Origin of the sequence: Macrococcus equipercicus, assembly GCF_004359525.2 — a bacterium.
GTDB classification, from domain to species: Bacteria; Bacillota; Bacilli; order Staphylococcales; family Staphylococcaceae; genus Macrococcus; species Macrococcus equipercicus.
Window position 1 is genome coordinate 1 of the sequence record NZ_SCWC02000008.1, and the last position, 57,671, is coordinate 57,671.

The window sequence follows — 57,671 nt, forward strand, 5'->3', positions numbered from 1 at the left end:
TTATTTACCTAATGGTAATAAGATAAAAAAATCAATATTTGAAGAGATGAATAAATGCAACCAATTATTATATTTACAACCTATCAACGTAGAATTAAATTTATCTGGTAATCAAGGGATAAAGCCATGGTGCGCTTGGGAGATAGGAAGTTTTTATCGAAAAAACATTGGAAGCCAAAAGTTTTTTTTAGACTTATATTTTAAAGATAAAAATAATCTTTCTCCTATACTTGAAGGTATAAATAAGTTGAGTTATATACAAAATGGAAAACTATATTAATTAAAAATAGAGAATAAAGTGGAAATTTATTTACCTAAAGAGATTATAATATGTAGAGATGGAGAATAATAATGATAAAAAGAGAAAATTTTGTAAATGAATATATTCAAGCTATTACTGATGAAAATGCTGCAATATTTGCTGGTGCAGGACTTTCAATTCCTTCTGGATATATGGATTGGAAAGGATTGGTTAAACCACTAGCAGAAGAAATTGATTTGGATATCGAAAAAGAACATGATTTAATAACAATAATGCAATATTATAAGAATGAAAAAGGAAGAGTACGTATAGACGAAAGTATTATTAACGGATTTACAGATGATACTACTGAAAATAAGAATTTAGATATAATAACTGAATTACCAATATCTACTTATTGGACTACAAATTATGATTCTCTTTTAGAAGATTCATTGAAAAAAAATAATAAAAAAGTGGATGTTAAGATAAATCAAGAATCCTTGGTATCTAATATGCGTAATCGTGACGCTGTAGTATACAAAATGCATGGAGATAAATCAATTCCAAATGAAACTGTAATAACAAAAGATGACTATGACACTTATGGAAAGAAAAGAAAGTTTTTCAGAACAACATTGCAAAGTGATTTAATAAATAAAACCTTTTTGTTTATTGGATTTAGCTTTGAAGATCCTAATTTAGATTATATATTAAGTCAGATCAAAATTTTATTAGATAACCACAATAGACCGCATTATTGCTTCATGAAAAAAATTTCTGAAAAAGAAAATGATTTTGAATATAGACGTATAAAACAGGATTTAAAGATTAAGGATTTAAAACGTTATAATATAAATACAGTCTTAGTGAGTGAATACTCAGAAATAACTGATATATTGGAAGAAATTATTCAAAAAGTATATAGAAAAAATGTCTTTATTTCTAGTGCCATTCATACGGCAACAAATGAAAATTGGCCTTTAGATAAAGCGAATGAATTAGGATATAAAATTTCCAAAGCTTTGGTACATGAAAACTACAAAGTGTTTTCTGGATATGGAAAAGGTATAAGTTCTTCTATAATTACAGGGGCTTTAGAAATAATATATAAGGCAAAATATAAACATACTGATGAATTTCTAACATTGCGACCTTTTCCTATAAATAGTAATAAAGATTTATGGACTAAGTATAGGGAAGATATGCTTAGTGAAGTAGGAATAGCGATTTTTATATTTGGAAATAAAAATCATTATAATAGTACAATAGTATCCGATGGTATGATTGAAGAATTTGAAATCTGTGTTAGTAACGGGATAAAAGTTATTCCTATTGGAAGTACTGGAGGAGCTGCAGCAAAAATTTTTAATATTGTAAAAGAGGATATAGAGAAATTTCAATATCTTAAAGATTATTTAGATCTCTTAGAGAATGAAAATTCTGTAGATGAATTAATAAAAACGATAATGACAATTATAAAAAGTTTACAAAAATAATGGAGATGAATTTTAATGAAAAGAAAAGTGTTTTTTAGTTTTCATTATAATAGAGATAATTGGAGAGCTGGACAAGTAAGAAATATGGGTAAAGTATCTGGTGATTCAACGTTCTCTGATAATGAATGGGAAGCTGTAAAAGAAAAAAGTGATGAAAAAATCTCTGCATGGATTGATGCTCAATTATTAAATACGAGTTGCGTAGTTGTATTAATTGGTGTAGAAACTGCAAATAGAAAATGGATAAATTATGAAATAAAAAGAGCTATCGAATTGAATAAAGGTATAATTGGTATTTATGTTAATAAACTGAAAAACTATGAAGGTGTTCAAGATACGGAAGGTAAAAATCCTTTTGATAATTTCACAGTAAATGGTCGTAAAGCTTCTGAGTATATTAAATGTTTTAAATCATCATTTAGTAGTAGTAAATACGTTTATAAAGATATAAGTGATAATATTCAAGAATTGATAGAATATGGATTGAAAAATAAACCATCAACTTGGTAAAAAGTATACTGCATGTAACATAATAAATGTTATTATAAACTCTTAACTAACCATTCCAACAAGATATTTTAAATATATAAAACCGCCGGCCAGCAGTTTATTTAGTTACCCTTTAGTTACCCCTGAGTGATATTTGATGCAATTCTATGCAATCGAAAAAATAAGAAATCCTTTAATATCAAGGTTTACGACAGTCTATATAACTGTACGAAATCCTAAAGTTTTTTGAACGTAAAAAACCAGGTCTTAAAGGCGTTCGTCGTTCACCACAGTTCTCAAAACGTTAATCTATCAAAAGATGACAAGCACTTCTTGGAACAATTCCAAGAGGTGCTTTTTATATGTTTATTGATGACATTCCTTAAATAATCTCACATGGTTATTAGGACAATAAGGGTGTTCTATAGATCCATATAAAGTCTAATCATATCAATAGCTTGAATATCATTTTCAAAAATTTCATCATGATAGTTTTTTAAGAAATAGTCTTTATCAATGTAATTAATTCTGAATCCTATCTTCTGATATAATGCTAACTGATTAATACTCGAGTTAGCAGTACCTATTTCAATATGTTTAAATCCTTTATTCTTAGCCTCATTTATAGCGAATTTAAGTAGTTTTTTAGCATAACCTTTCCTTTGATGCTTAGGATCAATCGCAATATTAACTATTTCTAAAGTGCCAGGTCGTGTAGGTAATAGAACAATAACTCCAATAGTTTTTTCATCTTTTATTAAAATATAATTGTTCGATCTAGCAATATACTCTTTAACTATTTCCTCTGAAGGATCAGCTAAAAGCAATAAATCTATAGGTAATTCCTCTAATCTTTCTACTTTAATTATCATTTTTTCCTCCGATTTAGAAATCAATATGTTTTTGGAACTGCTCATGTAACTTTTGCCTTAATGATTAGAGATATAAGCTTTAAAAAGTGACTCCGAATATATTTTTAGCAACAGTGTTAAAATCCTCAATAATAACGGTTTTAAATTCTCCAAATTGATGAATAATCTATTTCAATTGATGTAGATTGGAAGCAATTTAAAGCTGGAAGCGCCAGATTTTATTAACATACAATTTCAGCCTAAGCTTACCATTTTCTAATAACCGTACTATCTTCAGTTTAAACTCAGGAGTGAACGCTCTACTGGGTCTTACCATAAAAAAGCGTCTATTTTTTGATTTAATAATGACTTCCCCATAGGTATTGTCCAATCAAGTGAAACGATTCATAACTATGTAAATCATAATCTCTCTTTAAAATTATGAAAAGTCCAGACAATTTTGCCTATCCTTATTTAAGCGGGAGTGTACATATTTAAACTGGCATTTATAACAAAATATAAATATCGAAAATTAATCAAAGAAATATCTGATATTGATTTAACTGATTTGATGAAAATGTCTTTAGGAAAAGTCGAAAATAATTTGCAAACACAAATTGATTTTTGGCTTTACTGAATGAAAAAATGATAAATTTTTGAGTGAATTATCGCCCACTTTTTTGGGCGATCTTTTTTGTGCCTGGCACAAAAAAGGATTGGTTTTTTGACACGGAGTGTCAATTTTTGCGCCAGCAAAAACAAGCCTCGCAGAGCACACGCCTTAATGATTTATTGGAACGGAGTGAAAATAAGTCTTATGAGTTATTCAATCATCAGAGTTGAAAAAATAAAATCAAAAACAAACACGACAGGGATCCAAAAACATGTGCAGCGTGAGAATAAAAATTATAATAATCCCGATATTGATTTTGAAAAAACGCATTTAAATTTTGATTTATTGAACGAAAAAAACATCGATTTTAGTGAAGTGATTGAGAAAAAAATTGAACAAAATTATAACTAAAAAAGAAAAATTCGTTCAGATGCAGTGAAACATATCGACGGAATTATCACATCAGATGATAAATTTTTTGAGCAGAAATCTGATTCAGAAATTAAAGATTTCTTTAAAAATTCTTTGGAGTTTTTAGAAAAAGAATACGGTAGAGAAAATCTACTTTATGCGACGGTTCATCTTGATGAAAAAGTGCCGCATATGCACTTTGGATTTGTTCCGCTGACAAAAGACGGTAGATTATCCGCTAAGGAAATGCTGGGGAACAAAAAAGCAATGACGGAGTTTCAAGACCGTTTTAATGATTTCGTAAATGAGCGTGGTTTTCGTATGGATCGTGGCACGTCAAAATTGATTTCGGGCAAGGAAAGAGAGGAAATTAATACTTTTAAGCAAATAACGGGCTACCACAAGCAAGATATGGTCGCTAAAGGACGGGAACTGCATGATTTAAGTATTGAATTGGATAGAGTGAAAGAGGACTATCAGAACGCCGTAGAGACGCTCAGAGAGCCTGTGAGGGTCGATTATGAGGAGGAATACAAGAAAACAGGTTTATTTGGCTCTGAGATGGCTAGAACGGGCAATTATATCGTTTCTGCAGAGGAATTTGACCGATTGAGCGAGCAAGCTGAAGCTACACAGCAGATTCTAAATCGGTTTGACTATGTAAATAGATATGATATTTTAGATGAATTAGAAAAAGAACGGAAGAAGAACAGGGAGCTAGATAAGAAAAATGGAGATCTAAATAAGGAATTTATTAATGCGAGAGATACGGCTGTTGTATTGCTGACCATGATAAAAAAGATTTTTGAATCGATAGAAAAAATCTTAGGCGTAGATATTACGGAGACAGTGATTGGGGAAAATTTTGATAAAGCAGAAATGAAATATTTTAATAAAATCAATGAAATTCGTGGGATAGATGAACACAAGAAAGATTTAAACAGTGGGAGAGGGCACCAGAGATAATTTTGGGGGACTTTTATGCCGAGAAAACTTTTTGAGAAAGAAAAGAACCCTCGCGTACACTTTTGAAGTGGGCCCACCAGGGCGAATTTCCCTGGGTGGCACATCTTGGGGAGTGTGAGGGTTCAAAGTTTCTGCTCAAAAAGGAAATTGGAATAAATGTAAATTTGAAACCTTAAAGTTTTCTTAAAAATTAAAATAAATACCCTTTTTTATTCTCAGAAAATCTACAATCAAATAAATTCATAAAAGGGAGTGTTGGTTTTGAAAAAGTTTCTAAAGATATTTCTGACGGTTTTATTTCTAATTGGATTGAGTTCTAGCTTTTCTAAATTATCCTATGCAGAAGGACAAACAACAATTGATTTGGGAGATACTTCAAATATTTTCACACTGGATCAAGATGTTCCTAATACTGGTGGTGGGGGAGGATTTCCTCTTATAATTAGATCAAATTCTGTTTTACCTTACATATCTTCTATAGGGAAAAATTCAAACAATGTAAGTCATATTCTTAGGAAAGATCATTTATGGAAAGAAATTAGTTCAGGTAAGTGGGAAGATTTAGAAAGAATTATGTCAGCTACGATGAGATATGGTAGTGAGTCAAAGTATAAAAAGTCTGCATTAAAGAAAGTATATACTAAATATGGGAGATCTGTTGTAGTTACATATGTCCGAAAAAACGGGCAAATCTTAGTTAGCGATGGATGGGTGGTGCCAAAATGAAATCCGTAGACTATTTATTATCTTTATGTTCAGAAAAATACAGAGATATGGTAATTAGTGCTGATGAGGAATTGTTAGGTACTTTAATGGAAGATGGAATGAATGATCAAAAATTTGCTTATTACTTATCTATTATTGCGACGTTAGAGGATAATGAAAAACATCATGAATTGGCAGGCATGATTTATCATTTTCATTTTAATTGGGTTGAAGATGCTTATTCTATGGCATTTTTTCATTATTGGAGAGTTCTTGAATTACAAGATTTTTCGAATTATCGTTCATTGAATGAATTTATATCTATATCTAAGGAGCCTAATTTCAGTCTTATCCCTCAAGAAAACTTAGATTTAGTGAAAATAAAAATTTTGGAGTTGAAGAAAAAAAGAAATGATGAGATTAGAGAAAAAAGATTGAATAACTGATAGATGTCTTTGAGATTACATGAAAACCTAGATTTCCCTAAGGGAAATCTGGGTTTCTTCTTGTCTTGATTATAGATACAGTATAATATTAACATATTATTCTGAAAACAAATGGAGGAATATAAATGGTTAATGAAGAATTTTGGAAAGACTTTTGGTCAATCTTTGTGCCAGCTGGATATTTAATCTTAGAAGGTTTGCTTATCGTTGTATTATTTATGATTGTACTGGCTTTATACAAGTATATAAAAAATTAGAGATCTAGATTTTCGTAGTAAAATCTAGATCTCTAAAATGAAATTTATTTTATAGTTTGGTTGCAGTCACTATTGTTAAACTGCTAAAGTAAAACTGAATAAAAAAAGAGTCCTAAACCCATTTGCTTTGGACGGCGAGGGTGAAGGACAAAAAATAATCTCACAAGTGTGAAATCTATTTTGATATTAATCTGTACCCAAATCATAATTTATTTAAAAGATTTTTGCAAGATACAGAATTTATGGTTGGTTGGGTTTAGGACTCTTTTTCTATTACAAATCTTTGTAATTAGAAAAGGGGTTTTTTTGTGGGAAATGATAAATTGGAAGCCGGGCCTATCTAATAGCCGGTTAAGTGTGCAAACTACGACCACCCCCTACCAAAAATTAGCTTTGACCGTATGACTTTGATAGGTGATCTGAATAAGGATAAATCGCAGTATATGGCTGATTTGCTCGGTAATAGTCCGTTTGTTCATCTGTGGAATTGCTTAACACATTAAGTTTGAAGGTCAAATATTTACAGATAAAGTATATATTGAACATGATAGATTTAAAGCTGATGCTTGGGATAGAAGAAATTTTAGGGTTGAATTTAATCCAAATAAATTAAATGATGATGAAATTAATTGGTTAAAGAAAAACATTTTTATCGCTCTCGATAATGTTGGATTCACTCGCTTAGATTTGGCTTTTGACTTTGAAGAAGATTTATCGGATTTTTATATCATGAGTGATAAAGCAGTGAAGAAAAATGTTCATTATGGTTTAGACGGTAAGGCTGAAACGAAATATTTTGGGGCAAGAGATAGTGACAGATATATTAGAATTTATAACAAAAAGCAAGAACGAAAAGATAATGCTGATATTATATAAATGCCAGCTTAAATATGTACACTCTCGCTTAAATAAGTATGTACAAAATTGACTGGATTTTTCATAATTTCATAGAGGTGAAATGATGAATTACACAGTTAATTTAGATACGGAATTTAAGATCACAAGTCTTTCAGACTTATCCAAACTGAAGGATATAATGGAGAATGGAAAAATGAAAATTAATAAGAGTAAGCTGGCAAGAGAGCTGGGAAAAGATAGAGGAACTATAGACAAGTAACTGAACGGATCCATGCCATCAATAAAACTTGTTTTATCTAACTTTACACATTCTTCGAATTTAATATATTCAGATGGATGTCCAATACTATAAACATCGCGAAGTAAGAATATCCAAAATCGACGGCTATCTCTTATTTCATAACCTATGTTTTTTCATTTCTCTGAAAATGATTTTTTGACCATTTTAGTATTTTTTCTGGATTCAAAAATGTTTATTCCTTTTGTAAATAAAATATAACTTAGGAGTAATTGTGAATGGATAATTCTATAGAGTGCATGGATTTATTATCAAAAAACTATGCAGAGGCACTTGATTTATTACTTCAGAAATATGGTCCTGTACAAGATGACTATTTTAGGGAAGCTTCATATTATAGATTTATGAAGGGAGAGATAAAAAGCATTTCAAAAGGGAAATTTACTAGAACAAGCGAAGGTCTTTATTGCCATCATATAGATGAAATCAAATGGTTGAAAATATCGGATAAAGATTATGTAAAGAAGTTTAATATCCCTTTTGAGACTCAGAGAAAAGATAGATTAGTATATTGTGATTTGATAGAACACACTATTTTACATGTATTGATTACAAAAGAAACATCTTTTAAATATGGTTATCCTGGATATGGAGTTTATTTGAAGCCTATTATTGAAGAATGGTATCTTGATGAAGTTAAACCTAATCCAGAATGGATGAAAAAATGTTATATCAAATCATTTTTAACTCCTCAAAAAGCATTTGATTTATTGAGAGAAATGCAAAAAATATTAGAAGAAAACTATTTTAATACTTTAAATGATTACTATAATGAAAAAAGGAAAAAAGAAGAAGACAGAAAAAAATTGGAAGAACAAATAAAGCAAAGAAAAATAGACGATAGAAACAATTGGATAGAGAGAGCGAAGCAGTATTGAAGGATGCTTTCGATGACGATTCAACGGGTAAAGTGATCATGAGAGTTAATCAGTAAATCATAGGAGAGATTATTATGTCAGTAGAAAAATTATTTGAGCCACTTGTTTTAAGTAACGGTGTAACCATTAAAAATAGATTATATAAAGGTGCGATGAGTGAGGGGATGGCTGATAACGCACATCGGCCGACTGCAGCACTTGTCAATGCCTATAAACATTGGGCGGATGGCGGCATTGGCATGTCGCTGACAGGGAATGTCATGATTGATAGACGTTACCTTGGTGAGCCGGGCAATGTCGTTATTGAAGACGATAGAGATTTAGCTATGTTAACGCGCTGGGCGGAAGCGGGTAAACGTAATGACAGTCATATTTGGATGCAGATTAACCATCCAGGTAAACAAAGTCCGAAGTCTGTATCCAAACAGCCAATCGCACCGAGTGCTATTCCTATTGGAGGAGATGCAGGCAGTGCATTCAATCCGCCGCGTGAGATGACCAGCAATGAAATCAAAGAAACGATTGAACGTTTCGTCACTGCAGCAGTAGTTGCGAAGCAGGCCGGGTTTACGGGTATTCAAATTCACGGTGCGCATGGTTATTTAGTGAGTCAGTTCTTATCGTCAAGAGACAATCGCCGTTTTGATGAGTATGGCGGGACATTAGAGCGACGGATGCAGTTTTTAATAGATATTTACACAGGGATGAGAGACGCATTGGGAGAGGATTTCCCGATCAGCTTAAAGATCAACTCAACAGACTTTAATGACAAAGGATTCTCATTGGATGATTCTATTGCAGTGATTAAGAAGATGGCTGAACTTGGCATCGATCATATAGAAATCTCAGGGGGAGATTATGAGAAACCTGAAATGATGGGTGACGGTGAAGTCTATTTCTTAGATTATGCGAGACAAATCAGTGAAATGGTAGATGTACCTATCTCAGTGATCGGTGGATTCAGAAAACAAGAAAGCATGATTGATGCGATTATGAATACGAATGTGGCGATGATCGGTATTGCACGACCACTTGTGTTGAACCCGGAACTGCCGAATCAATTACGGGCTGGAACATATGAGGATATGACGATTCCAAGACTGACGACCAAAATAAAAGCAGTTGATAAAATGTTAGGTGGATTTATCGGGATTGCCTATTACGAGCAGCAAATCAGAAGGCTTGGCAATAACCAAACACCCGTCGTCCACACGAATGCCTGGAGTCCATTATTTGATTTAGCTAGAGTTCATGGCACTCGAGCATTTACGAAGAGAAGAAGATAATAAAAATCCGAAATGCAGCTGCATTTCGGATTTTTTAATATATTTAATGAGTCAATCCATATTCATACGACACGCCTAAATGGTCTCTTAATATTTTACTTTCATCTTCTGTTAGTCTTGAAGCGTCAAATTCCCGTCTTCCATGACATAGACTTTATCGAAATAATCCAATAGGCGGTTATCATGAGTGACGATAATTGCTGCTTTGTTTGTCTCTTTGACGATGCGCTGAATCATTTCGATCACTTCATATGCACGCGCACTGTCCAGGCTTGCTGTTGGTTCGTCAGCGAGAATGAGTGATGGATTCGTATACATAGCCTTCAATATCGCTACACGCTGGCGTTGTCCGCCTGATAGTTCAGCCGGGAACTGATTCATCACAGCTGTTAAACCTAGCGTCTCAACTTGATTGTTGAAGTCAGCCGGTTGAATATGATTCTTATTCACTTGAGCAAGCAGCTTGAACTGATCTTTCACTTTCAGAAAAGGCACTAAGTTGGATGACTGTAAAATGAATCCGATGTGTTTCAGGCGTATTTTAGCGCGCTGTCTCTCTGACAGCTTGCTCACGTCCTGATTATTGATGATGACTTTGCCGTTTGTCGGCTGCTGCAGCAGGCCTGCAATTGTCAAGAAGGTACTTTTACCGGAACCTGACGGACCGATCACAGCTGCCATTTCTCCTGCGTTGATATTAAAATCTACAGGTTTTAATGCTTCTACGTACGTCTGATCTTTCCCGAATGATTTATTGACTTCAGTTAATGTTAATACCATGTCATCACCTTATCCTATCGTTTTTAGTGGATCTACTTTCTGGATGGAGCGGATAGAGAATAATCCACCGATGACTGCCGTCACTATGATCACAGCTGCGTAAATAGCGATGGTCGGCCAGACAAACTTAATGGGTACGACGTCCGGGATGATAGCCGCTGTAATGGCAGTGAGTCCCAGCGCAATGAGTACTGCGATGACAGACAATATCAGCGTCTGGATGACGAGAGATTTGGCGAGGAAGCCGTTGCTGATTCCCTGCGCTTTAAGCAATCCGAAGATGGGTGCCTTCTGAATTGTCAATATATATAGGAATATACCGATGATGAATGTCGCAATCGTAAACAGGAAATAACTCATGACATCAAGCGTTAACTTCTGTTCGGTATAGCCCGGAAGCTTCGTGATGAAGGTCTCCTTGTCAATCGCTTCAAAGTCACTGTCAATCGTCTTATCCTTATAGTTCTTATCTTTTAGGAGGAACGCATTTGCCTTATCTTTAAGGCGATTCATGGATAAGCGGTCTGCCGTCGCTTGATTGCTATAGAGGATGTTAGCCGCATTATATTTAGCGTTATTAGTGAATCCTACGATCTTTAAATCATCATCACTGCCTGCGATGTCTACTGTATCCCCGATACTGAAGCCTTTTTGCTTCAAAGCGTCATTTGCGACCACTTCATCGTCAGCAGCAAACGATGTCCCTTCCGTGATGTTAGGATTGATGAATGTCTCTTTATCGATACCGAACAGCAATGTGTTCTGCTTGTTATCACCTTTAGCGATAATCACAGCAAGCTGTTTAATAGGGGCTGCTTTATCGAACTGGTCACCTAGAGCATCTTCATCCATGATTGATTGAGCCAGGTTTCGATTCGACTCCTTCGTCACTATAATAGCATCCGGATCCCACTGATCAATCGCTTCCCGGTTCATCCCCATTAATCCGTTGGATAACCCTGAAATTAAAAACAGTAAATATGAGATCAATACAAGTACACCGATAATCAGTGAAAACTTGAGCTTGTTATGCATTATTTCTTTCCAGGCTAAAAACATTGATTTTCTCCATTTCTAAGTCTGTCGTATGTTCATTCTATTATATAACAAAAAATACACCTTAAATAGAGTATATGCCTTAATTAAGTGTAATGGAACGAGAAAAGCTAGGATGAGTTGGACAAAAAAATATGAGCTGCAAGCGGCATGCTCATATTAATGACTGTAATATCGCTGCCAGACTGAGCAGATATTTCAATGTTTAAAGCGATGGAAACAGCGTTTATAACACTGGGCGATTTTAAGGTATGTGCTATCATTGTGAAAAATGTGTACAGTGGAATAGAAGAAAATCTCAGTGTGATGATTGTTAGCAGAAACTTGATTATTGTATGGCTATTATTTATATAGAACTCATCTATTCCAAATTTTATAAATAATTTCAGCTCATACTAGAGAGAAATAAGATATATTAATAATGAGCTGAATTATTATAGCGATGGAGGTAACACATGAAAAGGTTTTTTGATTACTACAAGCCTTATAAAGGGTTATTTGTGCTGGACTTTGGTTCAGCTGTTTTTGTCGGTGTGCTTGAGCTGATTTTTCCGTTGATGACGAGTCTGTTCATTGACCAGCTGCTCCCATCCAAGGAATGGAACAAGATTGTACTCGGTGCGGTCGGTTTATTTGCGGTCTTTGCTTTTGTCACGGTGCTGAAATTTATCGTGACGTACTGGGGTCATAAGCTCGGGACTAATATTGAACGTGATATTCGAAATGAGCTGTACCGGCACCTGCAGCGCTTGAATTTCAATTTCTTCGACAACAACAAGACGGGGAAACTGATCGGCCGGCTGACGAATGATTTGATGGACATCGGAGAACTGGCGCATCACGGTCCGGAGGAAGTATTTGTCGCTGTGATGACCGTGATTGGGGCGCTGGTCATCATGCTGACGATTGATGTCAAGCTTGCGCTCATTACGTTTTGTATCGTACCGATTATTTTTGTCTTGACGATTTACTTCAACCAGAAGATGACGACGCAGTTCAGACGGCTGTTCAGCAACGTCTCAACATTTAACGACGTCATCGGTGAAAGCATCGGCGGCATCCGCCTGGTACAGGCGTTTACGAATGAACGGTTTGAAGCGGACCGCTTCCACACAGCGAATGAAGACTTCCGCGCGACGAAGCTGAAAGCTTATAACTTTATGTCATGGAATTCGTCAATCGGTTATATGTCACAGAAATTCACGCTCATTATCGTGCTTATTCTCGGCTGTTATTTCGTACTGCATGACATGATGAGTTACGGTGAGTTTGTTGCGTTTATTATGATTACAGATATTTTGTTCAAGCCGCTGCAGTCGATTAACTTAATCATTGAGCTGTTCCCGAAAGGCATCGCGGGCTTCAGCAACTTCAAAGAGCTGATGAACACACCAGTTGCTATTAAAGATGCAGCGCACGCGGTTGCGTTTGAAGGAGTTCCTGAAACAATTCGTTATGAGGACGTGACTTTTAAGTACGATGATGAAGTGATTCTGGATCACTTATCATTCTCGGTTCGGCGCGGTGAGAAGATTGCGCTGGTCGGGCCGAGCGGCGGCGGGAAGACGACTATATGCTCACTGCTGCCGAGGTTCTATGACCCATATAGCGGTGCTGTGACGATTAACGGTCGTGACACCCGGGACTACACGCTTGAATCACTCAGGAGGCAGATCGGTGTTGTTCAGCAGGATGTGTTCTTGTTCAGCGGGACATTGCGGGACAATATAGCCTATGGTAACTTAACAGCAACAGATGAAGAGATTATGAGAGCGGTCGAGCAGGCACAGTTAAAGTCGTTTATTGATACATTACCGCAAGGCATCCATATGATTGTCGGTGAACGCGGAACGAAGCTGTCAGGTGGTCAGAAGCAGCGTGTATCGATCGCGCGGATGTTTCTGAAGAACCCGCCGATTATTATTCTTGATGAAGCGACAAGCGCACTTGACGTGGAAACAGAGAATAGAATACAGGCAGCCTTCAAACAGCTGTCTGAAGGTCGTACGACATTGACGATTGCGCACCGGTTATCGACCATTCGTGATGTCGACCGTATTTTCTTTATAGAAGACGGTAGAATTGTCGAAGAAGGCAGTCATGAAGCGCTGCTCGAGAAAAAAGGGAAGTATTATGCACTGCAGCAGGCGCAATATGAACAAGTGCTCGGATAAATATAGAATTATTTGTATTATAATGACAAACATATATAATGGGTTATAATCCATCATTCTAAAAGAGACGGGGGAATCAAGATGGCAAACAACTGGCCGCCGAAACATGCAGGGGAACATAATCCACAAGGACGTACCGGCAATAAAGACTGGGATGAACCGGGGTTAAAGGGTCGTGAAGATGAAAGTTTTGCTAAAGGTGTTATGAATAGCGCTAATATAACAGAAACAGGGATGGGATTCATCAATAAAATTTCATCGCTGTTAATTTATCGGGACGAAGGCAGAAAAAATAAGTGATGGTTTTTTTATAATCTCAAGTGCGCCGCTGATCGGCGATGCCCTGTGAATAGGTTATAATCATCCATCATTACCGTTAACTACAGGAGGTCACGATGACTCAATTATCTATCCAGCAGGCGATTTTTCTTATCAGTACACTGCGTCAACAGCTGAACCGTGAGCTGCAGAAGTTCCATTCTGAATATAGAACACCGATTGCAGTGAACAGCAAGACGATTGTCACAGCAGAGAAGTCACAGAAGGTCATTGATTCACTAGCGAAGATCGACCAGCTGAAACATGATATCGTTGCGCTTAAGACGGCAATCCATCTGAAGAACTCAGCGACTGACATTGCTGACGGGACGACTGCTTCTGACATGCTCGAACAGCTGAAGCTAGAGCGCAAGATCATAGAAGATTTGCAGAACTATACAGAGTTCGGTTACGGTCAGGAGCGCATTAAGACGGTGGCGGGCGTCGGCGTCGTTGAGGAAGGGATTATAGAAGAAGACAGAGTGAACCGTTATATTGAAGAGCTGGAAGCGGCGGCGAACGTGAAGTCGATGACAGTAGACCAGTTCAACAGTACGACGATGATTGATGTCGCACTTAAAACACAGTAATCGCGCTTTGGTAGAAAGAACTTTTCTCACTAGAATCCTGTGATGCGGACGCTAACGTCTTACAACTTACACTTTGTTACGCCTTATGACTGCGAATCTAGAAGACGAAAGAGCCATGTTATTCTTTCGACGGGCGAGAGCCAAAAACTTCAGGTGCCAAGTTTTGCCTTTAGCGGTACCCTATTAATTAGCTCATTGATTATATTTCAATAGATGACAGCTGTATGTCACTTTGTTATGTTAGTTATCCCGCTGTAATAAATTGTTATTGCCATGTAACCTGCTATGACATTTCGTGTGTTAAGGTAGGCAATGTAGTTTCATTCTGATGAGCACCACTACATTTTTGGAGGTAATTAACAATGAATAAAACAATTTTAACGACATTAACATTAGGCTTAGGAGTGACGTTTGCAGGCCATTCAGCGCATGCAGCAGAACAGCCTGTCAATAAAGCGGAACTTGCCGATCTTGCAATGAACCATCAGGCGCAGTTAAATAAAGCACCGGTTGAAGCGGGCACGTATAACTACGATTTTGATTATAATGGCTATCACTTTAACTTTGAATCTAACGGGTCATCATGGACCTGGAAATATCATACAGCGCCTGCACATGCTGAAGCAGCGATGGCACAGCCTGTAGCAGCGCCAATGCCGGTAAAACAGCAGGCGCCAGTGAAACAGCAGGCACCTGTCAGCGAAGAAGCTGCTCAGTCAACGGCAACGGTACAAGTCAATGACCATTTACAATTAATCGCACAGCGTGAATCGGGCGGCAATATTCGTGCCATCAATCCGACGTCCGGTGCTGCAGGTAAGTATCAGTTCCTGCAGACGACTTGGGACATTGTCGCACCGGCAGAGTGGAAAGGTAAGTCGCCTGCTTCTGCTCCGGAATCCGTTCAAGATGCAGCAGCGGTGAAACTATACAACGAATACGGCGCTTCTCAGTGGGTGACCGCATAATAGCACCAATCCTCTTTCTGTTTAAGGAAAGAGGATTTTTTTGCGGCTTATTTTCCAAAAAGTGATTGAACAGCCATGTAATGCTGAGTTCATCTTTGACTTGACTGTACTATATTCAGTGACGCGGTTGAATACAGCTCCTTCTTCGCCGGCATAATCGAAAGACCTCAAAATGTTATGACTTGATATACCTGGATAGGGTATGTTAGCTTAAAGACAGCAGGACATTATGAATTCATTAAAGAGGAGGCGCATGATGAAGAAGCGTTTATTACTGACAGGAAGTATGATAGCAGTGCTCACATTGACAGGATGTAAAGCTGAGCCGCAGCAGACAGAACATCATCATTCATCCATGGATAAAGTCGTTCCTAAAGGGATGAAAAAAGCAGCGCATCCGAAATATGAAGTAGGAGACAAAGTAACGGTGCTGGCAGATCACATGGAAGGGATGAAAGGCGCGGCAGCAACAATATCGGGCGCATTTGACACAACAGTTTACAGCGTGTCATATAATCCGACAAATGGCGGTGACAAAGTGGATAACCATCAATGGGTCGTTCATGAAGAGCTGAAAGATGTGGGCGGACAGGCGCTGGCAAAGGGTGATAAGGCGGTCATCACAGCGTCTCATATGAAAGGGATGAAAGGTGCAGAGGCAACCATTGATTCTGCGAAGAAAACAACAGTCTATATGATTGACTATGTAGATCAGAAGACAGGCGAGAAGATGGTCAACCATAAATGGCTTGTTGAAGATGAACTTAAGCAATAAAGACGAAAAAAGACAGACATCAAAAGTGTCTGTCTTTTTTGCTATTCTAGGTTGGCATGATTTTTGTACATTTTTTCAGTGTCGAGCTCTTGTTTCTCCATTAATCTGAGAACAATAGCATCAAAGAAGAGCAGCATCGACTGTTCGAACAATGAACCCATCGGCTGAATCGTCTTGTCGCTGGCTGACTGGTCTTTCGTAGCACCGGACAGTTCGACTGTGACGTCAGCAAGTTTAGCGATAGTGGACTCAGTTGCTGTCGTCACTACTGCGATCTTGCCGCCGAGTTGCTTCGCTTTGTCTGCGATCGCTGACAATGTCTTTGTTTCTCCTGAACCTGAGCAGATGATCAGCAAATCATCCGCTGCTAACGGTGCAGCAGCTGTTTCACCGACGACGTAGCATTCGATGCCCATATGCATCAGTCTCATGACAAAGGCTCTACCCATCAGACCGGACCGTCCTGCGCCCGCAATGAATACTTTATCGGACTGCAGGATCTGATTGACGAGCTGTTCAGCTTCGCGCTCATTAATCGCAGCAGCGGCGGTTGTTAACTCCTGGATGATTTTGTTGAAGTAATTAGTTGTTTCCATTACTTGCTGATCAGTTCCTGCATTTGACGCGCTGTTTCTTTTTTGTCGTCCTGGCTTGTAATACCGCCGCCGATAATAATCAAGTCAGGCTGCTGCTTAATCACTTCAGGAAGTGTCTCCAGCTTAATACCGCCTGCAACAGCTGTTTTAGCGTTTGTCACAACACTTTTAATCGTTGCAAGGTCTTCGAATGAATCTTTACCGACTGCCTGCAGGTCATAACCTGTATGAACACAAATGTAATCCACGCCAAGGGCATCGAGTTCTTTTGCACGTGTTGCGATATCGCTGACAGCAATCATATCGACAAGGATTTCTTTTCCTTGTGCTTTTGCTTCTTTAACAGCACCTTTAATAGATTCATCTTCTGCTGCGCCGAGAATCGTAATGATATCTGCGCCGGCAGCTGCTGCCTGGCTCACTTCATAGCCTGCTGCATCCATGATTTTCAAGTCAGCAAGTACTGTCATATTCGGGAAAGCAGCTTTTACTTCTTTGACCGCTCTTAAGCCTTCGTTAATGACCACTGGTGTGCCGATTTCCACGACATCCACATATGCTTCTACTTCTTTTATCACTTCAATGGCACCTTGAATATCTACAAGATCCAATGCTAACTGTAACTTCATCTTTGTCCACTCCTCATCATTTGTTAAACAAGTGAAGCACTGTCCTTCACTTGGTCAAGTATAATGTATGCAGGTTGCTTGTACAAGCACATGGACTTGAAGGGGAACGAAATTGATCGTTGGTAAAATTGAAATATATTAGCTGAAGTGAAGGCGTTCAGATCATTTATGCAAGTCTTTTAAATACCAGGCATCCATCGCCGAATGTTCTGATCCCGGCAGAGGCTGATCAAGCAGTTGGAAGCCGTATTTGTCATAGAGAATGCATGCAGTCTTCAGCTGGTGCATCGTCTCGAGATAGCATTTGTTATAGTGCGCTGCTGCAAAACTCAAGGCTGTATCCATAAGCTGTCTGGAGATGCCGCGGCCCTGCGCTTCAGGCTTCAAGTACAGTTTCTGCAGTTCGCAGATATCCCCGTCGAACGGACCGATGCCGATGCCGCCGAGTAGTTCGCCGTCGTCTTCTGCGACCCAGTAGGCAGCGCCGTCAGCTGTATAATGCTCATAAAGTTTGCCGAGCTGCGGGTCATAATAAGCGGAACCTGGTATAGCGAGATGGTGAGCTTCTAATGAGCGCTGGATGATGCTGTGAATCAGTGGATTGTCTTTCTGCTGAATATGACGAATGTTCATGGCGTACTCCTTTCGGTGATGAATATGAATAGCATTATATAATGAAAATTATCATTCGTCATTCAGTAATGAAGTGTCGGCTATGAAAAGACACAGTTTATCGAGAATAATTCATGTTATACTCATTTTAGTATTTTTATGGAGGTCATCATGATAAAACATATTAGAACACAGTGGCTGAATAACGCATGGGCCAATGTGCTCGCTGGAATTGTCGTCGCGCTGGCGCTCGTGCCTGAAGTCATCGCGTTTTCCGTCATTGCCGGCGTTGACCCGATGGTCGGCCTGTATGCGTCATTTGTCATCGCAGTGACCATCGCATTCACTGGCGGTCGCCCGGCGATGATTTCAGCGGCGGCCGGTGCGATCGCCCTGCTGGTCTACCCGCTGGTCAAAAACTACGGCGTCGACTATTTACTGGCGGCAACGTTGCTGATGGGTGTGATTCAGATCATACTCGGCCTGCTTAAAGTCGGCCATTTAATGAAATACATACCAAACACAGTGATGATCGGCTTTGTTGATGCACTGGCGATTCTTATATTCCATTCCCAGCTGCAGCATATATTCGGCCATTCATGGCAGACTTACGTGTTCACCGGCGTGACGATTGTCATCGTCCATTTCCTGCCGAAAGTGTTCACGAAAATACCGGCACCACTCATAGCAGTCGTGTTACTGACGACTATTTCCATTGTCACAAGCGCACCTGTCAGAACAGTCGGTGACCTCGGGGAGATCACACGCGCATTGCCGCATTTTCTCATCCCACATGTCCCGTTCACTGTTGAGACACTCATGATTATTCTGCCGTATTCTATCTCTATGGCAGTCGTCGGACTTGTTGAAAGCCTGCTGACAGCCCGTATTGTCGATGAGACACTGCAGTCTGACAGCGACAAAAATAAAGAAGCACGCGGACAGGGGATAGCGAACATACTCTCCGGATTATTCGGCGGTATCGGCGGCTGCGCGATGATCGGTCAGTCCGTCATGAACTTAAAGTCAGGCGGTACTTCAAGGTTATCATCACTCACCGCCGGTCTCTTCCTTATGTTCATGATCATTGTGCTCGGTGATTTCCTTGTACAAATACCGATGGCGATATTAGCGGGTATTATGGTCGTTGTCGCGTTCAGTACATTTGAGTTCAAGACATTCAGACTCATGCGCACAGCACCGACAGTAGACACAGCTGTCATTGTCGTGACAGTCGTCCTCGTGCTGTTGACGCATAATCTGGCAGTCGGTGTGATTGTCGGCAGTGTGTTGAATGTGATATTGAAGCGGAAAATATAGACGTGTCACTAGAGTGGAGAATTAGGCCTATGTGATTTCGATGTCTGTCGCAATATTTATTTGAAACATGTGTAGTTGCAAACGAATGAAATCAAAAATTTTTTATTAAAGTATCTTAACAAATCCTGATGACTTTAAAATATAGTCGTTACTGATATAAAACTGATGAGCAATATTCCGTTCTTCACGATTTCCGCTATTTAAAGTGATAACTGTACAATGTTTTGTTTGAGAAAATTTTTCAGCTTCAATTAATAAACGGCTGCCAATACCTTTATTTCTATATTCAGAATCAATAATAAAAGCAAGTATTCTCATATAATTTCCATCTCTTTCAAAGAACATCATTCTGCACATTCCACAAAAGCCGATAATTCTTTGATTATGCTCTACAACTAATGCAAAATAATCTTTATGATTCATCAGTTTATCTAAACGTACTGAAAGCTCTTTATTAGTTGTTGGATATCCAAGTTCAGTAAATAATCGATCAAGTTTTCGTGAATCTGTAGTATTGAATTCTCTAATTGTTATTTCCATAGTATTCTTCCTTAATAAATTTAGTGTTTTTGTTAATTATCACAGTAGCATAAAATTTTTTATAGCGTTAATAACTTTTGTTAAAGTTAATGTACTAATAATTAGCTTTTGTAATATGAAAGCATTTAATTTATTTTGAGAATTTCTGTTTAAAGTAGAAAAACTAAATAATGAAAAGCCATACTAGACAGTTTTGAAATTTTAACTGACAGTCATCACTGCTCTATGTTAAAATAATAATTCAGAACTCAATATCCTCGTAGCTCAGCTGGTAGAGCAACTCCCTCCTAAGGAGTAGGTCGTGCGTTCGAATCGCATCGAGGGTTTCAGGCCTCTATAGTTAAGTGGTATAACCCATCAATGGTAATGATGAATCCTCAGTTCGATTCTGGGTGGAGGCATCGGTAATATAAATAAGACGCACTTTCCATCACCGGAAAGTGCGTCTTATTATTTATAACAGAATAGTCGCAAGTATCGGCACGATGACGACGACGATAATACCGAAAGTTCATGATTTATTAACAAATCAACCGTTCTGTAAATTCCGTAGCTTCAGCATTAAGAGTTCAAAGTGTTTGTTAATATCGTAATAGAGCCCGTTATGACAACTTTTCATTGCTATAATATAGGTGCTTCACAGAACCAATTAACAAAAAATAAATGATGAGGATGGACATGAAAAAATCAATCGCTCTTTTATTTTCTGTACTAATTGTTTCACCGTTTCTGACATCAGAAGCTGAAGTCACAAAACCATTAACGATAGCCCATCGCGGCGCCAGCTATGATGCTCCTGAACATACATTTGCGTCTTACGACCTTGCCATCAAGCAGCAGGCGGACGTGATTGAAATTGACCTGCAGCTGACTAAAGACGGCGAAGTGGTCGCGTTTCACGATGAAACGCTCGAGCGGACGACGGACGGCGCTGGACTGGTGCGTCATAAGACGCTCGCTGAACTGAAGACGCTTGATGCCGGCAGCTGGTTCAATAAGAAATATCCTGAACGGGCTAAAGCTGCGTATTCACATGAGAAGATCAGAACGCTCGATGAAATACTGGCACGCTACGCCGGCAGAGCGAAGCTGAATATTGAGATGAAAGTGCCGGAGAAGAACAAAGGCATGGAGCAGCAGGTCGCTCTGTCGCTGCAGCGGCACGGCATGCTGACGGCTGAGAACTTCAGCAATAGAACAGTCGTCGTGGAATCGTTCACGCCGGCTTCATTAAAGAAGCTGAAAACACTTGCACCCGGGCTGCCACTCAATCAGTCGATATGGAAAGGCGATGTCCGTAAGTTAGCACAGCCTGAACTGACAACAATTAAAACATATGCAGATTCTGTCTCGATCAATTATCAGGATGCCACTGCAGAAAATGTCAGACAATTGAAGCAGGCAGGCTTAATCGTCCGCTCCTATACAATCGATAATGAAAGAGATATGGAACGCCTATCGACATACGGCATCAGCGGCGTTTATACGAATCGGCCGAATGTCCATGTCATGATTACAAGTGATGGTTAACTGAACACAGAACCGAACGCCTCTATAACAGGCGTTATTTTTTTTATCAAAAATGTATAATGTAAATAAAGTGTAATGAATTGAGGGGGAGTAAGATGGAAACAATTTATATGGCAGGCGGCTGTCTCTGGGGCGTGCAGGCCTTTATTAAGACGATTCCGGGTGTAGTGAAGACAGAAGCGGGCAGAGCGAACGGCAGCAGCCGAACACTTGACGGAGACTATGACGGTTATGCGGAGTGCGTCAAAACCGTGTTTGATCCGGAAGTACTCTCACTTTATGAATTATTGGGCGAGTTCTTTCAGATCATTGATCCGTACAGTGTGGATAAGCAAGGCATCGATGTCGGCAGGAAGTATAGAACGGGCATCTACAGCGAAGACGATGATCATTTGGAGGCAGCGGCATCCTACATTACAGAGCGTCCAGATGCAAGCCGTATTAAAGTCGAAGTACTGCCGCTCATGAATTATATCCCGAGTGCGGAGGAACATCAGCATCATCTTGATAAGTTTCCGGACCATTACTGTCATATCCCGGTGGACTTAATGAACAAGCACCGTACCGGCAATTGACACTGACTCATCAACTCAATGATTATGATAATTATTCTCAATTATAATATATTATTCTCAATTAGATAATTTAATTGACTATTATTACTTATACAGATTATAATTATTATAAATAAGGGATGGTTATCTATACTCGATGAATGATAAGGAGTGATAGACATGTTTAACTATTTAATGAGATCAAGGCAGGGCCAGTTTCTGTTGATTGGTATTCTGTTCACTATACTAGGTTATATTTTATCCGGCATTAACATGCAGTTAAGCCGATTTCCGTTTTATATCGCTATATTCTTCTTAGGATTTTACGCGGCAAAGGAAGCAGTTGTTGAAACGATTCAGGCAAAATCACCGAACGTCGATCTGTTGATGATTCTTGCCGCGCTCGGCGCTGTCGTGATCAACTATGAGTCTGAAGGGGCGGTTCTGCTGTTAATATTCGCGGGAGCAGAAGCGCTGGAAGACTACGCGTCAAACAAATCAACGAATGCTATATCAGAACTGATGGCGCAAGTGCCGGATACCGCACACGTATTAAAAGCGAACGGTGAAATCATTAAAGTGCTGACTGATGAACTGCAAGTCGGAGATATAGTCGTTGTATCGAAAGGCGAGCAGATTCCGATTGACGGTATGATAGACCGCGCGGCGATGGTCAATGAATCAGCGCTGACAGGTGAAGCAGTTCCTGTCGAGAAAGAAAGCGGCGCAGAAGTATTTGCCGGAACAATCAATGAAGGCAACGTCTTCTATCTGCGGGTGAACAAATTAAGCAGTGAGACTGTGTTCTCAAATATTATCCGGATGGTTGAAGAAGCACAGAACAGACCATCGAAAGTATCGAAGTTCATCGACCGGATCGAAGCAAAGTATGTCATCGGTGTGCTGATTGCCGTACCAATCTTTATCTTTATTCTGTATTATTTCAATCATCTCGGCTTCCAGGAAGCGTTCTACCGAGGAATGGTGCTGCTGACAGTCGCAAGCCCATGTGCCTTAGTAGCATCCGCAACACCTGCTACGCTCAGTGCCATCAGTAACGGTGCGAAAAATGGTGTGCTGTTCAAAGGCGGTGCTGCCATGGAAGCACTCAGCAGAATGGACGTATTATACAGCGACAAAACAGGGACGCTGACGCTCGGCGAATTCCAAGTGACCGATTATGAGGTACCGGAAGATGTCTTAAAAGAAGTTGTCTATATGGAACAGCAATCCAGTCATCCGATTGCACAGGCTATCGTCACGGGGTTCAAAGAACTGAATCTCGATACGGTTGATCAGACACAGCCTGTTGAAGAGAAAACAGCTTCCGGCTTAGTTAAAGGTGCTATTAAAGTCGGTAAACCGTCAGCATTTGCCGGTTACCGGGATAACCATCACTATCAGGCAAAAGCAGCTGAAGGGAAGACGACTGTTCTCGTCAGCAAAGGTGATGACATCGTCGGTTATTTCTCACTTGCTGACCAGGTGCGTCAAGAATCGGTGTCAGCAGTATCGGGATTCCAGCAGCAGAATATCGATGTCATTCTACTTACCGGTGATAATGAACAGGTGGCTAAAAAGGTCGCTGATGAAGTCGGTATTACGCACTATATTCCGTCGTGTCTGCCGGAAGACAAAATTAACTATGTCACTGCCAGCCAGAAGAACAACAAGCTGGTTGGTATGATCGGTGATGGTATCAATGATGCGCCGGCATTAGCCAGTGCAGATATCGGTATCGCGATGGGCAGCGGTTCATCGGTCGCGATGGAATCAGCTGATGTCGTCATCGTGAAAAGTGATTTATTGAAATTACTCTATAGTTTTAACTTAAGCAGAAGATTGAACAGTAAAATTATGATGAACGTTGTATTTTCACTGTCAGTCATCGTCATTCTCGTCATACTGAATATTTTCGGCTTGCTCAGCCTGCCGACAGCCGTGCTGTTCCACGAAGGCTCGACGATACTTGTCATCCTGAACGGTCTGCTGCTGTTAAGACAGCGGAAAGAAGCAGTAGAGCGGCAATCTAGAGTAGCAGTAGATCACACTGTTAACTAAATGAAACCTTATTACAGCTTTTGCTGTGATAAGGTTTTTTGTTGCCGCCAGTTCATAAGAGCAGAATGAGTACTAAGTTTATGGTATAATTTTTATACTAATTAAACAGAAGGAGTATATAATGAGACAAATTTTAGGTCATCACCATGCATCAGGCATCACAAAGGATGCATCAGACAATTATCATTTTTATGCGGAGATTCTTGGGATGCGGCTTGTGAAGAAGACGGTCAATCAAGATAGCCCGGACATGTATCACTTGTTTTTCGGCGACCGTATTGGTAACGAAGGAACAGATATCACGTTCTTTGAAATACCGATGGCAGGGCGCACGTGGCGGGGGTCAGACAGCATCACGCGTATTTCACTGCGCGTACCGACTGACGCGGCCATCCATTATTTTAAGCAGCGCTTCGACGACTTTAATGTACCGTACAAAGAACCCGTGCGCATCAACTCACGGCTGACACTTGAATTCGAAGATTTTGATCAGCAGCGGCTCGCACTAGTCAGTGACGAGAACGAAGCGTATGTCCCGCACTATGAACCATGGGACAACAGTCCTGTGCCGACTGAATATCAGATTGCAGGGCTCGGTCCATTCCAGCTGGATGTCAGCGATATTGACAGCTTTGAAGAAATGCTGAAAAATGTATTCAGCTACCGCATAGCACGGTCATTTGTTCATCCGGGAACAGGTGACACGATACGTGTGTACAGCGTTAATAAAGGGGGCAGCAGCGATGAGCTTCACGTGAAACATAACATCAGTGAAAGAGAACGTCCGGGACGAGGAAGCATGCATCATATTGCACTGCAGGTTAAAGATGAAGCGGAGCTGGAAGAATGGCTGGGCTGGCTGCGTGAAAATGGGCTTATGACGTCACCGGTCATTGACCGCTTCTTCTTTAAGTCACTTTATATTACGACACCTGAACGGATTGTCATTGAGCTGGCAACGAACGGACCAGGATTTTTGGAGAATGAGCAGGAAGCAACTTTAGGTGAACAGTTATCACTGCCGCCGTTTTTAGAAGCAGATAGAGTGGAGATTGAAAGTAGATTAGCACCTATCCGGACGACAGGCGGGTCAGCTGATGAATGAACTGAATTTATTGTTACGCTTTAAACCATTAAAAGGTATAGAGGTGACTCAATGAATATTGCGATAGTAGGACTCGGTGTCATTGGTGGTACATTCGCGAAAGCCATTCGTAGTCATAATGAAGACCACCGTATTATGGCGATTGATACAAACTTAGAAACATTAAAACTGGCACAGGACGAGGGATTCATCGATCACGGGGAAACCGTGAATAAGACGGTGCTGCAGCAGGCGGACCTTGTTATATTTGCGCTCTATCCAGAAGTGATGAAAGAATATGTCCGCACGCATCAAAATGATTTCAAGGCAGGGGCGATTATCACTGACACAACAGGTGTCAAGCGTACTGTCATTGCTTCGATGGCTGACGTCATCCCTGAACAGGTCGATTTCATCTTCGGACACCCCATGGCCGGCCGAGAAAAGCGTGGATTTGAATATGCTGATGCAAGTGTCTTTGAAGGTGCTAATTATGTGATTACACCGACAGACCGTAATAAGCAGGAAAATATTGACTGGTTCAAAGACTTTCTGTCTCACTTAGGATTCAAACGGGTGACGATGACAGACGCCAATACACATGATGAGATGATTGCTCATACAAGTCAGCTGACCCATGCGATTGCGGTCGCCTTGATCAACAGTGATGACCGGTCGCATGAAACCATCCGCTTCATCGGTGACAGCTATCGTGACTTAACGCGCATTGCCAACATGAACGAAAAATTATGGCCCGAACTCTTCATGAATAACAAAGATCACTTAATCACCTATATCGAACGGTTTGAAGAAGCATTACGGGAACTGAAAACTGCGATACAGGACGACGATGCTCACAAGATGGAACAAATATTCAAGGAATCAACAGCCCGCCGGGTGAAATTGCAGGAATCGGATTTAAGAGTAAAATAGTTATGACATGCGCCTCTATTAAAAAGAGGGGCATTTTTTTAGATCGTCGCTCAGTTTTTGATTGTCATTTTATTTTTAATATGACATACTAATTAACAAATAGTATAACACATTAAATTTTGAGGTGATGAGTCGTGACTAAATATATTTATGCATTTGAAGAAGGCAGGCAATCAATGAAAGACCTGTTAGGCGGTAAAGGAGCCAATTTATCAGAGATGATGCGTCTAGGGCTGCCTGTGCCGAATGGTTTCACGATTACGACTGAAGCATGCATTGAATATTTGAAGCAGGGCGAGACGCTGTCAGACGAGCTGCTGGCAGAGCTCGAGACGCAGTTAAAGCGTCTGTCGGATACGACCGGCAAGGCTTTTTCTGCTGATGACAACTTACTGCTCGTCTCTGTCCGGAGCGGTGCGAAGATTTCGATGCCGGGTATGATGGACACGATTTTGAACTTAGGATTAAATGATGACAATGTGGAGAAGCTCGCTCGAAAGACAAATGATCCGCGTTTCGCGTATGACTGCTACCGTCGTCTGCTGCAGATGTTCGGTCAAGTCGTCTATAATATTCCGATGGCAGCGTTCGATGAGTACTTCAATGAGTTCAAGCAGGAGCACGGCTATACAAGTGACGCTGCTATTTCAGCGGACCATTTACAGACCATCTGCAGTCACTACAAGGAAGTCTATGTCGAAGAAGTGTATCAGGCGTTCCCGCAGAATCCGCTTAACCAGCTGCGTGCAGCGATCGAAGCGGTCTTCAAATCTTGGAATAACGACCGTGCCCGCGTGTACCGTGAGCTGAACGAGATTCCTCACGATATCGGCACTGCAGTGAACGTGCAGGAAATGGTGTTCGGTAACAGCGGTGACAAGAGCGGGACAGGTGTGGCATTCACGCGGAACCCGTCGACCGGTGAGAACGTATTGTACGGTGAATATTTACTGAATGCCCAAGGTGAAGATGTCGTTGCCGGTATCCGTACCCCGCAGAAAATCTCGACGTTAAACGACCAGATGCCGGATGTCTACCAGCAGTTCGTTGATGTCACAGAACGTCTAGAAGCACATTACAAAGATATGCAGGACATTGAGTTCACCATTGAAAACGAAAAATTATATATACTGCAGACCCGTAACGGGAAACGCACCGCAAAAGCCGCGATGAAAATTGCAGCTGATATGGTGGAGGACGGTGTATTATCGACAGCAGATGCGATAGCGAAAGTAGACGTGCGGTCAATCGACCAGCTGCTGCACCCGGCATTTCATCCGGCCGCACTGGCACATACTGAAACGATTTCAACGATCGGTCTGCCGGCGAGCCCCGGCGCTGCGACCGGCAAAGTTGTCTTCTCTGCCGCTGATGCGAAAGCCCAGGCCGCAGCTGGAGAAAAAGTCATATTGATGCGTCCTGAAACGTCTCCGGAAGATATCGAAGGGATGATTGCAGCGGAAGCCATTATTACAACACACGGTGGAATGACATCCCATGCGGCAGTCGTCGCCCGCGGCATGGGGAAATGCTGTGTGACGGGCTGTTCCGACTTGACAATCAACACTAAAGAAAAACGCGTCATTTATCCAGGCGGCACGATTGTTGAAGGAGATATCGTCTCAGTTGACGGTTCGACCGGCCGCGTCTATTTAGGTGAGCTTGAAACAGTGAGCGCAGAACACACGCCGGAATTTGAACAGTTCATGGAATGGGCGGCTGATGCCGGTCGGCTCAGCGTCCGCATGAATGCCGAGACAGAGGCGGATATTAAAGTCGGTTACGGCTTCAATGCTGCAGGGATCGGTTTAGTCCGTACTGAGCATATGTTCTTCGGCGCAGAACGCCTGGTTGAAATGCGCCGTTTTATTCTGTCATCTACGCAGGACGAGCGGCAGCAGGCACTGGACACCATCTTAAAATATCAGACAGAAGATTTTGAAGCGATCTTCAAATTATCCGGAGACCGGCCGACGATTGTCCGGCTGCTTGATCCACCGCTGCATGAGTTCCTGCCGCATTCAGCAGAAGAGATCGAGACAGTCGCTGCACAGCTTGGACTGTCCTCTGACAAGCTGACAGAACGCATGAAAGAACTGCAGGAAGTCAACCCGATGCTCGGCCACCGCGGCTGCCGCCTTGCCATCACGTATCCAGAACTGTATGAAATGCAGGCAGAGGCAATCATCAGCAGTGTTATCCGACTGAAATCACAGGGTATAGAGTGTCAACCGGAAATTATGATTCCGCTTGTTGCGACGGTGAAAGAATTCACTGAGCTGAAAGCAGTGATTCACAACAAAGTACAGGCACTTGAAGCAGCAGAAAATACATCTGTCAGCTACTTGATAGGAACAATGATCGAAACGCCGCGCGCGTGCCTGATTGCAGGACAGCTCGCTGAAGAATGTGATTTCTTCAGTTTCGGGACGAATGATTTAACGCAGCTGACATACGGCTTCTCCCGCGATGATGCCGGTAAATTCATCGGTGAATATATCGACCGCGGCATTCTTGAAGTTGACCCGTTCCAGACGCTGGACGTTGCGGGTATCGGTCAGCTGATCAAGCTGACTGTCGAGCAGGCGAAAGCCGTGAAACCAGCCATTAAGATCGGTGTGTGCGGGGAACTGGGCGGCGATGCGAAGTCTATTCAGTTCTTCAATCAACTGGCCGTTGATTACGTGTCATGTTCTCCGTTCCGTGTACCAGGAGCAGTGCTTGCGGCAGCACAGAGTCAAGTAGCAGCACAGTAGGAGGTCTTGATTTGAACGACCACGAACTAACGATATTTGTCGTCTCGGATTCTATCGGCGAGACAGCGCAGCGCATGATTCATGCGACACTCACCCAGTTTCCGATGCTTGATTCTGTCGTCATTAAGAAGTTCCCTTTTATGAAGGATAAGGAACAGTTCCAGAACATACTGGAGCTCGCCAAAAGCAGCAATGCGATATTAGTGACGACACTTGTTGACCAGGAGCTGAATCAGCTGGGCCTTAAGTTTGCAGCAGACTACGGCATTCCTTATGTTGACTATTTGTCAGGGCTGATCCATATTATTCAGCAGCAGACGAACGTCGAACCGTTATTAGAAAGCGGGGCGCTGCGGAGGCTCGACAGCACATATTTCAAACGGATTGAAGCGATGGAATATTCGGTGAAGTACGATGACGGTAAGAACTTCAATGATTTAAGCGAAGCAGATGCAGTGATTGTCGGTGTGTCACGGACATCAAAGACACCGCTCAGCATGTATCTTGCCAACAAAGGCTATAAAATAGCGAACATCCCGCTTGTGCCGGAAGTACCGCTGCCGGAAGCGCTGTTCAAGCAGCACTTGAAAGTATTCGGTCTTACGGCAGGTCCGAACTATATTATGAATATTAGAACGGAACGGGTGAAGATATTGGGGCTGCAGGGGCCGGCTGACTACAATAACTTACAGCGTATTAAAGAAGAGCTGATATACGCAGAAGAAGTGTTTGAACGGCTGAACGCGATAGTGATCAATACAGAATACAAGTCGATTGAAGAATCAGCCTTTTATATTGAGAAGTATTTAAACCGTTCTTAGACGACCAGCGGAAACATAGCAGATGCTATGTTTCTTTTTTTTAGTAACTGCTACATATCGAGGGCGAGTATGTTACTATACATAAGTAAGTTTTTGAAGCGATTACATTAGGAGGACTAAAATAGATGAATAATAGCTCTGAACTCAAAAAGAGCATTGGCTTCTTTCCGGCACTGGCATTGGTGATGGGGACAGTCATCGGTTCAGGTGTGTTTTTTAAAGTATCGAATATTACAGAAGTGACAGGAAGTGCAGGACTGACACTGCTTGTCTGGCTGATCGGCGGCATTATTACTATATGCGCAGGACTCACAGCAGCGGAACTCGCTGCAGCTATCCCGGAGACGGGCGGCCTGACGACGTATTTAGAATATACTTACGGCAAGTTCTGGGGCTTCTTATCCGGCTGGGCACAGGCGTTCATTTACTTCCCGGCCAATGTCGCGGCCCAGGCCATCGTCTTTGCGACGCAGGTGATCAATCTGTTCCATCTGGCACCGACATTGTTGATTCCTATCGCTTTTGTCGCGGCGCTATCCATTTACTTGATCAACATACTCGGCTCTAAAGCGGGCGGTATTCTGCAGTCGGTGACATTAGTGATCAAACTGATTCCGCTCATTTTAATCATTGTGTTCGGACTGATGCAGTCAGGGGACGTTCAGTTCTCATTATTCCCCGCTGCAGGCGCGAACAGCGGGCTGTTCACCGCCATCGGTGCCGGCTTGCTGGCGACAATGTTCGCTTATGACGGCTGGATTCATGTCGGCAATATTGCCGGGGAAATGAAGAATCCGAAGAAAGATTTACCGGCAGCGATTACAATCGGTCTTGGACTGGTCATGGCAATCTACTTGCTGATCAATGCTGCATTTTTACTGACATTTCCGATCAGCGGACTCGCTGGCAATTTGAATGCCGCTACTGATACGGCGGTTAAGTTGTTCGGAGAAGCGGGCGGCAAGTTAATCACAATCGGCATTCTGATCTCTGTGTACGGCGCATTGAACGGCTATACAATGACTGGCATGCGTGTGCCTTATGCGATGGCGGAGAAAAGTATGCTGCCATGGAGTAAGCAGTTTATGAGTCTCACTAAAGCAGGCGCGCCGTGGTTCAGCGGTCTCATTCAGCTGATGATTGCGATGATTATGGTATCACTCGGTGCCTTCGACTCGATTACTAATATGCTGGTCTTTGTTATCTGGCTCTTCTACTGCATGGCGTTTGTCGCAGTGTTTATACTGCGCAGACGGGAACCACGTATGGAGCGCCCTTACAAAGTGCCGCTCTATCCAGTCATTCCAGGGATTTCACTAGTCGCAGGCGTTTATGTCATGATCAATACACTAGTCACACAGCCGGTTCTTGCTATTATAGGAATCGCTGTGACATTAATCGGTATACCGGTGTACTATTATAAGAAGAACTGACAAGACTGCATAAAAAATACGGCTGCCTTCCGCGGAAAGCAGCCGTATTTTTTGTGAGATAAAGTAAGTGCTATAACGCAGCAATGAAGCTGTTGATGTCTTCTTCTTTAGTCGACCAGCTCGTACAGATTCTGACTGCTTTTCTGCCGTCACCTGCTTCCTCCCATACATAGAAGGAGTAATGGTCATGCAGTTCTTTAATTTTGTCATCTTCTAATATCGGGAAGATTTGATTCGTCGGTGAATCATATTTGAGCGCAATGCCTTTGTCCTTGAACGCGGCAAGCAGCAGTTCAGCCATACGGATAGCGTGATTTGAGACGTCAAAGTACAGGTTATCTTCAAACAGCACTTTGAACTGCAGCCCGAGGAAGCGGCCTTTAGCGAGCATACCACCGCGCTGCTTCATAATATAGCGGAAATCTTCTTTAATATAGTCATGACTGATGACGATCGCTTCACCGAACATCGCGCCGACTTTTGTGCCACCGATATAGAATATATCTGTTAATGTCGTCAGGTCATGCAATGTCACATCGTTGGTTTTAGCAGCCATGCCGTAGCCAAGACGGGCACCATCGACCATTAAATAAAGGTTTTTAGCAAGGCAGACGTCTCTGATTGCCTGCAGTTCAGCTTTTGTATAAAGTGTGCCGAGCTCAGTCGGCTGAGACAGATAGACGAGCTTCGGCTGCGGAATATGTTCATGGGTCGGGTCATCCCAGTGATTCTGCACATAGCTTGCGATCTGGTCGGCATTGATTTTACCTTCTGTATTCTGCAGCTCCAGCACTTTATGGCCGGTCGATTCAATCGCACCTGTTTCATGGACAGCGATATGGCCGGAGTCCGCTGCCAGCACAGCTTGGTGCGGCCGCAAAATCGCAGAGATAATCGTTGTGTTGGCCTGCGTGCCGCCGACCATAAAATGAACATCGACGTCCTCATTGGCACAATGTCTTTTAATATGCTCAGCTGCAAGCCTGCAGTACTCATCCTCGCCGTAACCCGGCAGCTGCACTGTATTGGTCTTGACGAGTTCCTCAAGTATGAAAGGGTGCGCGCCCTCTGTATAATCATTATCAAATCTAATCATGTCATTCACTCATTTCCTAAAAGGTAGTTTGCTGTTATGATTATATTATCATAAGATTCTGTATTTGATGATGCTGTTAAGCTGGACGGATTTAATGATAAGTCAAGAAACTTAAAACGTGACGTGCAAACTTAAATTCACGCATCGCGCTAATAAATACGACGATTGAGTTGACTGTTTTAGGGAATGAATAAGAATTGGCAATTAGACCATTACATATAAGAAAGAAGGAACTCAAGTGAACAAGAAAAATATATCTATCGGCACGGCAGTAGGTGTAGCAGCGCTTATGGCGAGTGTAGGAATAGCGATAGCGCAGAAGAAAGAACCTAGAACTGCTAAAGAATCATATGCAATGTACAATAGAGACCGTCTTGTTAAAGCTGCCTCAGACCAGCTGGAAGGTGTGAACCTCGAACTTGTCCGGTCAAAGGCGGAATTCATCATTGATCGTTCGGTTGAAGAAATACAGGACGCTATTCGGAACAATGAGCTGAACTATGAAATATTGACTGCGTTCTACTTGGATCGTATTTTGACGTTCGACCAGGCAGAGAATGGTATTAACGGGATTTCTGAGATTAATAGTGAAGCGCTGGAGCTTGCCCGCAAGTGCGATGCATCACCAGTCGTTGAAAAAGGAATTCTGTTTGGTATTCCGGTGACAGTGAAAGAAAATATTAATACTTCTGATATGATTACAAGTGTCGGCACTTATATGATGCGGGACTATATCCCGGCAGAAGATGCTGACGTTGTAAAACGCTTGAAAGAAGCGGGCGCCATTATTATGGCGAAAACCAATTTATCTGAACTGGCGAACTACATGTCGCCGAAGATGCCGAGCGGTTACAGTTCAAAACATGGTCAGACGCTTAATCCGTATAAGCCGCTTGAATTATCACCACTTGGTTCAAGTTCAGGTGCCGGGACAAGTACGACTGCTAATATCGGTGCTATTGCACTTGGTACAGAGACAACAGGTTCTATTGTCGCACCCGCTGCTTATACGTCAACAGTCGGCTTCAAGCCAAGCATCAACCGTACAGCAGGTGAAGGCGTCTTTCCGCTTGCGACGTCACTTGATGTCGTCGGGCCGATCACTAAATCAGTCACGGATGCAGTGTACGGCTACAACGCTATCACTGCCGACCGGTTAGACCGAATTGACATTGATGAAGTACGTGCAGGCAGCTTGAATAACAAACGCATCGGCGTGATTCAGGACGATCACGAGATGACGCAGCGCGCAATTGACTCATTGCGTCAGGCAGGCGCTGAAGTAATTGAACTGAAGTTCGACACATCAAATATTGATAATGTACCGGTTATCAATGCTGAATTCGGCCCGGCGGTAGAGCGCTACGCGAAGCAGCACAGCCTGCCATTCAATACGCTGGATGAACTGATTGCCTACAATAAGGAAGATATGAAGACGCGCGGCAAATACGGTCAAGGGCACGTTGAAACAGCAGCAGCCGCTGACAATAATCAAAGGCTTGTTGATGAGACCATTCATCATGCGGCAAGCTATTATGATGACTTGATCGACCGTCATCAGCTGGACAGCGTTGCGTATCTTGATTACGCTGGCACACTCGTAACAGCAGTGGCAGGTTATCCGGAAATCTCAATCCCGCTTGGTGTTGATAAAGACGGGGCGCCGCATGGTCTGACGATTACAGCAGAGATGGATGAAGACGAGAAAGTACTGCAGCTCGGCTACGCTTTTGAACAGCATCACCAAGGACGCCGCCGTTTGTCAGATGAAGAACTGAAAGCCAATTTAAAGCTATAACAACTAACAGCAGTGATCAAGGACTCCCTTAATCACTGCCTCTTTTTAATGGTCACAGAGCAGCTGTTTAATATACTGCTGGTCATCATGCTCGATTGTGCTGCCTCTGAAATGCTGAGGCTCGTTGATGCCGGTAAGAAGTATAATATCTTCAGCAGGATCAGTCGCTTTGATCAGTTGACTGATCCCTTCTTTTCTTGATGGTGATGACAGAACATGGTCGCTGTTATAACAGTCAGTTAAATGGTCAATCATCGTCGTCATGATAGTCTCGGGCTCGACATAGCCTACCTGCTCAGCTGCCAGCATCAGCTGATGGACGCCCGGCGGCAGCTGTTTGACGGTCAGCATAATCTTATCAAACCCTCGTAAGCCGATGCCGGTCACCATGACATTCAAGTTTTTCTGTTGTCTTGCGGCATACTTCAGTGCGTTATGAATGGATTCATTGACGGCAACTGGCGTATGGGCGAAGTCGAGTATGAATTCATAGCCTTGAATGTCCAGCACTTCAAACCGGTGGACAGGCGGCTGCACTTCTCCCGCATATTTCAGCAGCTGATTAATAGGGAAGCCGAGTTTATGCAGCGCGAACACACTCGTTGAGATATTGATGTAATTATGTTCGCCGAAAAATGAAGGATAAAGGCGGTGCTGCTCGCTGCCGACCTTGAGATCGATGTAGTCATCGTGTAAGTTGAACTGATAATAAGTGTCTGCATTACTGGAAAAATGGAAAGGGCCTTGTGCAAGTGAATGATATTCTCGAGTATCCATATTGACGATGTTATCCTTGCTTAACGCATCAAGCCGCAATTTGGCTTGAAGATAAGAGGCCATCGTCCCGTGATATTCAAGATGTTCCGGACTGAAATTAGTGAAAACTGCGAGGTCATTACTGATGAAATCTGTACGCTGCTGGTCGAGTGCGATAGAAGTCGCTTCATAAACAATATAGTCATACGCTTCTTCCGCGAAATATTTGATGATCTCAGCCAGCTCGAAATACATCGGAGTTGTTTGAGTGGAATGATTAAAATCAAGCTTATGATAATGGCAGTCGAAAATACCAAGCGTGCCGATAATACCTGTCTTCTGGCCTGAACATGTCAGCAGTTTAGCGATCATATGGCTTGTTGTCGTTTTACCGTTAGTACCGGTCACGGCGATGAATTTCAGGCGGCTGATAGCGTCATCGTAAAGCAGACGGATCAGCTGATTGGCCACCGCCGCGAAGTCACTGACCACTACTACTGGAATGCTGCTTTCTGCTAAAGCTATGTCTGTAATGATAAGTGCCGGCTTTTTCGCGACCGCAAGTTCAGCGTAGTGAGCCGCCTGCTCAGAGGATTTCAGCATGAAGATACTTTCATTCGTGATGTCCTGATACATTGATACGATGTGCGGCGTAAAGCCATCATCAGGCTTTAGATTGTTGCTTGTAATGATGTACTCTTCGATAGTTGCAAGCATGATAGGTATATTCATATAACCCTCCAAATTTATAGCATGGCATAAGGCACTGTTAAATCGACTTAGTATTTCAAGTATAAATTACTATTTAATAATATTATAGCTTATATAGACAGCTGTCAGATAATTTATATTTTCTGAATCCATTTTATATTTATAGTTTTTTATGATGGAGTATGCTACAGCTGAGTAAAAATCTGCTATTACATTTTATTAAAATATAGTAAATATTGTAATATAAACTAAATGTAAACTGTTATAACTTAATCAATGTCCACTAATTATTAAAGGCAGGTGAACTGATTATGCTGGAGACAACAGAATTATACCAATTACTGTATCACCATATGGGACCGCAAGGGTGGTGGCCGGCAGAAAGTGAAATTGAGATGATGCTCGGTGCCATTCTCGTGCAGAACACCAACTGGAATAATGTCGTAAAGTCACTCGCTAATATCCGGCAGATGACAGCGTTTGATCGTTATAAACTTGCGGCACTCACTACGGACGAAATAGCTGAGTTGATTCGTCCGAGCGGCTACTATAAGAACAAATCAAAAGCTGTGAAGACGCTGCTCGACTGGCTGGCACTATACGATTTTAATTACAGGCAGCTGTCAGATGATTACGGCACTGATTTGAGGAATGAACTGCTGAAGCTTCATGGCATCGGTCCTGAGACAGCGGATGTTCTTCTTGTCTACTTGTTTCATCGAGTCGAATTCATTCCTGACAGCTATACGAGGCGGCTCTATGCCCGCCTCGGTTACAGCAATACTGACAGCTACAACAAGTTCAAACAAGAAGTCGTGCTGCCGGCTGACTTCACGTCAGAAGATGCCAAGGAATTTCATGGGCTACTTGATGAATTCGGCAAGAAATATTTATCCAGCAGGTCAAAAGAGCGAGAGCACTTTTTGACTGAATACTTTATAAATTAATAAAAATTCCCTATTGATGAAACCAGGTGATATAAGCAGGCAGTGAAGTTCTCGACCGATTTGTGAGAGCTCAGCATCTTTACATTTTTGTAGAGATGCTTTTTCGGTTTAAAGTGTGATTGACATTAATTTTTCGAAACATTATAATTTTTAGATAATTGTGTTCGCACTTAGTACTCAGGAGGAAGTCATGAATAAAACAGTAGTTGTGTCAGGTTTAATGTTATTTTCACTATTTTTCGGGGCGGGTAATCTCATCTTTCCGCCGATGCTCGGGTACACAGCAGGTCAGCATCTCTGGATTGCGATGCTTGGCTTTGTAGTGACAGGTATACTGCTGCCGCTATTGACGGTCATTATCACCGCTTACTATGACGAGGGTGTAGAAGGTGCCGGTAATAAAGTTCACCCGGTATTCGGACTGATTTTTGCGATTGTCATCTACTTATCCATCGGAGCGTTATACGGCATTCCGAGAGCGGCGAATGTCGCCTACGAAATTGGTGTGAAAAGCATTTTCCCTGCTGCAGGTTATTGGCTGCTCATTGTTTTCTCGCTGCTGTTTTTTATCCTGGTCTATATCATCGCTTTGAATCCATCAAAGATGGCAGCGACACTCGGGAAAGTGCTGACACCTGTGCTGCTATTTGTCATCGCTTTACTCTCACTGTTTACGATAATGCATCCGGAACGCGCGCTGCAGCCTGCGCATGGTAAGTATATTCATGCGCCGTTTGTATCTGGATTACTTGAAGGCTACTTTACGATGGATCTTGTCGCTGCGCTTGCGTTCTCGGTAGTAGTCGTCAATTCATTTAAATACGCAGGGATCACTGATAAGAAGCAGATTGTCATCAGTATTTTTAAGGCCGGTATCATTTCATCGTCACTGCTGCTGCTGATTTATTTGTCGCTTGCCTATATGGGCGGCACTTCAAGTGCTCATGCATTTAAAGACGGAACAGATATTTTAACGTATCAGTCACTCCGAAACTTCGGCAGCCTCGGTAACCTGCTGTTTGCTGCGATTGTACTGCTTGCCTGTCTGACAACTTGTATCGGGCTCGTCAATGCCTGTGCTGAGTTTTTCCATAAAATTTACGGCAAGATTTCTTATCAGCGATGGGCACTCATTTTTTCTGTCATGGGCTTCTGTTTTACGACGCTTGGACTGGAGACAATATTAAGTCTTGCAGTGCCGCTGCTCATCTTTATCTATCCGGTGTCTATCGTTCTTGTCCTGCTGTCATGCGTCCAGGTCATCATTAAAGGACGGTCGAAATATTTGTTCATCCTGCCGGCTGCGGTCACGCTGCTTTTTTCAGTGCTGCAGATTATCGCGGAGCAGGTCGGATGGTTTCATGGATTCTATAATATGCTGCCGCTCTCATCACTTGGGCTTGCCTGGCTTGTTCCCTTCATGATATTCAGCTTTATCGGATTTATAATGGACCGTGTAATTCCTGCATCGCGTGTTGCTGCATAAAATTAATATAAGCCCATCCAGCCGCAGCCGGATGGGCTTCTTGTACTGTATAGGTATACAAAAATATGAAATTCGATTACAAAATGTTTATTAATACCAAATAGAGGTTATGTATTAAAAGTACAACGACTATATTCTTAGGAGGTTACTTTATGTTCTTACATGATAAACATTTACAGTTTGAAGCGAAACCGGTAAAACCAGATCCGTTAATGGCGAAGAAAGTTCAGGAGTTAATCGGTGGGCAATTTGGTGAGATGAGTGTAGCCATGCAGTACTTGTTCCAGGGCTGGGGTGTAAGAAAAGGTAACGAAAAATATAAAGATTTATTACTTGATATTGGTACTGAGGAATTAGGACATATTGAGATGCTTGCAACGATGGTCGGCCGTCTGCTGGAAGGTACGGACATTAAGCATCAGGAAGCGGCAGCGAAAGATCCGGTTGTCGGTTCAATTTTAGCTGGAATGAATCCGCAGCATGCGATTGTGTCCGGCTTAAATGCGCGTCCAGCTGACAGCGTCGGCAATCCATGGATGGGCAGCTATATTATTTCAAGTGGTAACCTGCTTGCAGACTTCCGTGCGAACTTAAATGCGGAATCTCAAGGTAGAATCCAGGCAGTCCGCATTTATGAGATGGCTGATGATCCAGGTCTTAAAGATATGCTGGCAGTACTGATTGCGCGTGACTCTTTCCATCAGAACTTATGGATGCAGGCCATTGCAGAACTTGAAGCGTCTGAAGGCAAAATTGTTCCTTCAACATTCGACCGTTCAAAAGAACGTACAGATATTGCCTTCTCATTGTATAACCATTCTGCAAGCTCAGAAGAAAGCAGCCTCGGTTCATGGGCAGGCGGCACAACTCCTGCCGGCGACGGCGAGTTCAATTACGTAGAAAAAATTCCTTTCGAAGGTGCAGTGCCAGAACTTGAGAACCCACCGGCATCACTGCATAATACATTACCACAGAACGATAACAAAAAATTATAAAATCAATGAGAACCATCCTGTTACTTCAGGATGGTTCTTTTTTGTCTTGACGCATAGAAGAGTAGATGACAATTCCAAAGGGTTGATACTTCGAACGAGGCGATACTCCCATTAGTCATAAGTAAGAAATACCAATAATTGCATCATCACTCTCAAAGTTGTGACGCAAAAACCGATAATTGCATCATCACTCTCAAAGTTGTGACGCAAAAACCGATAATTGCATCATCACTCTCAAAGTTGTGACGCAAAAACCGATAATTGCATCATAACTCTTTAAAGAAGACGGTTGCTTTCCATAGAGAAAGCACCGTCTTTTTTATGTTAATCACTATTCATTAAAACACTTCTATCAGAATAACGCCGATAATCATCAATAGAATGCCGAGTAACTGAATGCCGGTGACAGAAGTTTTCTTCGCTCCGAGCAGACCGAACTGATCAATCATCATACTGCAGAGAATCTGGCCGAACAGTCCGACAATGACGACAAGTCCTGTACCTACTATCGGTACGAGTGTCGCCATGCCGAGCACAAATATTGAACCGATCAGACCACCGGTAAGAATCCACCATGGCCGTCCTTGACCGAAAGCCAGTTTGACGTTAGGCAGCTTTCTCAAGCCGAGCGTGACTATCAGCAATAAGATGATCATTCCGACAGTAAAGGAAATGAAAGCAGCATGAATCGGTGAATGAAGAACACTGCCGAGGTGACCGTTAATAGGGGCCTGCGTTGCCATCATCATCCCGGCAAGAATGCCGAACAACTGAAACGGCAGTTTACTGCCCTGCGTCTCAGCTGGCATACCGCGTTTTCTGCGGTTCAGCACATCCGGCAAAACAACGATACATATTAATCCGACGACAAGAATAAGAACACCGACGCCGCGCATCAAAGTGAACGGCTGCTGAAGCGAGTTAAATAATCCGAAAGTATCAATCAGCATGCTGGCAATAATCTGCCCCATAATCGGCAGTAATACAGTCTGGACACCACCAAGCTTAGGGAACAGCAGTATATTACCAGTCAGACCGATGACACCAAGCAATCCGCCTATCCACAGCCAGGCCGGTTCTTCCGTAACTAAAGACGCGGGAAACAGCAGAGTACCTTTAGTCAGTAACGTAGCAATGCCGAGAAAAGTCATCCCGACCGTGAATGAAATCAGTGAAGCGACAAAAGGCGAGAGGACATAGCTGCGTAACCTCGAATTCACAGCCGTCTGCACCGGAACGCCGATTCCGATCAGTAACGCAAATAATAAAAAGAACACAATAAACCACTCCAATAATAAGGTATATCGTTATCATACACCTTTATAGAATGCTTTTAAAAAGAGAGAGTTTTCAAAAAAAGACATTATATCAAAGATATAATGCCTATTGACTATAAGTACTGCTCAAACATAATCGTATGGCCATCTGGATCTTCAATGACAAAATGAGCGGGACCTGTCGTTTCATATTCAAAAGATTTGACCGGTTCAATGCCTGCTGCACGAAGTTTTGCTTCAATCTCCCGGATATCCGGTGCATTTTGATTCTCCTGAAAGTCAGCATCCCATTTCGGATTGAATGTCAGTATATGACTGTCAAACATCCCTTGGAACAAACCGATCGTGCACTCACCATTTCTGACTACACACCATTTCTGGCTTAAGTCGCCCATAATCTGCTTGAAGCCGAGCTTCTTATAAAACTCCAGTGAAGCATTAATATCTTTTACTTCCAGACTTAACGAAAAGTTACCTAAATTCATGACTCAATCTCCTTTAGTATCAGCTATTACTATTAAAACATACATAGCACGGAAAATGGTCTAAGAAACTTGCAGCATCGCTCGGTTTCAGGAATAAAAGCTTGTCAGGCAGACACAGATATTTTTAACAGTGACGGTTGAAAATCAAGAACACGAATATCGTTCACTGACAAAAACTATTTTTCTAATATAGACACTTATCTATATTTCCTTTATTATATAGACGAACATCTATATTAAGGAGGAAGTATATGGACTACGAACGACTGTCCGCTGTGTTCAAAGTACTGTCAGACCGCAATAGGCTTGAGATTATTGATCTGTTGTCATGTGGTCCGCTCTGTGCATGTGATATTCTTAAACATTTCAATGTCACTCAGCCGACACTGTCTCATCATATGAAGCAGCTGAAAGATATGGATATAGTGACTTCATGGAAAGAAGGCACGCGCGTGATGTATGCGCTGAACCGTGAGACGACGAATCGTACCATGCAGTTCATTGAGCAGTTATTTACTGACAACACTCACTGTGTGTGCGACCAAATTACTAAAGAAAGTTGTTGTGAATCATGACCTGGATTGCTGTTCTTATATTTTTAATCACATTAACACTTGTCATCTGGCAGCCGAAAGGTTTATCAATCGGTTATTCTGCAGTCGGTGGGGCGCTGCTTGCTTTACTATTCGGCGTCGTTGACTTCAATGACGTACTCGCTGTAACTGGTATTGTCTGGAACGCGACGTTTACGTTTATCGCTGTCATTTTAATCTCTCTTATTCTAGATGAAATCGGCTTCTTTGAATGGGCGGCCCTGCATATGACGCATCTGGCGCGGGGAAATTCATTTCTGATGTTCATCTACGTCTGTCTGCTCGGTGCAGTCGTCGCAGCATTTTTTGCGAATGACGGGGCGGCATTGATTTTGACGCCAATCGTGCTTGCGATGGTGCGTAATCTGAAGTTTGATGAGAAGATGGTCTTCCCGTTCATCATTGCTTCCGGTTTCATTGCGGATACGACGAGTCTGCCGCTGATTGTCAGCAATCTTGTGAACATTGTATCTGCGGATTACTTCGATATCAGCTTTCTGGAATATGCCAAACATATGCTGCTGCCGAATATTTTCAGTCTGCTCGCAAGTATCATCGTGTTATGGCTTTACTTCGGCAGACGCGTGCCGAGACACTATGATGAGACGCAGCTGCCGGCACCTGCCTCAGTGATCAAGGATAAGACACTGTTCACTATGTCATGGATTGTCCTCGGACTGCTGCTGATGGGTTATTTACTCAGCGACGTCATTCATGTCCCTGTGTCACTCATCGCTGGAATCATCGCCTTAGTGTTCATTTTGTTTGCACGCCGAAGTGGTGCTGTGCATACTGCGAAAGTCATTAAAGGTGCACCGTGGGCTATCGTCTTCTTCTCTATCGGTATGTATGTCGTGATTTACGGCCTGAAAAACGTCGGTCTGACAAGCGTGCTTGCAAATCTGATTCATCACATCAGCCAGACCGGGTTGTTCGGTGCGGTGATGGGAATGGGATTCTTGTCAGCTGTGCTGTCATCCATTATGAACAATATGCCGACTGTGCTGATTGATTCTATTGCGATTCATCAGGCGCAGACAGCAGGGGCCATCAAAGAAGCGCTCGTCTATGCCAATGTCATCGGCTGTGACCTTGGTCCAAAGATTACACCGATCGGCTCACTTGCGACATTGTTATGGTTACATGTACTGCGTGGTAAAGGCGTCAAAATCTCATGGGGTACATACTTCAAGACAGGTATCGTCATCACGATTCCGGTGTTGTTCATGACACTTGTCGGATTATATTTATCGATGCTATTAAATTAAAAGGAGAATGACAATGAAAAAGAATAAGACGATATATTTCTTATGTACGGGTAATTCATGCCGCAGTCAAATAGCAGAAGGATTCGGGAAAAAATATTTACCTGAATGGAACGTATACTCCGCAGGGATTGAAACGCACGGCGTCAATCCTAAAGCGATAGAGGCAATGAAAGAAGTAGGGATTGATATTACTGAGCAGACGTCAGATAAAATAGACAGTGAACTGTTGAACAGTGCTGACTTAGTCATCACACTTTGTGATCATGCAAGAGACGTCTGCCCTGTGACACCGGCTCATGTGAAGACAGTGCACTGGGGATTCGACGATCCAGCCGGGCAGGACTGGTCAGTATTTCAGCGCGTCAGAGACGAAATTGGCACGCGTATTAAAGCATTCAGTGAGACTGGTGAGTAGGTAAATAAAATAAACCTGTAAATTTATTACAGGTTTATTTTAACAGGAAAGGGTAAATACCGAGCGATATGTTTAGCGGGAGTTAATGATATGAATAAAGAAAATCAGCTTGTTTTTACAGGTATTATATTTATCGCAATGGCTTATGGCATTTCGCGCTTTAGTTATGGTCTGCTGCTGCCTTATTTCAATGGGCCGCTGCAGATGACTAATCAAATATCTGGTCTGATTTCAGCGGTCTCTTATTTAACATATATACTCGGGCTGCTGTCGGTCTTTACTGTCTTCAAAAACGTCCAGCCGCGCGACGATCTGCTTATATCAGCTTTGTTATCGTTGTTCGGACTGTCATTGCTGGTGCTCTCCACTCATTATATGCTGTTTGGCATAGGAGTCTGCATACTCGGATTTTCTGCTGGTATGGCTACGTCACCATTCGGCTATATTATTAAAGAAGAAGTGACATATGGTTATCAGGATAGAAGCAATGCCTGGCTCAATACCGGCATTGGTCTCGGCCTTGTCATTATAGGACTGGTTGTCTTCTTCTTTAAAGGACACTGGCGGTACAGTTACTTTACGTTCATTGTACTCAGTGTACTGATCACACTTGTGAACTATAAGAAGCTGCCGTTTGTTAATATGGGACATTTGAACTATAAGATGGATCTACGGTATATTTTCTACGGCAGAAAGCTGATTCTTTCCACAGTGCTGCTCGGTATCGGGACATCAGCGTACTGGACGTATTTCCAGTCCTATATTTATGAGACGGACTTCAAACAGTGGACGAGTCTGTTCTGGGTGACGCTCGGTCTCGGCGGCCTGCTCGGCGGTTTTGCCGGACGTGCCTTTGAGTTGTTCGGTCTGACGCGCATCCATATATTCACAGGATTATCACTTGCTGCTGCCAACGTCATGTTAATACTGACTCAGAACAGTATGCTGATGGCAGCTTCAACGGTATTGTTCGGCATGATTTACGTGTTCAGTATGGGTGTGTATGCTTTCTGGAGTTCAAGGCTCTATGTGGAGTTCCCATCGATGGGTATTATCATCACATTTGTGACGCTTGCTGCCGGTCAGTTCCTCGGAACATTCTTCTCGGGGTTTATACTGGAAGTCACAGGATTCAGAGGATTGTTCATTGTCTATAGTATATTGAGTCTAGTCACTATTCTGTTCAGGCCATTTGCCGAAGAACTGGAAGAGCTGTAGTCAGCGGCAATAAAGCGGTCCTTTTTTATTGCCGCTGACTCAAATAAATAGACAAAAAAAGACATCTCCTAGGAGATGTCTTGAAGGTTAAATTATAATTTAACGATGTTAGCTGCTTGAGGACCACGTTGGCCTTCTTCGATGTTGAATTCAACAGCTTGTCCTTCTTCTAATGTTTTGTAGCCGTCGCCTTCGATAGCGCTGAAGTGAGCGAATACGTCGTCTCCGCCTTCAACTGAAATGAAACCGAAACCTTTTTCTGCGTTAAACCATTTAACTGTACCTTGTGTCATGTGTAATGACCTCCAAATAATTATTACTAAATCAGAATTTCTCAAAAAGAAATTCACACGTTACAAAAGTATTAACAAACCACGTTACTTTTGTACCATGTGAATGCGTTGCCTTTTAAACGTTCGATTTAATTACTCTTAGTATATAACACATAAATGGCTTTGTCCAGTAAAGTATCAATTTATATTAATAGAAATTATATTAGTTTGAAATAATTGGACAATTCAGCGTTAAATTCTACGGTATTTCTTTAGTGCTGCAACGTTCAGACCGATGAACAGCAATGCAAATACAGCGAGAACGATGATATCTAAAGTGACAGCGCTGAGCGGCCACTCTTTGTACATGATTTTCTTCAGTGCATCTCCAGCGTAGTACAGCGGCATAATTCTGGCAAGTACTTGCAGCCAGCCCGCCATATTTTCAAGTGGAAACAATCCTGAGAGAAAGGCTTGCGGTACAATGACGAGCGGGATGAACTGAATCATCTGGAACTCCGACTTGGCGAACGCTGATAATAACAGCCCGAGTGACAATGCGACGAGTGCCACAAACAAGTTGACGACAATTACTTGCAGGATGGTCTTAGGTGCAGCAATGCCGAGTACGAAGACAGCGAACAGGACGATGACAAGTGTCTGGATTGATGCAAGCAGTCCGTAGCTGATGACATAGCTGAGTGTCACTTCGTATCTTTTTACCGGTGACAGGAGCATCCGCTCAAGCGTACCTGTCGTCCGTTCTTTCAAGAAACCGATACCTGCAATAAGGAAGACGAAGAAAAATACGAAAAAGCCGATGAGCACTGGTGACAAAGTGTCAAAAGCTGATGTATCTTTACTGCCGTAAATATAATCAGTCTTGACCGTCGTCTGTTCTGGTTTATTGACTGTCATATTTTTTGTCGGACTGAACGGGATTTTATTGAGTACTTGAGTGAGGTCTTTAAGCTGTGCTTTCATATCATCGATTAACGTGCTCTGTGTTTTCTGCTGGTAAATCTGATTGACCAGCAGCTTAATTTTGTTCGCAATAGCCGGGTCATCATTGAGCAGCTTGATAGTCACTTTATCTTTAGTTTTGATCACTATGCCGTCCAGCTGATGATCTTCCATAAAGGACTTTAAGTCAGACGGCTTATTCCTGTAATCCGTCACAGTCATTTCACTGTCTTCTAGTCTATCTACTATAGAAGGTTCAATATTTACAGTGCCGATTGCAGGTTTCTTCGTGCTGTTGTCAAAGGCTGCGTGCATGAGCGTCAAAATGAATAGCGGCGCAATGAACAGCATGGCAAGTGTCCGTTTATCTCTCAGCTTCTCAAGCAGTATGCGTTTGACGATTCCTGTCATTCTCATAGCGGCACCTGCTTTCTGCCGGCCTTAATGAAGACATCATCGAATGACGCTGCATGATACTGAGTCTTCAAATGATAAGGCGTGCCTGATGCCAGTATCGTACCATCTTTGATCATCGCGATATAGTCACAGCGTTCTGCTTCATCCATTACGTGCGTCGTCATAATAATCGTCTTTCCTTGCGCTTTAAGTTTCGCAAGCTCCTCCCATATTGACCGGCGCAGTTCCGGATCGATGCCTACGGTCGGCTCATCCAGTATAATAATCGTCGGATTGTGCAGCAGTGCGATCGCCAGTGACAAGCGCCGCTTCATACCGCCTGAATACTGGCTGACTTTCTTGTTCAGATCGTTTTCCAGACCGACAAGACCTGCTGTATAAGCGATGCGTTCTTTCGCGACATTCTTCTTAAGTGAATATAAAGAACAGTAGAATGCCAGATTCTCACGTCCCGTTAACTCGCTGTACAAAGCATCAGACTGTGCCATAAAGCCGACGTGCTGCATGAGCGATCTATCAGGGACTACTTTATCAAGCACATAAATACTGCCGGCAGACGGATAGTCAAGCCCTGCAATCATCCGCACAAGCGTTGTCTTGCCCGCACCAGACGGCCCGATAAAGCCGTATATTCTGCCGCTGTCCATATCGAAGTCGATACCAGTCAGCACTTGAGCATTACCGAAGGATTTGGAGACATTATTAATAATAATCTGTTCTGCCATAGGGCACCTCCATAAGTTGGACTTTCTTACATTATAACGATATATGGCTCACAGTACCTATATGATTGATTAATCGATTATATTGAAGATTTCATGTACAATGTAAGCGTAACCTAAAATGATGTGAGGGGTGACGGCAGTGGAAGTGAGGATTGAAGAGAAAGACGCATTTAATATCGTCGGTGTGACTAAACGAGTGCCTATCCGCTTTGAAGGATTAAACGCGGAAATCATAGAACTTGCACAGAGCATCACTGCATCACAACATGACACGATGAATTGCTTGAATGATTTATATCCTCATCAAGTCGTCAATGCTTCCTTTGACTTTGACGACACGCGCTTTGAAGGAAAAGGGGAGCTGACGCATATGATCGGTTTCATCACAGCGAAAGACAACCCGACAGACGAACTGAAGCAGCTGCATGTCGAAAGCGGCACATGGGCCGTATTCCCGAGCACAGGACCATTTCCGCAGACCCTGCAGGATATATGGGGGATGATTTATGCAGAGTGGCTGCCGGAATCAGATTACATAGTGACAGCAGGCCCGGAAATATCATTCACGCAGAACAACAACAGTGAAATAAAATACAGCGAAATATGGCTGCCTGTTAAGAAGAAGTGAAAAAATATTAAGAGTGAAGCAGAGCGGTTGTATTGCTGCTTCTTTTTTGTGTAAATTTGGTATTGAGTCAGATTGACAAAACCCATATTGTCTGCAGAAACACAAAGGACTTAAAATGTAGACCAAATTTGAAATGAAAATGGCCCACATTTTGATTTGTGGACCAAATTTGAAATGAAAATGGGCCATATTTTGATTTGTGGACCAAATTTGAAATGAAAATGGCCCACATTTTGATTTGTGGACCAAATTTGAAATGAAAATGGGCCACATTTTGATTTGTGGACCAAATTTGAAAGAAAATGGCCCGCATTTTGATTTGTGGACCAAATTTTGAGTGGATAACATCGTCACATTTTTTGTGCTGGACAGCGGGAGTGATGCAGAGCGGTTCAGTGAGCGTTCTAATACTCTGCTGATCCGGGATTTCTCAACGGAAGTAGCACTCGGACAGCTGCCGGAGTTAGCAGCAGTCAGTTCATCTGTTTGACAATAGTACCCTTAGGGGGTATGATTACTATGTAACAGGAGGTGTTGCCATTGACAGAAGAACGCAGGAGCCACCATCCTGATCATGTCAAAAAAGATATGGTCAACCGTCTGAACAGAGTAGAAGGGCAGATCCGCGGGATTAAAGGGATGATAGAGAAAGATGTCTACTGTGATGAAGTGATCACGCAGTTATCAGCTGCCCAGTCAGCGCTTAACAGCGTGGCGAAAATACTGCTTGAAGGTCACTTGAAAGGCTGCGTTGTCAACCGGTTGAACGCCGGTGATGATGAAGTGCTGGATGAATTGTTAGTCACGATGCAGAAGTTAATGAGAAAATAACAAGGAGTGGTTAATATGGCAAACCAAACATTGAACGTACGAGGTATGACTTGTGAACACTGCCGTTCAGCTGTAGAAGAAAGTGTCAGTGCAGTTGAAGGGGTAAACGATGTGACCGTGAATCTTGAAAGCGGGGAAGTCGCTGTAGGATTTGACGATACGAAAGCCGCTGTCGAAGATATTAAAGATGCCATCGAAGAGCAGGGCTACGAAGTGATTCCGACAATAGAATAGTGAGAGAGTGCGAATTTTTCGCACTTATTTTTTAATTTAAATATACCCTGGTATGGTATAGGAAGGTGAATAAATGAAACCGCACAAAACAGAGCTTGAGATCACAGGTATGACGTGTGCTGCCTGCTCCAGCCGTATAGAGAGAGTGCTGAACAAAATGGAAGGCATTGATGAAGCGAATGTCAATTTAGCGCTGGAACATGCAACAGTGACTTATGACCCGGACATGACTGATGCGGCGCATATTATAGCGCGGATTGAGAAACTTGGCTACGGCGCATTCCAGGAAGTAGACTCACAACAGACAGAAGATATAAGGGGCGAGGAGTCACGCCGGCAGCTCATTAAGTTCATCGCTGCTGCGGTATTGTCGCTGCCATTGTTATGGACGATGCTCGGTCACTTTAAGCTGACGTCTTTTCTGCGGGTGCCGGTGCTCCTGATGAATCCGTGGGTTCAGCTGCTGTTTGCCACGCCGGTGCAGTTCATTATCGGCCGGCAGTTCTACACAGGTGCCTATAAAGCACTGAAAAATGGCAGTGCCAATATGGATGTCCTTGTTGTACTCGGTACATCAGCGGCTTATGGCTATAGTGTCTACCAGATGTTTAAAGGACATCATACGCACCTTTATTTTGAGACGAGTACTGTACTGATCACATTAATATTGCTCGGGAAATTATTAGAAGCAAGAGCGAAGGGTAAATCGTCCGGCGCTATAAAAGCACTGATGGGGCTGCAGGCTGAAACAGCAGTGGTCAGCCGTAATGGCGAAGAACTGACGATTCCGTTAGCAGAAGTCATCATAGGAGACATCGTGCAGGTGAAACCCGGGGAAAAAATCCCAGTTGACGGTGAAATGCTGGAAGGACAGTCAGCGGTGGATGAATCAATGCTGACAGGTGAAAGTCTGCCGGTCGACAAAAGTGCGGGTGACACGCTTTACGGGGCGACGCTTAATAAGAACGGCTTTATTACGATGCGTGCAACGAAAGTCGGTAAAGAGACAGCGCTCGCACAGATTATTAAAGTCGTCTCTGACGCTCAAGGTTCGAAAGCACCGATTCAGCGTCTGGCTGACCAAATTTCCAATGTTTTTGTGCCGATTGTCATCACTCTTGCACTGGCGGCCGGACTCATCTGGTATATGTTCGCTGCGCCGGGCAACTTTGCCCAGGCACTTGAAATTACAATCAGCGTGCTCGTCATCGCCTGTCCGTGTGCGCTCGGACTCGCGACGCCGACATCAATTATGGCAGGATCCGGGCGTGCTGCTGAAGCGGGCGTATTGTTCAAAGGCGGAGAGTTTCTTGAGCAGACGGGCCGAGTCAATACAGTGGTGATCGATAAGACCGGGACAGTGACGCATGGTCAGCCTGTGCTGACAGATATCATATCAGTCGATATGCCGCATGCAGAGCTGCTGACACTTGCTGCTTCTGCTGAGAAGCAGTCGGAACATCCGCTTGCTGAAGCGGTCGTCAACAAAGCAGCAGCGGAAGAGCTGACATTAGTTAAGCCTGACCAGTTTCAAGTAATCCCGGGCTATGGTATTCAAGCAGTCATCGCCAGCCGTGAAATCATCATCGGCACTGAGCGACTGCTGGCATCAGTCTCTGTCGATGAACACGTGCTGGAACAGATGCATGCATTTGAAGCAGATGGTAAGACAGTCATGCTGATTGCTGTCGACAATAAGTTCGAAGGGCTGATCGCGGTTGCTGACACAGTGAAAGAAACCTCGGGAGAAGCTGTGGCACGCCTGAAATCTCTCGGTGTGGCAGTCATCATGCTGACTGGAGATAACAAGAGGACAGCAGAAGCAATCGGCAGACAAGTAGGTGTGGATCAGATCATTTCAGAAGTGCTGCCGGAAGACAAGGCGAAAGTAGTGCGCAGGCTGCAGTCAGAGGGCAAGACAGTAGCAATGGTCGGCGACGGTATTAATGATGCACCGGCACTTGCCACAGCGGACATCGGTATGGCAATCGGGACAGGGACTGACGTTGCAATGGAAGCAGCCGATATTACATTGATCCGCGGTGATTTGAACAGTATTGCTGATGCGCTCATTATGAGCCGGAAGACGATGCGCAACATTAAGCAGAATTTGTTCTGGGCATTCGGCTACAATGTCATTGGTATCCCTGTCGCAGCACTTGGTCTGCTTGCGCCGTGGGTAGCGGGTGCTGCGATGGCATTCAGCTCAGTCTCTGTTGTGCTGAACGCTTTACGGCTGCAGCGGATGAAGATTAAATAGTATATTCATTTACAAATTACTTCGGCTTCCGATATAATGTGAATAATAAAACACTGGGGTGATTGGATGAAACAGTTTACTGAACAGATCAAAAAATATGCTGAAGTCATTGCGAAAGTCGGATTGAACGTGCAGCCGGGCGAAACAGTTGTCGTGCTGTCAGACGTCCGTGCACTTGATTTAGTGCGCGCGTTTACAACAGCGAGCTATGAGCTTGGAGCGAAGAAAGTCATTGTTGAGCTGTCTGACAGCACGCTTCAGCAGGACCATATGAAATATCAGTCTATCGAAACTATTGAAGACTTACCACCTTATTTAAAAGTGAAAAACGACTATTACTTGCAGGAAAAAGTATCAATGCTGTTTATTCACGCGACATCTCCTGAAAGCCTGAAAGATGCTGCTCCTGAAAAACTTGCGGCAGCTAATCGTGCCGGCCGTGAAGTATCAAAGGAACTCAGTGATTCACGCATGCGTCATGACCAGCCGTGGTGTATCGTCGGCTACCCGGGTCCAGAATGGGCGAAGCTTGTCTTCCCTGACTTAGCAGAGGAAGAAGCAGTAGCTGAACTGATGGAAAATATATTGAAAACAGTGCGGGTGGATCAGGAAGACCCAGTAGCCGCATGGAATGCCCACGGTGATTTTCTGAAGTCACGTGCTAAATGGTTAAGTGATTTCAACTTTGACCGGCTGAAATATACGGCACCGGGCACTGACCTTGAAATCGGTCTGATTGACGGCTCACAGTTTGCAGGCGGCGGCCATAAAAGCCGCGGTAACCTTGATATTAAAGTCAATATGCCGACAGAAGAAGTGTTTACGTCACCGGATTACCGCCGGGTGAACGGTGTCGTCAGCAATACGCTGCCGCTGAGTTACGCAGGACAGATCATCGATCACTTCAAGCTGACTTTTAAAGATGGTGTAGTCACTGACTTTGAGGCAGAACAAGGCTTTGATGCCCTGAGAGAACTGCTGGATACGGACGAAGGTGCAAGACGACTAGGAGAAGCAGCGTTAGTACCGGTTGATTCACCGATTTCGAACTCCGGTATTCTTTATTACAACACATTGTTCGATGAGAATGCATCATGCCACGTTGCTCTCGGCAAAGCTTATCCAGGACCAGTGCCCGGAGCAAACGAGATGACCGAGGAAGAGCGCGATGCAGTCGGCTTGAACAGCTCTTTAACACACGTCGACTTTATGATCGGCAGCAAAGAACTCGATATCGACGGCATCACAAGAGATGGTAAAGTTGTCCCTGTGTTCCGTCAAGGGAACTGGGTGGAATAATCAAGAATGGACGGTGTCATATGACACCGTCCATTCTTTATTATTCAGTGCCTGTCGCTGATAAGTTCACATTGACGTTGCCGTGCAGCGCTTTTGAGTAAGGGCAGTGCTTATGAGCAATCTTGATGAATTTCTCTGCATCGGCCTGTGATAGTCCTTTAATATCTGCTGCTAAATCAATATCGAGCTTGAAGCTGTTTTTGTCATCTGGGTCTTCAATTAAGCGGACTGTTGCTTTGACCTGACTTGATTCATAATCTTTATGAGCTGCTTTCAGTACGAGTTCAAGCGCACTGTTGAAACATGTGCTGTAACCCGCTGCGAATAATTGTTCCGGATTCGTTTCAGTCGTCGCTGTACCACCCATTTCCTTTGGTTTGTCGACCTTGACTTTTAAGTTGCCGTCTTCTGTATAGGCTTCACCTGCACGGCCGCCGGTATTAATCGCGCTCGTTTCATAAATAGTCTTCATAGTCATCGCTCCTTATAGTTTAAATCTACAATTATAGTTCCACTGAACGTAGCTGTTGAAACATATAACGGGTAAAGTATATGATAAACTGATAGAGGTGAGAGCGATGAATGTTGTGATTTATGATGGTGACTGCGGGTTCTGTCAGTACTGGATCCGCTGGCTGCTGAAACATGACAGCAATGAACGGCTGTTGTTTGCTGATCAGTACTCGGCGTTCTTTCAGAGCCTGCCCGTGCGCACGGCTGACAGCGTCATGCTGATTGCCGGCCGGCACAGTTATACGAAATCAGATGCCGTGATCGAAATTCTGGCCGCAATCGGCTGCAGAAAACTTGCCTTTGCCGGCCGGCTTGTACCAAAAGTGTTAAGAGATGCACTTTATGAAATCATCGCTAAATACCGCCACCGGCTCGCACCAAAGTCATGCGAAATAATGCCGGATGCGTATAAAAAACGGTTTATTGGGTAAAGAGGATAAGAACATAACGACTGAAAAACTAACTAAAAGCGAGGGAATTACATATGGAAAAGTGGCTGAGACTAGGATTTGGCATTGGAGCAGGTATTTATATCACGAAAGACGTCATGGGCTATGTGAGAAAATTAGAAAGTCGCGAGCAGGTGACTGAACAGCTGAATCAGCTGCAGAAATACAGCGGTCTTGCGACAGTGTTCTTAACGACGACGACCGCACTACTGAAAAATCATTCTGATAAAAATAAAAAAGGCAGTGCAGAAGTCAGTGCAGTCGCGGATGAGACAGTGACAACTGACGGGCATGTACCGAAAGAGTCTGTCAGTGATTCTGTGAAATCGATTCTTGATACCGGGATTGTCTCAGCGTTTGTGACGGACCAGCAGAAAGTAGACCGCATTAAAGATGTCGTTGATGAAGCGGCAAAAGTAGAGAAATTTCTGCGCGGCTGGTTGAAATAAGTATATGCCGGCATGGACTGCAGGCTCGAGAGATAAGAGGTGATAGTATGGCAGGTGAACATAACCATGCCCATACGGCAAATAAAAAGGCACTGTTACTGAGCTTTATTGTTATTACCGCCTATATGATTGTTGAAGCAGTCGGCGGGTTTATGACGAATAGTCTTGCACTGCTGTCAGATGCGGGACATATGCTGTCTGATGCTATATCGCTCGGTGTAGGATTGATGGCACTCGTTTATGGTACGAAGTCAGCAAATTATACGAAGACATATGGCTATAAGCGATTTGAAATATTAGCTGCTGTAGTCAATGGCGTTGCATTGATCGGTATATCACTATACATATTAGTAGAAGCGGTCGGCCGTTTCCAGCATCCACCGGCAGTGGCATCAAGGGGCATGCTGATCATCGCTGTCATCGGTCTCCTCGTCAATATCTTTGTCGCGTGGCTGTTGATGCGCGGTGATACGCATGAGAACTTGAACATCCGCGCAGCTTTCCTGCATGTCATCGGGGACCTGCTTGGTTCTGTCGGTGCGATTATCGCAGCACTGCTCATTATGTTCTTTAATCTTGGTATCGCTGATCCGATTGCCAGTATCATCGTTGCCTTACTAGTGCTCGTCAGCGGCTTCAGAGTGACGCGTGACGCTGTCCATATTTTGATGGAGGGGACACCTGCTAACGTCGATATCGATGAAGTCATCAGCACGATTAATGAGGTTGACGGTGTAATAGATTTACATGATCTGCATATATGGAGCATTACGAGCGGACAGAATGCACTGAGCTGCCATGTTGTCGTTGATGGCGGGATGACTGTCCAGGAAAGTCAAATGATCCAGGAAGAGATCAGTCATCGACTGGAGCACAAGAATATCGGCCATACGACTATCCAAGTGGAATGCACGACGACGCAGCACGCAGCATCGATTATCTGCACCCATCAGGAACAGGCGCACAGCCATCATCATTAAAGAAAGCACCTTATTTAGCGATAAGGTGCTTTACTGTATCAAATTGTTGGACGCCGAACGGAAAGACACCGTTTGTAATATTGTTTTTCAGTTCCTGTAATGACACAACAGCGAAATTAGTCAGCTGAATAGGATAGTGGTATTTTCTGCTGTTCTTTAAATACATCTCATGATTTTTCAGGAACCAGAGACCTTCGCTTGTTTTGACATAATCCATATCGATATCAATATAAGTGATATTGCCGTTCTCATTTTTACATGGCGTGGAGATGTTGCAGAACATGCTGAGCGGTTTCATGTCATCATCGATGCAGATAGACACGGTGTAGCCGTGATATTTTGAGAAGAAATGCAGACTGGCATGTTCTGATATGTACGTCTGTTCGTTGATGAAATGCTTAAGTTCATTGAATTTCGGGCAGTAAACCAGCCAGTAATGAGAAGTTTCATCCAGTAGTTTGCCTTTGTATTCAACGTGAGGATTGTTAGGGTATTTATATGATTTGATTAATATAGTATCTTCCATGTGATCACTCCTTTGAGTTCTCGAGAATGATAAATAGGGCAGTGCTTTAATTTGAAAGCGTTTAACTTTTTCGCCTATTGTCTTATTGTATAAGATAACTTAAAACTTCGCACATATTTTTAGGGAAAATATTTTATCTGGAGTAAATTTATGACGAAAGCATGACTATTTTGGTTAATATGCCTATATAGCATGAAGTTGAAGTAAATTATTTTTCATGAAAGAAGGACAAGAAATGAAGCATGGACTTTACAGCATAGGCACTGCGGTCTTCCTGTTGCTGCTGAATGTGCTATGGGACGCTCTATTTCATACGCAGCTGACCAAACTACTGTTGAATGTCGATTTCATGATTGATTATAGGGAGAGGAAGCCGTCATTCGCTGAAGAAGCTGCTTATCATATGATAACCGGAGTTATTATTTACATGCTGCTGTTAGTCATTGCCCGGAAATATGGGAGGTTCTATAAAGCGGCGCTCATCATCAGCCTAATTTTCACTTGTGCGCTCTACTTTATATTGACAGCACTTGCTGTAAGGCCGTTATCTCCATTGTCTGTTATTGGTGCTGCAGGCTGGTTTCTCTCACATGTATGCTATTTTCTAGTCGTCGCCCGGCTGCAGTCCTCAACAATCTCTCAATAGTATTGTAATATTACAGACTGCTAAAACATAGTATGATAGGAGTAATCATTGCTTCAGGAGGAACGTATGAACCGGTTAATAGAAATTTTTATGGTGGCGTTAAAGCTCGGCTTGACGTCATTCGGCGGGCCGACCGCACATTTAGGCTATTTCAGGAATGAATATGTAGAAAGGCGGCAATGGCTGAGCGATAAGATGTATCAGGATCTGGTCGCCCTCTGCCAGTTTCTGCCGGGGCCTGCCAGCAGTCAAGTAGGGATGGCCATCGGCATGATGCGCGGTGGAATCATCGGCGGGATACTTGCTTTTCTCGGTTTCACGCTGCCGTCAGTACTGCTGTTAATTGCGGCGGTCTATCTCATTCATACATTTTCAGTGTCACTTGACTGGATCCAAGGGTTAAAACTAGTCGCTGTCGCAGTCGTGCTGCATGCACTGCTCGGCATGGGCAGAACGAGCATGACGTCTAGCGCAGCAGTTATTATTGCCGCAGCAGCGCTTTTCGTCAGCCTGCTGCTGCCGACTGCGTTCACCCAGATTGGCATTATCATTATCTCAGGCGTTAGCGGTATTATACTGTTTAAAGCGGCAGGAGATGATCAATCAGACCGCTTCTTAGTACCGGTTTCGAAAAGAACGGGAATAGTTAGTCTTATAGTTCTGCTGACAATATTGCTGGTGCTGCCGCTTGTCACCAGCTTAGTGGATAATGACTGGCTGCACATGTTCGATAAGTTTTACCGCTCAGGGCTGCTTGTGTTCGGCGGCGGTCATGTTGTACTGCCGCTGCTTGAACGGGAATTTGTACCCGGAATGATGACGGCGGATGATTTTATCGCGGGATACGGCTTTGCGCAGGCGGTGCCCGGCCCGTTGTTTACATTCGCCTCCTACTTAGGAGCTGTTATCAAAGGGCTGCTCGGCGGCCTGTTTGCAATGTTCGCCATCTTTCTGCCGGCATTCCTGCTCATACTCGGCTGTCTGCCGTTCTGGGAGCAGATGCGCAAAAATACAGTGATGCGCCGTGCATTGAAGGGGATTAATGCCGGCGTGCTGGGTATACTGGCAGCAGCATGGATCACACCGATCATCACGCATACCATTACAGCGCCGCTTGATGTTTTAGTCGCAGCACTGCTCTTTATCATGCTGCACTACTTCAAAATTGCACCGTGGCTGATCGTTGTAACAGGAATCATTATCGGGTTAATCGTCTACAGGTAACGAGTATTGAGACTTAATAAGGAGGTCATCATATGACAGAGCAGTTAAGGATTGTCGACATGAATCGTAATTATAAAGGCGTGATGGACCGGGATGAAGTGCACCGGACAGGAGAATGGCACGAAACATTTCAGTGCCTGCTCTTCGATGAGAACTTCGTGTATTTCCAGCGGCGTGCTGAAGATAAGAAAGACTTCCCGGACATGCTTGATATTTCAGTCGGCGGCCATCTCACAAGCGACGAAACGATACAGGATGCTTACCGTGAGATTAAAGAAGAACTTGGCATTCAACCGGAGACCAGCCGGTTGAAGCTGGCGGAAATCATCAAGGCTGAAATAGATATCGAAGGAATTGACCGTTATATCGACCGCGAGTTTGCCCATGTCCATACGTATCATGTGACAGACGACGAACTGCAGCAGATTAATTTTGAAGACCAGGAAGTATGTGACTTGATCAGCTTCGAGAAACACTTAATTGTGCAGTTCTTCAATATGGAACTGGATGAATTAGAAGGTATCAGCGTCATGACCGGCGACGAGACATTAGTTCGGATGGAAGACTTTGTCCCGCATGCAGCTGACTACTACAAAAAAATAGCAGCAATCATAAAAGCGGCGTAAGCTGATTTTATTTATGAATTTTTCTGAAAATATAGTAATTATCTGAATATTCATTATATAATAGGGTGGGAGGGATTATATGAAACAGCTGATAGTTGAAAGCCTGCGTCTGCTTATTGTTCTCATTTCTTTTATAATTATTGCGCCGTTCACTCAACTGTTTACAGTCGAGGGCTTAAATGTCCAGCATTATATAGTGAGTCTCGCGCATTTGGCCGGAAATCTGATTCATATTTATGACTTTCACTTCCAGATT

The 57,671-nt window shown here is 42.8% G+C and carries 57 protein-coding genes, 2 tRNA genes and 5 pseudogenes (1 of these 64 running past the window's edge); 48 read left to right on the forward strand and 16 right to left on the reverse strand.

What is annotated here, in order from left to right; translation table 11 throughout:
• The 3 genes from ERX35_RS11475 to ERX35_RS09305 form a co-directional block, all read left to right on the forward strand.
• Positions 1–280 (forward strand): hypothetical protein (locus ERX35_RS11475; RefSeq protein WP_211360008.1); only part of this gene is annotated, 280 nt, incomplete at its 5' end.
• Positions 281–351: 71 nt separating this feature from the next.
• Positions 352–1,740: an SIR2 family protein gene (locus tag ERX35_RS09300; protein ID WP_149459631.1), complete on the forward strand. Its 1,389-nt coding sequence runs from the start codon at positions 352–354 to the stop codon at positions 1,738–1,740.
• Positions 1,741–1,755: 15 nt separating this feature from the next.
• Positions 1,756–2,250, forward strand: a complete 495-nt coding sequence (locus tag ERX35_RS09305; protein WP_149459632.1) for a TIR domain-containing protein — start codon at positions 1,756–1,758, stop codon at positions 2,248–2,250.
• A 401-nt stretch (positions 2,251–2,651) separates the two neighbouring features.
• Here ERX35_RS09305 and ERX35_RS09310 read toward each other — a convergent pair whose 3' ends face one another.
• Complete coding sequence (locus tag ERX35_RS09310; protein ID WP_149459633.1) at positions 2,652–3,101, reverse strand: GNAT family N-acetyltransferase; 450 nt, start codon at positions 3,099–3,101, stop codon at positions 2,652–2,654.
• Between the two features lie 796 nt (positions 3,102–3,897).
• Here ERX35_RS09310 and mobV point away from each other — a divergent pair.
• The 8 genes and pseudogenes from mobV (at position 3,898) to ERX35_RS09345 (ending at position 9,798) form a co-directional block, all read left to right on the forward strand.
• Positions 3,898–5,070 (forward strand): annotated as a pseudogene (gene mobV / locus ERX35_RS09320) (MobV family relaxase).
• 261 nt (positions 5,071–5,331) lie between these two features.
• The gene (locus ERX35_RS09325) at positions 5,332–5,796 is read left to right on the forward strand and encodes a polymorphic toxin type 35 domain-containing protein (RefSeq protein WP_170234601.1); all 465 of its coding nucleotides are present in this window, start codon (positions 5,332–5,334) and stop codon (positions 5,794–5,796) included.
• A complete protein-coding gene (locus tag ERX35_RS09330) occupies positions 5,793–6,221 on the forward strand; it encodes a hypothetical protein (protein WP_170234602.1) in 429 nt (142 codons plus the stop codon). Before ERX35_RS09325 ends, ERX35_RS09330 begins: the two co-directional genes overlap by 4 nt.
• A gap of 125 nt (positions 6,222–6,346) precedes the next feature.
• Positions 6,347–6,478 carry a hypothetical protein gene (locus ERX35_RS11670; protein ID WP_281290602.1) on the forward strand — a complete coding sequence of 44 codons (132 nt, stop codon included), beginning with the start codon at positions 6,347–6,349 and terminating at the stop codon, positions 6,476–6,478.
• A gap of 315 nt (positions 6,479–6,793) precedes the next feature.
• A pseudogene (locus tag ERX35_RS09335) lies at positions 6,794–7,345 on the forward strand (replication initiation factor domain-containing protein); the annotation flags it as partial.
• A 94-nt stretch (positions 7,346–7,439) separates the two neighbouring features.
• A pseudogene (locus ERX35_RS11480) lies at positions 7,440–7,592 on the forward strand (IS21 family transposase); the annotation flags it as partial.
• Between the two features lie 260 nt (positions 7,593–7,852).
• Positions 7,853–8,506, forward strand: a pseudogene (locus tag ERX35_RS09340) (SAV1803-related protein); the annotation flags it as partial.
• A gap of 80 nt (positions 8,507–8,586) precedes the next feature.
• Positions 8,587–9,798, forward strand: a complete 1,212-nt coding sequence (locus ERX35_RS09345; protein WP_149459636.1) for an NADH:flavin oxidoreductase/NADH oxidase family protein — start codon at positions 8,587–8,589, stop codon at positions 9,796–9,798.
• 111 nt (positions 9,799–9,909) lie between these two features.
• Here ERX35_RS09345 and ERX35_RS09350 read toward each other — a convergent pair whose 3' ends face one another.
• Positions 9,910–10,578: an ABC transporter ATP-binding protein gene (locus ERX35_RS09350; RefSeq protein ID WP_149459637.1), complete on the reverse strand. Its 669-nt coding sequence runs from the start codon at positions 10,576–10,578 to the stop codon at positions 9,910–9,912.
• A gap of 9 nt (positions 10,579–10,587) precedes the next feature.
• Positions 10,588–11,637 (reverse strand): ABC transporter permease, encoded by a 1,050-nt coding sequence (locus ERX35_RS09355; protein WP_149459638.1) that lies wholly within the window; start codon positions 11,635–11,637, stop codon positions 10,588–10,590.
• Between the two features lie 452 nt (positions 11,638–12,089).
• On the opposite strand from ERX35_RS09355, the gene ERX35_RS09360 reads away from it, so the two are divergent.
• The 5 genes from ERX35_RS09360 to ERX35_RS09380 all read left to right on the forward strand — a co-directional run bounded on the left by ERX35_RS09360 (position 12,090) and on the right by ERX35_RS09380 (position 16,459).
• Entirely contained in the window at positions 12,090–13,808 is a 1,719-nt protein-coding gene (locus tag ERX35_RS09360) for an ABC transporter ATP-binding protein (RefSeq protein ID WP_149459639.1), read from the forward strand.
• A gap of 81 nt (positions 13,809–13,889) precedes the next feature.
• Positions 13,890–14,108 carry a hypothetical protein gene (locus tag ERX35_RS09365; RefSeq protein WP_149459640.1) on the forward strand — a complete coding sequence of 73 codons (219 nt, stop codon included), beginning with the start codon at positions 13,890–13,892 and terminating at the stop codon, positions 14,106–14,108.
• Positions 14,109–14,203: 95 nt separating this feature from the next.
• Entirely contained in the window at positions 14,204–14,716 is a 513-nt protein-coding gene (locus tag ERX35_RS09370) for a hypothetical protein (RefSeq protein ID WP_149459641.1), read from the forward strand.
• A 362-nt stretch (positions 14,717–15,078) separates the two neighbouring features.
• Positions 15,079–15,684 (forward strand): transglycosylase family protein, encoded by a 606-nt coding sequence (locus ERX35_RS09375; RefSeq protein WP_149459642.1) that lies wholly within the window; start codon positions 15,079–15,081, stop codon positions 15,682–15,684.
• A gap of 256 nt (positions 15,685–15,940) precedes the next feature.
• Positions 15,941–16,459, forward strand: coding sequence for a YdhK family protein (locus tag ERX35_RS09380; protein WP_149459643.1), 519 nt, complete (start codon positions 15,941–15,943; stop codon positions 16,457–16,459).
• A 41-nt stretch (positions 16,460–16,500) separates the two neighbouring features.
• On the opposite strand, the gene hxlB is transcribed toward ERX35_RS09380, so the two are convergent.
• The 3 genes from hxlB to ERX35_RS09395 all read right to left on the reverse strand — a co-directional run bounded on the left by hxlB (position 16,501) and on the right by ERX35_RS09395 (position 18,317).
• A complete protein-coding gene (gene hxlB, locus ERX35_RS09385) occupies positions 16,501–17,055 on the reverse strand; it encodes a 6-phospho-3-hexuloisomerase (RefSeq protein ID WP_149459644.1) in 555 nt (184 codons plus the stop codon).
• Positions 17,055–17,684: a 3-hexulose-6-phosphate synthase gene (gene hxlA, locus ERX35_RS09390; RefSeq protein WP_149459645.1), complete on the reverse strand. Its 630-nt coding sequence runs from the start codon at positions 17,682–17,684 to the stop codon at positions 17,055–17,057. Before hxlA ends, hxlB begins: the two co-directional genes overlap by 1 nt.
• A 162-nt stretch (positions 17,685–17,846) precedes the next feature.
• Positions 17,847–18,317 carry a GNAT family N-acetyltransferase gene (locus ERX35_RS09395; RefSeq protein WP_149459646.1) on the reverse strand — a complete coding sequence of 157 codons (471 nt, stop codon included), beginning with the start codon at positions 18,315–18,317 and terminating at the stop codon, positions 17,847–17,849.
• 150 nt (positions 18,318–18,467) lie between these two features.
• On the opposite strand from ERX35_RS09395, the pseudogene ERX35_RS09400 reads away from it, so the two are divergent.
• A pseudogene (locus ERX35_RS09400) lies at positions 18,468–19,598 on the forward strand (SulP family inorganic anion transporter); the annotation flags it as partial.
• A 123-nt stretch (positions 19,599–19,721) separates the two neighbouring features.
• On the opposite strand, the gene ERX35_RS09405 reads toward ERX35_RS09400, so the two are convergent.
• The gene (locus ERX35_RS09405) at positions 19,722–20,156 is read right to left on the reverse strand and encodes a GNAT family N-acetyltransferase (protein ID WP_149459648.1); all 435 of its coding nucleotides are present in this window, start codon (positions 20,154–20,156) and stop codon (positions 19,722–19,724) included.
• A gap of 253 nt (positions 20,157–20,409) precedes the next feature.
• On the opposite strand from ERX35_RS09405, the gene ERX35_RS09410 reads away from it, so the two are divergent.
• The 10 genes from ERX35_RS09410 (at position 20,410) to ERX35_RS09455 (ending at position 31,328) form a co-directional block, all read left to right on the forward strand.
• Positions 20,410–20,482, forward strand: a tRNA-Arg gene (locus tag ERX35_RS09410).
• 4 nt (positions 20,483–20,486) lie between these two features.
• Positions 20,487–20,557, forward strand: a tRNA-Thr gene (locus ERX35_RS09415).
• 277 nt (positions 20,558–20,834) lie between these two features.
• Positions 20,835–21,686 (forward strand): glycerophosphodiester phosphodiesterase, encoded by an 852-nt coding sequence (locus ERX35_RS09420; RefSeq protein WP_170234604.1) that lies wholly within the window; start codon positions 20,835–20,837, stop codon positions 21,684–21,686.
• A 95-nt stretch (positions 21,687–21,781) separates the two neighbouring features.
• On the forward strand, positions 21,782–22,261 hold the full coding sequence (locus tag ERX35_RS09425) for a peptide-methionine (S)-S-oxide reductase (RefSeq protein WP_149459650.1): 480 nt from the start codon (positions 21,782–21,784) through the stop codon (positions 22,259–22,261).
• 159 nt (positions 22,262–22,420) lie between these two features.
• On the forward strand, positions 22,421–24,301 hold the full coding sequence (locus ERX35_RS09430) for a heavy metal translocating P-type ATPase (protein ID WP_149459651.1): 1,881 nt from the start codon (positions 22,421–22,423) through the stop codon (positions 24,299–24,301).
• Positions 24,302–24,422: 121 nt separating this feature from the next.
• Entirely contained in the window at positions 24,423–25,406 is a 984-nt protein-coding gene (locus ERX35_RS09435; protein ID WP_149459652.1) for a VOC family protein, read from the forward strand.
• Positions 25,407–25,457: 51 nt separating this feature from the next.
• Positions 25,458–26,318, forward strand: coding sequence for a prephenate dehydrogenase (locus ERX35_RS09440; RefSeq protein ID WP_149459653.1), 861 nt, complete (start codon positions 25,458–25,460; stop codon positions 26,316–26,318).
• Between the two features lie 134 nt (positions 26,319–26,452).
• Positions 26,453–29,074 carry a pyruvate, phosphate dikinase gene (gene ppdK / locus ERX35_RS09445; RefSeq protein WP_149459654.1) on the forward strand — a complete coding sequence of 874 codons (2,622 nt, stop codon included), beginning with the start codon at positions 26,453–26,455 and terminating at the stop codon, positions 29,072–29,074.
• Between the two features lie 11 nt (positions 29,075–29,085).
• A complete protein-coding gene (locus tag ERX35_RS09450; protein ID WP_246143152.1) occupies positions 29,086–29,895 on the forward strand; it encodes a pyruvate, water dikinase regulatory protein in 810 nt (269 codons plus the stop codon).
• Between the two features lie 125 nt (positions 29,896–30,020).
• Positions 30,021–31,328 (forward strand): APC family permease, encoded by a 1,308-nt coding sequence (locus ERX35_RS09455; protein WP_149459656.1) that lies wholly within the window; start codon positions 30,021–30,023, stop codon positions 31,326–31,328.
• Between the two features lie 70 nt (positions 31,329–31,398).
• Here the strand turns inward: ERX35_RS09455 and ERX35_RS09460 are convergent, their stop codons facing one another.
• Positions 31,399–32,424, reverse strand: coding sequence for a threonine aldolase family protein (locus ERX35_RS09460; RefSeq protein ID WP_149459657.1), 1,026 nt, complete (start codon positions 32,422–32,424; stop codon positions 31,399–31,401).
• Between the two features lie 238 nt (positions 32,425–32,662).
• On the opposite strand from ERX35_RS09460, the gene ERX35_RS09465 reads away from it, so the two are divergent.
• Positions 32,663–34,222, forward strand: a complete 1,560-nt coding sequence (locus ERX35_RS09465; protein WP_149459658.1) for an amidase family protein — start codon at positions 32,663–32,665, stop codon at positions 34,220–34,222.
• A gap of 45 nt (positions 34,223–34,267) precedes the next feature.
• Here the strand turns inward: ERX35_RS09465 and ERX35_RS09470 are convergent, their stop codons facing one another.
• Positions 34,268–35,710, reverse strand: coding sequence for a Mur ligase family protein (locus ERX35_RS09470; RefSeq protein ID WP_149459659.1), 1,443 nt, complete (start codon positions 35,708–35,710; stop codon positions 34,268–34,270).
• Positions 35,711–36,000: 290 nt separating this feature from the next.
• On the opposite strand from ERX35_RS09470, the gene ERX35_RS09475 reads away from it, so the two are divergent.
• The 3 genes from ERX35_RS09475 to ERX35_RS09485 all read left to right on the forward strand — a co-directional run bounded on the left by ERX35_RS09475 (position 36,001) and on the right by ERX35_RS09485 (position 39,117).
• Complete coding sequence (locus ERX35_RS09475; RefSeq protein WP_149459660.1) at positions 36,001–36,636, forward strand: endonuclease III domain-containing protein; 636 nt, start codon at positions 36,001–36,003, stop codon at positions 36,634–36,636.
• A 190-nt stretch (positions 36,637–36,826) separates the two neighbouring features.
• The gene (gene brnQ / locus ERX35_RS09480) at positions 36,827–38,122 is read left to right on the forward strand and encodes a branched-chain amino acid transport system II carrier protein (protein WP_149459661.1); all 1,296 of its coding nucleotides are present in this window, start codon (positions 36,827–36,829) and stop codon (positions 38,120–38,122) included.
• 152 nt (positions 38,123–38,274) lie between these two features.
• Positions 38,275–39,117 carry a manganese catalase gene (locus ERX35_RS09485; protein ID WP_149459662.1) on the forward strand — a complete coding sequence of 281 codons (843 nt, stop codon included), beginning with the start codon at positions 38,275–38,277 and terminating at the stop codon, positions 39,115–39,117.
• Between the two features lie 338 nt (positions 39,118–39,455).
• On the opposite strand, the gene ERX35_RS09490 is transcribed toward ERX35_RS09485, so the two are convergent.
• Positions 39,456–40,394 (reverse strand): DMT family transporter, encoded by a 939-nt coding sequence (locus ERX35_RS09490; protein WP_149459663.1) that lies wholly within the window; start codon positions 40,392–40,394, stop codon positions 39,456–39,458.
• Between the two features lie 113 nt (positions 40,395–40,507).
• On the reverse strand, positions 40,508–40,879 hold the full coding sequence (locus tag ERX35_RS09495; RefSeq protein ID WP_149459664.1) for a VOC family protein: 372 nt from the start codon (positions 40,877–40,879) through the stop codon (positions 40,508–40,510).
• 251 nt (positions 40,880–41,130) lie between these two features.
• Between ERX35_RS09495 and ERX35_RS09500 the strand changes: the two genes are divergently transcribed.
• The 4 genes from ERX35_RS09500 (at position 41,131) to ERX35_RS09515 (ending at position 44,373) form a co-directional block, all read left to right on the forward strand.
• Positions 41,131–41,454, forward strand: coding sequence for an ArsR/SmtB family transcription factor (locus tag ERX35_RS09500; protein ID WP_149459665.1), 324 nt, complete (start codon positions 41,131–41,133; stop codon positions 41,452–41,454).
• Positions 41,451–42,740 (forward strand): arsenic transporter, encoded by a 1,290-nt coding sequence (locus ERX35_RS09505; protein ID WP_149459666.1) that lies wholly within the window; start codon positions 41,451–41,453, stop codon positions 42,738–42,740. Before ERX35_RS09500 ends, ERX35_RS09505 begins: the two co-directional genes overlap by 4 nt.
• Positions 42,741–42,753: 13 nt before the next feature.
• Positions 42,754–43,155, forward strand: coding sequence for an arsenate reductase (thioredoxin) (arsC, locus tag ERX35_RS09510; RefSeq protein WP_149459667.1), 402 nt, complete (start codon positions 42,754–42,756; stop codon positions 43,153–43,155).
• Positions 43,156–43,245: 90 nt separating this feature from the next.
• Positions 43,246–44,373 (forward strand): MFS transporter, encoded by a 1,128-nt coding sequence (locus ERX35_RS09515; protein ID WP_149459668.1) that lies wholly within the window; start codon positions 43,246–43,248, stop codon positions 44,371–44,373.
• A 92-nt stretch (positions 44,374–44,465) separates the two neighbouring features.
• Here the strand turns inward: ERX35_RS09515 and ERX35_RS09520 are convergent, their stop codons facing one another.
• The 3 genes from ERX35_RS09520 to ERX35_RS09530 form a co-directional block, all read right to left on the reverse strand.
• Positions 44,466–44,666, reverse strand: coding sequence for a cold-shock protein (locus tag ERX35_RS09520; protein WP_133444102.1), 201 nt, complete (start codon positions 44,664–44,666; stop codon positions 44,466–44,468).
• Positions 44,667–44,897: 231 nt separating this feature from the next.
• Positions 44,898–46,025 (reverse strand): ABC transporter permease, encoded by a 1,128-nt coding sequence (locus tag ERX35_RS09525; protein ID WP_149459669.1) that lies wholly within the window; start codon positions 46,023–46,025, stop codon positions 44,898–44,900.
• Complete coding sequence (locus tag ERX35_RS09530; RefSeq protein WP_149459670.1) at positions 46,022–46,750, reverse strand: ABC transporter ATP-binding protein; 729 nt, start codon at positions 46,748–46,750, stop codon at positions 46,022–46,024. Before ERX35_RS09530 ends, ERX35_RS09525 begins: the two co-directional genes overlap by 4 nt.
• Positions 46,751–46,889: 139 nt before the next feature.
• Here ERX35_RS09530 and ERX35_RS09535 point away from each other — a divergent pair, with 139 nt between their 5' ends.
• From ERX35_RS09535 to ERX35_RS09550, 6 genes are all read left to right on the forward strand, one after another.
• The gene (locus tag ERX35_RS09535) at positions 46,890–47,378 is read left to right on the forward strand and encodes a GyrI-like domain-containing protein (protein WP_211360012.1); all 489 of its coding nucleotides are present in this window, start codon (positions 46,890–46,892) and stop codon (positions 47,376–47,378) included.
• Between the two features lie 337 nt (positions 47,379–47,715).
• A complete protein-coding gene (locus ERX35_RS11485; RefSeq protein ID WP_170234605.1) occupies positions 47,716–47,868 on the forward strand; it encodes a hypothetical protein in 153 nt (50 codons plus the stop codon).
• Positions 47,869–47,966: 98 nt separating this feature from the next.
• A complete protein-coding gene (locus ERX35_RS09540; protein ID WP_149459711.1) occupies positions 47,967–48,209 on the forward strand; it encodes a metal-sensitive transcriptional regulator in 243 nt (80 codons plus the stop codon).
• 15 nt (positions 48,210–48,224) lie between these two features.
• Positions 48,225–48,443: a copper chaperone CopZ gene (copZ, locus tag ERX35_RS11490; protein ID WP_170234606.1), complete on the forward strand. Its 219-nt coding sequence runs from the start codon at positions 48,225–48,227 to the stop codon at positions 48,441–48,443.
• 73 nt (positions 48,444–48,516) lie between these two features.
• On the forward strand, positions 48,517–50,703 hold the full coding sequence (locus tag ERX35_RS09545; protein WP_170234607.1) for a heavy metal translocating P-type ATPase: 2,187 nt from the start codon (positions 48,517–48,519) through the stop codon (positions 50,701–50,703).
• A gap of 66 nt (positions 50,704–50,769) precedes the next feature.
• Positions 50,770–52,002 carry an aminopeptidase gene (locus ERX35_RS09550; protein WP_149459672.1) on the forward strand — a complete coding sequence of 411 codons (1,233 nt, stop codon included), beginning with the start codon at positions 50,770–50,772 and terminating at the stop codon, positions 52,000–52,002.
• Positions 52,003–52,042: 40 nt separating this feature from the next.
• Here ERX35_RS09550 and ERX35_RS09555 read toward each other — a convergent pair whose 3' ends face one another.
• Positions 52,043–52,474: an organic hydroperoxide resistance protein gene (locus tag ERX35_RS09555; protein ID WP_149459673.1), complete on the reverse strand. Its 432-nt coding sequence runs from the start codon at positions 52,472–52,474 to the stop codon at positions 52,043–52,045.
• Between the two features lie 106 nt (positions 52,475–52,580).
• Here ERX35_RS09555 and ERX35_RS09560 point away from each other — a divergent pair, with 106 nt between their 5' ends.
• From ERX35_RS09560 to ERX35_RS09570, 3 genes are read left to right on the forward strand one after another with little or no spacing between them, the layout of a single operon-like run.
• Positions 52,581–52,946: a thiol-disulfide oxidoreductase DCC family protein gene (locus tag ERX35_RS09560; protein WP_149459674.1), complete on the forward strand. Its 366-nt coding sequence runs from the start codon at positions 52,581–52,583 to the stop codon at positions 52,944–52,946.
• A 53-nt stretch (positions 52,947–52,999) separates the two neighbouring features.
• Complete coding sequence (locus tag ERX35_RS09565) at positions 53,000–53,413, forward strand: hypothetical protein (RefSeq protein ID WP_149459675.1); 414 nt, start codon at positions 53,000–53,002, stop codon at positions 53,411–53,413.
• A gap of 47 nt (positions 53,414–53,460) precedes the next feature.
• Positions 53,461–54,393: a cation diffusion facilitator family transporter gene (locus tag ERX35_RS09570; RefSeq protein WP_149459676.1), complete on the forward strand. Its 933-nt coding sequence runs from the start codon at positions 53,461–53,463 to the stop codon at positions 54,391–54,393.
• A gap of 10 nt (positions 54,394–54,403) precedes the next feature.
• Here the strand turns inward: ERX35_RS09570 and ERX35_RS09575 are convergent, their stop codons facing one another.
• Positions 54,404–54,919, reverse strand: a complete 516-nt coding sequence (locus ERX35_RS09575) for a DUF402 domain-containing protein (RefSeq protein ID WP_149459677.1) — start codon at positions 54,917–54,919, stop codon at positions 54,404–54,406.
• A 217-nt stretch (positions 54,920–55,136) separates the two neighbouring features.
• Between ERX35_RS09575 and ERX35_RS09580 the strand changes: the two genes are divergently transcribed.
• The 4 genes from ERX35_RS09580 to ERX35_RS09595 form a co-directional block, all read left to right on the forward strand.
• A complete protein-coding gene (locus ERX35_RS09580; RefSeq protein ID WP_170234608.1) occupies positions 55,137–55,565 on the forward strand; it encodes a hypothetical protein in 429 nt (142 codons plus the stop codon).
• Positions 55,566–55,631: 66 nt separating this feature from the next.
• Entirely contained in the window at positions 55,632–56,789 is a 1,158-nt protein-coding gene (chrA, locus tag ERX35_RS09585) for a chromate efflux transporter (protein WP_149459679.1), read from the forward strand.
• A gap of 32 nt (positions 56,790–56,821) precedes the next feature.
• Positions 56,822–57,415, forward strand: a complete 594-nt coding sequence (locus ERX35_RS09590; protein WP_149459680.1) for an NUDIX hydrolase — start codon at positions 56,822–56,824, stop codon at positions 57,413–57,415.
• A 79-nt stretch (positions 57,416–57,494) separates the two neighbouring features.
• Positions 57,495–57,671, forward strand: the 5' portion of a protein-coding gene (locus ERX35_RS09595; protein ID WP_149459681.1) for an ABC transporter permease subunit. Its footprint extends 681 nt past the window's final position; 177 of the gene's 858 nt are visible here — the first part of the coding sequence; its start codon is at positions 57,495–57,497; the stop codon falls past the right edge of the window.

What these genes read in the sequence shown, in the direction of transcription:
- ERX35_RS09380 (WP_149459643.1), top strand. Translation starts at nt 15,941, where the DNA reads ATGAAGAAGCGTTTATTACTGACAGGAAGTATGATAGCAGTGCTCACA.
- ERX35_RS09505 (WP_149459666.1), top strand. Translation starts at nt 41,451, where the DNA reads ATGACCTGGATTGCTGTTCTTATATTTTTAATCACATTAACACTTGTC.
- ERX35_RS09560 (WP_149459674.1), top strand. Translation starts at nt 52,581, where the DNA reads ATGAATGTTGTGATTTATGATGGTGACTGCGGGTTCTGTCAGTACTGG.
- ERX35_RS09475 (WP_149459660.1), top strand. Translation starts at nt 36,001, where the DNA reads ATGCTGGAGACAACAGAATTATACCAATTACTGTATCACCATATGGGA.
- ERX35_RS11670 (WP_281290602.1), top strand. Translation starts at nt 6,347, where the DNA reads ATGGTTAATGAAGAATTTTGGAAAGACTTTTGGTCAATCTTTGTGCCA.
- ERX35_RS09495 (WP_149459664.1), bottom strand. Translation starts at nt 40,879, where the DNA reads ATGAATTTAGGTAACTTTTCGTTAAGTCTGGAAGTAAAAGATATTAAT.
- ERX35_RS09420 (WP_170234604.1), top strand. Translation starts at nt 20,835, where the DNA reads ATGAAAAAATCAATCGCTCTTTTATTTTCTGTACTAATTGTTTCACCG.
- ERX35_RS09470 (WP_149459659.1), bottom strand. Translation starts at nt 35,710, where the DNA reads ATGAATATACCTATCATGCTTGCAACTATCGAAGAGTACATCATTACA.
- ERX35_RS09570 (WP_149459676.1), top strand. Translation starts at nt 53,461, where the DNA reads ATGGCAGGTGAACATAACCATGCCCATACGGCAAATAAAAAGGCACTG.
- ERX35_RS09405 (WP_149459648.1), bottom strand. Translation starts at nt 20,156, where the DNA reads ATGGAAATAACAATTAGAGAATTCAATACTACAGATTCACGAAAACTT.
- ERX35_RS09425 (WP_149459650.1), top strand. Translation starts at nt 21,782, where the DNA reads ATGGAAACAATTTATATGGCAGGCGGCTGTCTCTGGGGCGTGCAGGCC.
- ERX35_RS09500 (WP_149459665.1), top strand. Translation starts at nt 41,131, where the DNA reads ATGGACTACGAACGACTGTCCGCTGTGTTCAAAGTACTGTCAGACCGC.
- ERX35_RS09545 (WP_170234607.1), top strand. Translation starts at nt 48,517, where the DNA reads ATGAAACCGCACAAAACAGAGCTTGAGATCACAGGTATGACGTGTGCT.
- ERX35_RS09435 (WP_149459652.1), top strand. Translation starts at nt 24,423, where the DNA reads ATGAGACAAATTTTAGGTCATCACCATGCATCAGGCATCACAAAGGAT.
- ERX35_RS09460 (WP_149459657.1), bottom strand. Translation starts at nt 32,424, where the DNA reads ATGATTAGATTTGATAATGATTATACAGAGGGCGCGCACCCTTTCATA.
- ERX35_RS09485 (WP_149459662.1), top strand. Translation starts at nt 38,275, where the DNA reads ATGTTCTTACATGATAAACATTTACAGTTTGAAGCGAAACCGGTAAAA.
- ERX35_RS09430 (WP_149459651.1), top strand. Translation starts at nt 22,421, where the DNA reads ATGTTTAACTATTTAATGAGATCAAGGCAGGGCCAGTTTCTGTTGATT.
- ERX35_RS09530 (WP_149459670.1), bottom strand. Translation starts at nt 46,750, where the DNA reads ATGGCAGAACAGATTATTATTAATAATGTCTCCAAATCCTTCGGTAAT.
- arsC (WP_149459667.1), top strand. Translation starts at nt 42,754, where the DNA reads ATGAAAAAGAATAAGACGATATATTTCTTATGTACGGGTAATTCATGC.
- ERX35_RS09350 (WP_149459637.1), bottom strand. Translation starts at nt 10,578, where the DNA reads ATGGTATTAACATTAACTGAAGTCAATAAATCATTCGGGAAAGATCAG.
- ERX35_RS09455 (WP_149459656.1), top strand. Translation starts at nt 30,021, where the DNA reads ATGAATAATAGCTCTGAACTCAAAAAGAGCATTGGCTTCTTTCCGGCA.
- hxlA (WP_149459645.1), bottom strand. Translation starts at nt 17,684, where the DNA reads ATGAAGTTACAGTTAGCATTGGATCTTGTAGATATTCAAGGTGCCATT.
- brnQ (WP_149459661.1), top strand. Translation starts at nt 36,827, where the DNA reads ATGAATAAAACAGTAGTTGTGTCAGGTTTAATGTTATTTTCACTATTT.
- ERX35_RS09540 (WP_149459711.1), top strand. Translation starts at nt 47,967, where the DNA reads ATGGTCAACCGTCTGAACAGAGTAGAAGGGCAGATCCGCGGGATTAAA.
- ERX35_RS09355 (WP_149459638.1), bottom strand. Translation starts at nt 11,637, where the DNA reads ATGTTTTTAGCCTGGAAAGAAATAATGCATAACAAGCTCAAGTTTTCA.
- ERX35_RS09555 (WP_149459673.1), bottom strand. Translation starts at nt 52,474, where the DNA reads ATGAAGACTATTTATGAAACGAGCGCGATTAATACCGGCGGCCGTGCA.
- copZ (WP_170234606.1), top strand. Translation starts at nt 48,225, where the DNA reads ATGGCAAACCAAACATTGAACGTACGAGGTATGACTTGTGAACACTGC.
- ERX35_RS09305 (WP_149459632.1), top strand. Translation starts at nt 1,756, where the DNA reads ATGAAAAGAAAAGTGTTTTTTAGTTTTCATTATAATAGAGATAATTGG.
- hxlB (WP_149459644.1), bottom strand. Translation starts at nt 17,055, where the DNA reads ATGGAAACAACTAATTACTTCAACAAAATCATCCAGGAGTTAACAACC.
- chrA (WP_149459679.1), top strand. Translation starts at nt 55,632, where the DNA reads ATGAACCGGTTAATAGAAATTTTTATGGTGGCGTTAAAGCTCGGCTTG.
- ERX35_RS09370 (WP_149459641.1), top strand. Translation starts at nt 14,204, where the DNA reads ATGACTCAATTATCTATCCAGCAGGCGATTTTTCTTATCAGTACACTG.
- ERX35_RS09515 (WP_149459668.1), top strand. Translation starts at nt 43,246, where the DNA reads ATGAATAAAGAAAATCAGCTTGTTTTTACAGGTATTATATTTATCGCA.
- ERX35_RS09310 (WP_149459633.1), bottom strand. Translation starts at nt 3,101, where the DNA reads ATGATAATTAAAGTAGAAAGATTAGAGGAATTACCTATAGATTTATTG.
- ERX35_RS09590 (WP_149459680.1), top strand. Translation starts at nt 56,822, where the DNA reads ATGACAGAGCAGTTAAGGATTGTCGACATGAATCGTAATTATAAAGGC.
- ERX35_RS09550 (WP_149459672.1), top strand. Translation starts at nt 50,770, where the DNA reads ATGAAACAGTTTACTGAACAGATCAAAAAATATGCTGAAGTCATTGCG.
- ERX35_RS09375 (WP_149459642.1), top strand. Translation starts at nt 15,079, where the DNA reads ATGAATAAAACAATTTTAACGACATTAACATTAGGCTTAGGAGTGACG.
- ERX35_RS09565 (WP_149459675.1), top strand. Translation starts at nt 53,000, where the DNA reads ATGGAAAAGTGGCTGAGACTAGGATTTGGCATTGGAGCAGGTATTTAT.
- ERX35_RS09575 (WP_149459677.1), bottom strand. Translation starts at nt 54,919, where the DNA reads ATGGAAGATACTATATTAATCAAATCATATAAATACCCTAACAATCCT.
- ERX35_RS09440 (WP_149459653.1), top strand. Translation starts at nt 25,458, where the DNA reads ATGAATATTGCGATAGTAGGACTCGGTGTCATTGGTGGTACATTCGCG.
- ERX35_RS09395 (WP_149459646.1), bottom strand. Translation starts at nt 18,317, where the DNA reads ATGAACATTCGTCATATTCAGCAGAAAGACAATCCACTGATTCACAGC.
- ERX35_RS09330 (WP_170234602.1), top strand. Translation starts at nt 5,793, where the DNA reads ATGAAATCCGTAGACTATTTATTATCTTTATGTTCAGAAAAATACAGA.
- ERX35_RS09345 (WP_149459636.1), top strand. Translation starts at nt 8,587, where the DNA reads ATGTCAGTAGAAAAATTATTTGAGCCACTTGTTTTAAGTAACGGTGTA.
- ERX35_RS09360 (WP_149459639.1), top strand. Translation starts at nt 12,090, where the DNA reads ATGAAAAGGTTTTTTGATTACTACAAGCCTTATAAAGGGTTATTTGTG.
- ERX35_RS09525 (WP_149459669.1), bottom strand. Translation starts at nt 46,025, where the DNA reads ATGAGAATGACAGGAATCGTCAAACGCATACTGCTTGAGAAGCTGAGA.
- ERX35_RS09300 (WP_149459631.1), top strand. Translation starts at nt 352, where the DNA reads ATGATAAAAAGAGAAAATTTTGTAAATGAATATATTCAAGCTATTACT.
- ERX35_RS09520 (WP_133444102.1), bottom strand. Translation starts at nt 44,666, where the DNA reads ATGACACAAGGTACAGTTAAATGGTTTAACGCAGAAAAAGGTTTCGGT.
- ERX35_RS09580 (WP_170234608.1), top strand. Translation starts at nt 55,137, where the DNA reads ATGAAAGAAGGACAAGAAATGAAGCATGGACTTTACAGCATAGGCACT.
- ERX35_RS09365 (WP_149459640.1), top strand. Translation starts at nt 13,890, where the DNA reads ATGGCAAACAACTGGCCGCCGAAACATGCAGGGGAACATAATCCACAA.